The sequence below is a fragment of the Streptomyces cyaneus genome, from assembly GCF_004028635.1.
Taxonomy (GTDB): Bacteria; Actinomycetota; Actinomycetes; order Streptomycetales; family Streptomycetaceae; genus Streptomyces; species Streptomyces cyaneus.
Genome location: NZ_RQJW01000011.1, coordinates 287,023 through 344,693, shown reverse-complemented (window position 1 = coordinate 344,693; position 57,671 = coordinate 287,023). Strand labels below are relative to the sequence as shown.

50 protein-coding genes and 2 pseudogenes (1 of these 52 running past the window's edge) are annotated in these 57,671 nt (G+C 68.0%); 26 read left to right on the top strand and 26 right to left on the bottom strand.

The annotated features are described in order from the left end of the window. On the bottom strand, positions 1–415 hold the start of the coding sequence (gene dapA / locus EHO50_RS35350; RefSeq protein WP_128435321.1) for a 4-hydroxy-tetrahydrodipicolinate synthase. 485 nt of this gene lie to the left of the window's left edge; 415 of the gene's 900 nt are visible here — the first part of the coding sequence; it begins with the start codon at positions 413–415; its stop codon lies off the left edge, out of view. A 213-nt stretch (positions 416–628) separates the two neighbouring features. After that, positions 629–1,369, bottom strand: coding sequence for an FAD-dependent thymidylate synthase (thyX, locus tag EHO50_RS35345; protein ID WP_128435320.1), 741 nt, complete (start codon positions 1,367–1,369; stop codon positions 629–631). Positions 1,370–1,577: 208 nt separating this feature from the next. Here thyX and EHO50_RS35340 point away from each other — a divergent pair, with 208 nt between their 5' ends. After that, positions 1,578–1,814, top strand: coding sequence for a hypothetical protein (locus tag EHO50_RS35340; RefSeq protein WP_128435319.1), 237 nt, complete (start codon positions 1,578–1,580; stop codon positions 1,812–1,814). 125 nt (positions 1,815–1,939) lie between these two features. Beyond that, positions 1,940–2,494, top strand: coding sequence for a PH domain-containing protein (locus tag EHO50_RS35335; RefSeq protein WP_128435318.1), 555 nt, complete (start codon positions 1,940–1,942; stop codon positions 2,492–2,494). A 124-nt stretch (positions 2,495–2,618) separates the two neighbouring features. Here EHO50_RS35335 and EHO50_RS35330 read toward each other — a convergent pair whose 3' ends face one another. From EHO50_RS35330 to eccD, 6 genes are all read right to left on the bottom strand, one after another. Continuing rightward, positions 2,619–3,071, bottom strand: a complete 453-nt coding sequence (locus tag EHO50_RS35330) for a tetratricopeptide repeat protein (protein ID WP_128435317.1) — start codon at positions 3,069–3,071, stop codon at positions 2,619–2,621. A 12-nt stretch (positions 3,072–3,083) separates the two neighbouring features. Next, a complete protein-coding gene (gene dapB, locus EHO50_RS35325) occupies positions 3,084–3,836 on the bottom strand; it encodes a 4-hydroxy-tetrahydrodipicolinate reductase (RefSeq protein WP_128435316.1) in 753 nt (250 codons plus the stop codon). 41 nt (positions 3,837–3,877) lie between these two features. Continuing rightward, the gene (locus tag EHO50_RS35320; RefSeq protein WP_128435315.1) at positions 3,878–5,257 is read right to left on the bottom strand and encodes a M16 family metallopeptidase; all 1,380 of its coding nucleotides are present in this window, start codon (positions 5,255–5,257) and stop codon (positions 3,878–3,880) included. After that, positions 5,254–7,476: a polyribonucleotide nucleotidyltransferase gene (locus EHO50_RS35315; RefSeq protein ID WP_128435314.1), complete on the bottom strand. Its 2,223-nt coding sequence runs from the start codon at positions 7,474–7,476 to the stop codon at positions 5,254–5,256. Before EHO50_RS35315 ends, EHO50_RS35320 begins: the two co-directional genes overlap by 4 nt. A gap of 331 nt (positions 7,477–7,807) precedes the next feature. Next, a complete protein-coding gene (gene rpsO, locus EHO50_RS35310; protein WP_062701899.1) occupies positions 7,808–8,095 on the bottom strand; it encodes a 30S ribosomal protein S15 in 288 nt (95 codons plus the stop codon). 199 nt (positions 8,096–8,294) lie between these two features. Further along, entirely contained in the window at positions 8,295–9,752 is a 1,458-nt protein-coding gene (eccD, locus tag EHO50_RS35305) for a type VII secretion integral membrane protein EccD (protein ID WP_128435313.1), read from the bottom strand. A 276-nt stretch (positions 9,753–10,028) separates the two neighbouring features. On the opposite strand from eccD, the gene eccCa reads away from it, so the two are divergent. The 6 genes from eccCa (at position 10,029) to EHO50_RS35275 (ending at position 18,763) form a co-directional block, all read left to right on the top strand. Further along, positions 10,029–13,970: a type VII secretion protein EccCa gene (eccCa, locus tag EHO50_RS35300; protein WP_128435312.1), complete on the top strand. Its 3,942-nt coding sequence runs from the start codon at positions 10,029–10,031 to the stop codon at positions 13,968–13,970. Positions 13,971–14,114: 144 nt separating this feature from the next. Continuing rightward, positions 14,115–14,501, top strand: coding sequence for a hypothetical protein (locus tag EHO50_RS35295; RefSeq protein WP_128435311.1), 387 nt, complete (start codon positions 14,115–14,117; stop codon positions 14,499–14,501). An 84-nt stretch (positions 14,502–14,585) separates the two neighbouring features. Further along, a complete protein-coding gene (locus tag EHO50_RS35290; RefSeq protein WP_128435310.1) occupies positions 14,586–14,912 on the top strand; it encodes a DUF397 domain-containing protein in 327 nt (108 codons plus the stop codon). A gap of 124 nt (positions 14,913–15,036) precedes the next feature. Further along, positions 15,037–17,019, top strand: coding sequence for an ATP-binding protein (locus EHO50_RS35285; RefSeq protein ID WP_128435309.1), 1,983 nt, complete (start codon positions 15,037–15,039; stop codon positions 17,017–17,019). Positions 17,020–17,052: 33 nt separating this feature from the next. Then, on the top strand, positions 17,053–18,384 hold the full coding sequence (locus EHO50_RS35280) for an SUKH-4 family immunity protein (RefSeq protein WP_128435308.1): 1,332 nt from the start codon (positions 17,053–17,055) through the stop codon (positions 18,382–18,384). Between the two features lie 73 nt (positions 18,385–18,457). Next, positions 18,458–18,763, top strand: coding sequence for a hypothetical protein (locus tag EHO50_RS35275; RefSeq protein ID WP_246101715.1), 306 nt, complete (start codon positions 18,458–18,460; stop codon positions 18,761–18,763). 20 nt (positions 18,764–18,783) lie between these two features. On the opposite strand, the gene EHO50_RS35270 is transcribed toward EHO50_RS35275, so the two are convergent. Then, on the bottom strand, positions 18,784–19,212 hold the full coding sequence (locus EHO50_RS35270) for a hypothetical protein (protein ID WP_128435307.1): 429 nt from the start codon (positions 19,210–19,212) through the stop codon (positions 18,784–18,786). Between the two features lie 63 nt (positions 19,213–19,275). Here EHO50_RS35270 and EHO50_RS35265 point away from each other — a divergent pair, with 63 nt between their 5' ends. Both EHO50_RS35265 and EHO50_RS35260 read left to right on the top strand, forming a co-directional pair. After that, complete coding sequence (locus tag EHO50_RS35265) at positions 19,276–19,932, top strand: hypothetical protein (protein WP_128435306.1); 657 nt, start codon at positions 19,276–19,278, stop codon at positions 19,930–19,932. Between the two features lie 116 nt (positions 19,933–20,048). Then, entirely contained in the window at positions 20,049–20,567 is a 519-nt protein-coding gene (locus EHO50_RS35260) for an LppU/SCO3897 family protein (protein ID WP_128435305.1), read from the top strand. 36 nt (positions 20,568–20,603) lie between these two features. On the opposite strand, the gene EHO50_RS35255 is transcribed toward EHO50_RS35260, so the two are convergent. Continuing rightward, positions 20,604–20,999: a hypothetical protein gene (locus EHO50_RS35255; protein ID WP_128435304.1), complete on the bottom strand. Its 396-nt coding sequence runs from the start codon at positions 20,997–20,999 to the stop codon at positions 20,604–20,606. Between the two features lie 39 nt (positions 21,000–21,038). On the opposite strand from EHO50_RS35255, the gene EHO50_RS35250 reads away from it, so the two are divergent. After that, positions 21,039–21,692: a hypothetical protein gene (locus tag EHO50_RS35250; protein WP_246101713.1), complete on the top strand. Its 654-nt coding sequence runs from the start codon at positions 21,039–21,041 to the stop codon at positions 21,690–21,692. A 192-nt stretch (positions 21,693–21,884) separates the two neighbouring features. Beyond that, positions 21,885–22,268 (top strand): annotated as a pseudogene (locus EHO50_RS46255) (WXG100-like domain-containing protein); the annotation flags it as partial. Here EHO50_RS46255 and EHO50_RS44300 read toward each other — a convergent pair. Genes EHO50_RS44300 through EHO50_RS45705 form a run of 3 tightly spaced genes read right to left on the bottom strand, consistent with a single transcriptional unit; the run spans position 22,187 to position 24,226 of the window. Then, positions 22,187–22,441, bottom strand: coding sequence for a hypothetical protein (locus EHO50_RS44300; protein ID WP_164905042.1), 255 nt, complete (start codon positions 22,439–22,441; stop codon positions 22,187–22,189). The pseudogene EHO50_RS46255 and the gene EHO50_RS44300 overlap by 82 nt on opposite strands. A gap of 39 nt (positions 22,442–22,480) precedes the next feature. Next, the gene (locus EHO50_RS44295) at positions 22,481–24,088 is read right to left on the bottom strand and encodes a hypothetical protein (protein ID WP_164905041.1); all 1,608 of its coding nucleotides are present in this window, start codon (positions 24,086–24,088) and stop codon (positions 22,481–22,483) included. An 18-nt stretch (positions 24,089–24,106) separates the two neighbouring features. Continuing rightward, entirely contained in the window at positions 24,107–24,226 is a 120-nt protein-coding gene (locus EHO50_RS45705) for a DUF4175 domain-containing protein (RefSeq protein ID WP_164905040.1), read from the bottom strand. Between the two features lie 58 nt (positions 24,227–24,284). Between EHO50_RS45705 and EHO50_RS44285 the strand changes: the two genes are divergently transcribed. The 3 genes from EHO50_RS44285 to EHO50_RS35235 all read left to right on the top strand — a co-directional run bounded on the left by EHO50_RS44285 (position 24,285) and on the right by EHO50_RS35235 (position 31,205). Further along, a complete protein-coding gene (locus EHO50_RS44285) occupies positions 24,285–26,471 on the top strand; it encodes a toxin glutamine deamidase domain-containing protein (protein ID WP_164905039.1) in 2,187 nt (728 codons plus the stop codon). Between the two features lie 28 nt (positions 26,472–26,499). After that, positions 26,500–28,698 carry an SUKH-4 family immunity protein gene (locus EHO50_RS35240; RefSeq protein ID WP_164905038.1) on the top strand — a complete coding sequence of 733 codons (2,199 nt, stop codon included), beginning with the start codon at positions 26,500–26,502 and terminating at the stop codon, positions 28,696–28,698. A gap of 263 nt (positions 28,699–28,961) precedes the next feature. Further along, positions 28,962–31,205, top strand: a complete 2,244-nt coding sequence (locus tag EHO50_RS35235) for an SUKH-4 family immunity protein (RefSeq protein WP_164905037.1) — start codon at positions 28,962–28,964, stop codon at positions 31,203–31,205. Between the two features lie 530 nt (positions 31,206–31,735). On the opposite strand, the pseudogene EHO50_RS46180 reads toward EHO50_RS35235, so the two are convergent. After that, positions 31,736–31,921 (bottom strand): annotated as a pseudogene (locus tag EHO50_RS46180) (IS701 family transposase); the annotation flags it as partial. Between the two features lie 783 nt (positions 31,922–32,704). Between EHO50_RS46180 and EHO50_RS45905 the strand changes: the two are divergent. After that, complete coding sequence (locus tag EHO50_RS45905) at positions 32,705–33,046, top strand: SUKH-4 family immunity protein (RefSeq protein WP_128435300.1); 342 nt, start codon at positions 32,705–32,707, stop codon at positions 33,044–33,046. Between the two features lie 645 nt (positions 33,047–33,691). Then, on the top strand, positions 33,692–35,950 hold the full coding sequence (locus tag EHO50_RS35225) for an SUKH-4 family immunity protein (protein WP_128435299.1): 2,259 nt from the start codon (positions 33,692–33,694) through the stop codon (positions 35,948–35,950). A 213-nt stretch (positions 35,951–36,163) separates the two neighbouring features. Here EHO50_RS35225 and EHO50_RS45420 read toward each other — a convergent pair whose 3' ends face one another. Beyond that, positions 36,164–36,433: a hypothetical protein gene (locus tag EHO50_RS45420; protein ID WP_246101711.1), complete on the bottom strand. Its 270-nt coding sequence runs from the start codon at positions 36,431–36,433 to the stop codon at positions 36,164–36,166. On the opposite strand from EHO50_RS45420, the gene EHO50_RS46170 reads away from it, so the two are divergent. The 6 genes from EHO50_RS46170 to EHO50_RS45415 all read left to right on the top strand — a co-directional run bounded on the left by EHO50_RS46170 (position 36,374) and on the right by EHO50_RS45415 (position 45,189). After that, complete coding sequence (locus tag EHO50_RS46170; protein ID WP_425472338.1) at positions 36,374–37,060, top strand: toxin glutamine deamidase domain-containing protein; 687 nt, start codon at positions 36,374–36,376, stop codon at positions 37,058–37,060. The genes EHO50_RS45420 and EHO50_RS46170 overlap by 60 nt on opposite strands. Next, positions 36,963–38,018: a nucleic acid/nucleotide deaminase domain-containing protein gene (locus EHO50_RS35215; protein WP_246101709.1), complete on the top strand. Its 1,056-nt coding sequence runs from the start codon at positions 36,963–36,965 to the stop codon at positions 38,016–38,018. Before EHO50_RS46170 ends, EHO50_RS35215 begins: the two co-directional genes overlap by 98 nt. Before the next feature lie 8 nt (positions 38,019–38,026). Beyond that, complete coding sequence (locus tag EHO50_RS35210; protein WP_128435296.1) at positions 38,027–40,201, top strand: SUKH-4 family immunity protein; 2,175 nt, start codon at positions 38,027–38,029, stop codon at positions 40,199–40,201. Between the two features lie 451 nt (positions 40,202–40,652). Beyond that, positions 40,653–42,710 carry an SUKH-4 family immunity protein gene (locus EHO50_RS35205; protein ID WP_128435295.1) on the top strand — a complete coding sequence of 686 codons (2,058 nt, stop codon included), beginning with the start codon at positions 40,653–40,655 and terminating at the stop codon, positions 42,708–42,710. 493 nt (positions 42,711–43,203) lie between these two features. Beyond that, positions 43,204–43,767 carry a dihydrofolate reductase family protein gene (locus EHO50_RS35200; protein ID WP_128435294.1) on the top strand — a complete coding sequence of 188 codons (564 nt, stop codon included), beginning with the start codon at positions 43,204–43,206 and terminating at the stop codon, positions 43,765–43,767. A 1,020-nt stretch (positions 43,768–44,787) separates the two neighbouring features. Next, positions 44,788–45,189, top strand: coding sequence for a hypothetical protein (locus EHO50_RS45415; protein WP_246101707.1), 402 nt, complete (start codon positions 44,788–44,790; stop codon positions 45,187–45,189). On the opposite strand, the gene EHO50_RS35190 is transcribed toward EHO50_RS45415, so the two are convergent. Beyond that, positions 45,186–46,550, bottom strand: coding sequence for an SUKH-4 family immunity protein (locus EHO50_RS35190; protein WP_128435293.1), 1,365 nt, complete (start codon positions 46,548–46,550; stop codon positions 45,186–45,188). The two genes, EHO50_RS45415 and EHO50_RS35190, sit on opposite strands and share 4 nt — an antisense overlap. A gap of 82 nt (positions 46,551–46,632) precedes the next feature. Next, positions 46,633–47,280 carry a hypothetical protein gene (locus EHO50_RS35185; RefSeq protein ID WP_128435292.1) on the bottom strand — a complete coding sequence of 216 codons (648 nt, stop codon included), beginning with the start codon at positions 47,278–47,280 and terminating at the stop codon, positions 46,633–46,635. Positions 47,281–47,688: 408 nt separating this feature from the next. Between EHO50_RS35185 and EHO50_RS35180 the strand changes: the two genes are divergently transcribed. Continuing rightward, a complete protein-coding gene (locus tag EHO50_RS35180; protein WP_246101705.1) occupies positions 47,689–48,219 on the top strand; it encodes a hypothetical protein in 531 nt (176 codons plus the stop codon). Positions 48,220–48,347: 128 nt separating this feature from the next. Here EHO50_RS35180 and EHO50_RS35175 read toward each other — a convergent pair whose 3' ends face one another. The 7 genes from EHO50_RS35175 to EHO50_RS35145 all read right to left on the bottom strand — a co-directional run bounded on the left by EHO50_RS35175 (position 48,348) and on the right by EHO50_RS35145 (position 53,143). Beyond that, positions 48,348–48,671 carry a hypothetical protein gene (locus EHO50_RS35175; protein WP_246101703.1) on the bottom strand — a complete coding sequence of 108 codons (324 nt, stop codon included), beginning with the start codon at positions 48,669–48,671 and terminating at the stop codon, positions 48,348–48,350. A 218-nt stretch (positions 48,672–48,889) separates the two neighbouring features. Then, positions 48,890–49,174, bottom strand: a complete 285-nt coding sequence (locus EHO50_RS35170) for a hypothetical protein (RefSeq protein ID WP_128435289.1) — start codon at positions 49,172–49,174, stop codon at positions 48,890–48,892. Positions 49,175–49,195: 21 nt separating this feature from the next. Continuing rightward, positions 49,196–50,329 (bottom strand): hypothetical protein, encoded by a 1,134-nt coding sequence (locus EHO50_RS35165; RefSeq protein WP_128435288.1) that lies wholly within the window; start codon positions 50,327–50,329, stop codon positions 49,196–49,198. A gap of 157 nt (positions 50,330–50,486) precedes the next feature. Further along, complete coding sequence (locus EHO50_RS35160; RefSeq protein WP_128435287.1) at positions 50,487–50,906, bottom strand: hypothetical protein; 420 nt, start codon at positions 50,904–50,906, stop codon at positions 50,487–50,489. A gap of 229 nt (positions 50,907–51,135) precedes the next feature. Then, the gene (locus tag EHO50_RS35155; RefSeq protein ID WP_128435286.1) at positions 51,136–51,525 is read right to left on the bottom strand and encodes a hypothetical protein; all 390 of its coding nucleotides are present in this window, start codon (positions 51,523–51,525) and stop codon (positions 51,136–51,138) included. Between the two features lie 101 nt (positions 51,526–51,626). Next, a complete protein-coding gene (locus EHO50_RS35150) occupies positions 51,627–52,796 on the bottom strand; it encodes a WXG100-like domain-containing protein (RefSeq protein WP_128435285.1) in 1,170 nt (389 codons plus the stop codon). Between the two features lie 20 nt (positions 52,797–52,816). After that, positions 52,817–53,143 (bottom strand): hypothetical protein, encoded by a 327-nt coding sequence (locus EHO50_RS35145; RefSeq protein ID WP_128435284.1) that lies wholly within the window; start codon positions 53,141–53,143, stop codon positions 52,817–52,819. Positions 53,144–53,273: 130 nt separating this feature from the next. On the opposite strand from EHO50_RS35145, the gene EHO50_RS35140 reads away from it, so the two are divergent. Together EHO50_RS35140 and EHO50_RS35135 are read left to right on the top strand one after the other, a co-directional pair. Continuing rightward, entirely contained in the window at positions 53,274–53,855 is a 582-nt protein-coding gene (locus tag EHO50_RS35140) for a hypothetical protein (protein ID WP_128435283.1), read from the top strand. A gap of 36 nt (positions 53,856–53,891) precedes the next feature. Next, positions 53,892–54,476, top strand: a complete 585-nt coding sequence (locus EHO50_RS35135) for a hypothetical protein (protein ID WP_128435282.1) — start codon at positions 53,892–53,894, stop codon at positions 54,474–54,476. A gap of 118 nt (positions 54,477–54,594) precedes the next feature. Here the strand turns inward: EHO50_RS35135 and EHO50_RS35130 are convergent, their stop codons facing one another. Together EHO50_RS35130 and EHO50_RS35125 are read right to left on the bottom strand one after the other, a co-directional pair. Beyond that, positions 54,595–56,160 carry an outer membrane protein assembly factor BamB family protein gene (locus EHO50_RS35130; RefSeq protein ID WP_164905036.1) on the bottom strand — a complete coding sequence of 522 codons (1,566 nt, stop codon included), beginning with the start codon at positions 56,158–56,160 and terminating at the stop codon, positions 54,595–54,597. Continuing rightward, positions 56,160–57,632, bottom strand: a complete 1,473-nt coding sequence (locus EHO50_RS35125) for a hypothetical protein (protein WP_128435280.1) — start codon at positions 57,630–57,632, stop codon at positions 56,160–56,162. Before EHO50_RS35125 ends, EHO50_RS35130 begins: the two co-directional genes overlap by 1 nt. Positions 57,633–57,671: the final 39 nt, after the last annotated feature.

Genomic DNA, 57,671 nt, shown 5'->3' with positions numbered 1-57,671 from the left:
CCGGCAGCTCGGTGGCGTCGGCGATGGCCTTGAAGTGCCGGTACAGGCCCTCCTGCGGGGGCTTGTTGTAGTACGGCGTGACGACCAGGAGCCCGTGTGCGCCCACCTTCTCCGCGGTGCGGGCCAGCTCGAGGCTGTGGTGGGTGTCGTTGGTGCCGACCCCGGCCACGACGTGGGCTCGGTCGCCGACGGCCTCCAGTACCGCGCGCACCAGGTCCGATTTCTCCGCATCGCTGGTGGTGGGGGACTCACCGGTGGTGCCGTTGATGATCAGGCCGTCGTTGCCTGCGTCCACCAGGTGCGTGGCGAGCCGCTGCGCGCCGTCGAGATCAAGTGCGCCGTCCGCCGTGAAGGGCGTGATCATGGCGGTGAGGACCCGCCCGAAGGGGGTCTGCGGAGTGGAGGTCGGAGCCATGGGTTACACGCTACTCGTTGCGCACGGCCTGGTCTGCCCTCGGGGGGTGCGGAAAAGTCAGGACAAAGATGGAGCCCGGCACTGCCTGCTCGGGGGTTCAAGCAGTGCCGGGTCCGTTTGATCAGGCTAGATGAACTTCTCTAAATGCCGCAATACGGACACTTCATGAGGCTGGTCCGTGCGGCCCTGCCCAGTCGAGGAAGTGGGAGTGCTTTACGGCGCCACACGGCCGTTCGCATTGAAGGCCGCGTACGTCAGCGGCATGAGCTTGGCCCACTCCGCCTCCATCTTCTCGCCGACCATCTCGATCTCCCGCTGCGGGAAGGACGGGACCTTGGCCAGCTCGTGCTGGGTGCGCAGGCCGAGGAAGTGCATCAGGGATCGGGCGTTGCAGGTGGCGTACATCGAGGAGAACAGGCCGACCGGGAGGACGGCGCGGGCGACCTCGCGGGCGACGCCGGCGGCGAGCATCTCCTGGTAGGCCTCGTACGCCTGCCGGTACGAGTCCTCCATGACGCGGCCGACCAGCTCCTGCTGGGCCTGGGTGCCCTCCACGAAGACGTACTTGCCCGGGCGGCCCTCCTGGACCAGCTTGCGGGACTCGTCGGGGACGTAGAAGACGGGCTGGAGCTCCCTGTAGCGACCGCTCTCCTCGTTGTACGACCAGCCCACGCGGTGTCGCATGAACTCGCGGAAGACGAAGATCGGGGCGCTGATGAAGAAGGTCATCGAGTTGTGCTCGAAGGGGCTGCCGTGCCGGTCCCGCATCAGGTAGTTGATCAGGCCCTTGGAACGCTCCGGGTCCTTCTGCAGCTCCTCCAGGGACTGCTCGCCGGCGGTGGAGACGCGGGCGGCCCACAGCACGTCGGAGTCGGCCGCGCTGTGCTTGACCAGCTCGACGGTGACGTCGCTGCGGAAGCTGGGCTTGAGGTCGTCGGCGGGGGTGTCGGTCACGGCTCGGAGGGTCCTTCCATCACTTCTGTGGGCGGCGCCCACTCTACGGCCCGGCACTGACAACGGGGCGTTCGGTGCCGGGTCGCGACATACGTCGGCGAACTTCGGCGAATTTCTGTGAATTCGGCGAAACCGGGCACCTTTTGGGGCACTCGCTCGTCTGCGTTGGTAACAGTCACTCATACGATCCCGAGAGGAGAAGTCCCCGATGTTCCGTCGGCGCGAGCCCGTCCCGTTCGCCTTCCTTGCCGAGGCCGACAGGTTCCGCAGTGATGTCACTCCCCCGCCTCGCGAGCGGGCGTCCGCCGGTCAGATAGCCGGGCGCTGGCTGCTGGGCCTCACCATCGTCGCCGCGCTGGTCGGCTCGCTGGTGGTCGGCATGCCGGCGCTGTCCACCGACACCGCCACGCAGACTCAGCAGTCGCAGGCCTCTCAGGGGCGCTGACTGCTCCCCCACTGCCCGAATGGCGTGGGGGGGTACCCCCATGGACCCCCAAGGGTGGTGAGTGGGGACACAGGTCGATAGCCTCACCGGGCACAGCCCAAGCATGGATTGAGTGAGGACCAGCCGTGCCCCTGCCCTTCCTGACGGCCGACCGCGCGTTCGAGGCAGCCGACGACGTCGCGCTCCCCTTCGACGACCGTGACCGCTGGCGGCGCCCTTACCGTCCCGGGCCGTGCCGGGTGGGCGTGGCGGCGCTGTGGTTGCTGCTCGCCTCGTACGTGCTGTTCGCGGCGGTCATCATCGCCCTGACCGGCACGCCGGCCGAGGCCGGTGTCGTCTTCGGTATTGCGCTGCTCGTCATCGCCGGTGCCCTGCGGCTGCTGCGCATGGGCGTCTGGGTGAGCGCGGCCGGGCTGCGTCAGGTGGGTTTCCTCGTCACGCGTACGGTGCCCTGGGAGCAGATCGGCGCCGTGCGGACGGTGCAGCAGCCGGTGCGCTGGCTGGGGTTGCCGCGCACCGTGCAGGGGCAGGCGCTGATGCTCGTACGGCGGAATCGGGCGGCGGATGGCATGCCGACGCTGATGACCACGCACAATGCGGACTTCCTGGGGCGGGTCGCGGCGTTCGACCGGGCCACCGACGCGGTCGAGGCGTGGGCCGCGGAGAACACGCGCCGCTGAGCCCGACAGACACCCCGAAGGGGCCGGTCCGCAGTCAGTGCGGGCCGGCCCCTTCGGCGTACGGCTGGATTTCGACGCGCAGCTCAGAAGTCGTCGTGGGACTCGGGGCTGCTCCTGTCCGTGCTCAGGCCTCGACGGTCCTACCCTCGTGCAGGGCGATGGCCTGTTGCATCGCCTTGCGGGCGCGCGGGGTGTCGCGGGCGTCGTGGTAGGCGATGGCGAGCCGGAACCAGCTGCGCCAGTCCTCGGGGGCTGCCTCTGTCTCGGCCTTGCGTCTGGCGAAGACCTCGTCGGCCGAGTCGCGGTCGATGCGGCCGCTGGGGGTTCGCTTCAACTCGTCGACGGGAAGGCCGCCCTCGGCGTCGAGTTCGGCGGCGAGGGCGTTGGCCCTGCGGACGAACTGGGTGTTCTTCCACAGGAACCACAGGCCGATCACCGGCAGGATCAGCACCGCCACGCCGAAGGTGACGGTGAGGACCGTGCCGGACTGGATGAGCATCACGCCACGGCTGCCGACCAGGACGAAGTAGACGACCAGGACGGCGGCCGTTATGGCGTAGGAGAGCTTCGCGCGCATCTGAGAGCCTCGTCAGCCCAGGTCCAGGAAGTGTTCCAGACCGAAGGTCAGGCCCGGAGTGGTCACCACGCGGCGCGCGCCGAGCAGGATGCCCGGCATGAAGCTGCTGTGGTGGAGGGAGTCGTGGCGGATGGTCAGGGTCTCGCCCTCACCGCCGAGCAGTACCTCCTGGTGGGCCAGCAGGCCACGCAGGCGGACGGAGTGGACGGGGATCCCGTCGACGCTCGCGCCGCGCGCGCCGTCCAGGGCCGTCTCCGTGGCGTCCGGCGCCGGGGCCGTGCCCGCCGCACGCCGTGACTCGGCGATGAGCTGGGCCGTGCGCGTGGCGGTGCCCGAGGGGGCGTCGACCTTCTTCGGGTGGTGCAGCTCGACGACCTCCACCGACTCGAAGTAGGGCGCGGCGATCTGCGCGAACTTCATGTTCAGTACGGCCCCGATGGAGAAGTTCGGCGCGATGAGCACGCCCGTCTCCGGGGAGGCGGCCAGCCAGCCGTTCAGCTGCGCGAGGCGCTCGTCGGTCCAGCCCGTCGTACCGACGACCGCGTGGATGCCGTGGTTCACGCAGTAGTCGAGGTTGGCCATCACCGAGTCCGGCGTGGTCAGTTCGACGGCGACCTGGGCGCCCGTCTCCGCCAGGGTCTCCAGCTTGTCGCCCCGGCTCAGGGCGGCGACCAGCTCCATGTCCTCGGCGGACTCGACCGCCCGTACCGCCTCGGAGCCGATGCGGCCCTTGGCACCGAGGACCGCCACGCGCAGCTTGCTCATCTCTCTTGCTTCCTTACGTCGGATGTTCCGAGGGCGGAGGGCTAGGCCACGGCGTCGTGCAGCCGGGACGCCTGCTTGTCCTTCAGCGGGCCGATGACCGACAGCGAGGGCCGCTGTCCCAGGATCTCGCGGGCGACCGAGCGGACGTCGTCCGGGGTCACCGCAGCTATCCGGGCCAGCATGTCGTCGACGGACATCTGCTCGCCCCAGCACAGCTCGCTCTTGCCGATGCGGTTCATCAGCGCGCCGGTGTCCTCCAGGCCGAGGACCGTGGAGCCGCGGAGCTGGCCGATGGCGCGGCCGATCTCGTCGTCGGACAGGCCGTGTTCGGCGACGTGGTCCAGTTCGTCGCGGCAGATCTTCAGCACGTCGTGGACCTGCGACGGCCTACAACCCGCGTACACGCCGAACAGGCCGCAGTCGGCGAAGCCGGAGGTGTACGAGTACACGCTGTAGGCCAGGCCGCGCTTCTCGCGGACCTCCTGGAACAGGCGGGAGGACATACCGCCGCCCAGTGCCGTGTTCAGCACGCCCAGCGCCCAGCGGCGCTCGTCCGTGCGGGACAGGCCGGGCATGCCGAGGACGACATGGGCCTGCTCGGTCTTGCGGCCGATCAGCTCGACGCGGCCCGCGGTGCGCAGGGCGCGGCGGCCGATGCGCGGGGCGATGGGCGCGGCGTCGCCGTTCTTGAAGGCGCCTGCCTTCTCGAAGGCCGCGCGGACCTGTCGTACGACCTTGTTGTGGTCGATGTTGCCCGCGGCAGCCACGACCAGGTGGGTCGGGTCGTAGTGCTTCTTGTAGAAGCGGCGGATGCGGTCGGCGGTCAGGGCGTTGACGGTGTCGACCGTGCCGAGGACCGGGCGGCCGAGGGGGTTGTCGCCGAACATGGTGTGCGCGAACAGGTCGTGCACGCAGTCGCCCGGGTCGTCCTCGGTCATGGCGATCTCTTCGAGGATCGCGCCCCGCTCGACGTTGACGTCCTCTTCGAGGATGAGCGAGCCCGTCAGCATGTCGCAGACGACGTCTATGGCCAGCGGCAGGTCGGCGTCGAGCACACGCGCGTAGTAGCACGTGTACTCCTTCGCCGTGAACGCGTTCATCTCGCCGCCGACGGCGTCGAGGGCGGAGGAGATGTCCAGGGCGGACCTGCGGGCGGTGCCCTTGAAGAGCAGGTGCTCCAGGTAGTGCGTGGCGCCGTTCAGAGCCGGGGTCTCGTCGCGGGAGCCGACGTGCGCCCAGATGCCGAAGGTGGCGGAGCGGACCGAGGGCAGGGTCTCGGTGACGATGCGCAGGCCGCCGGGGAGGGTGGTCTTGCGGACCGTACCGATGCCGTTGGTGCCCTTGATGAGGGTTTGGGTACGGGCGACGGCCCGCGCCTCCGAAGAGGTGCGGGCCGTCGTCGTGGAGCTACTCGACGTCACTTGTCGGCGTCGTCCTTCTTGTCATCGGCGGAGTCTTCCTCGCCCTCGATCACGGGGATCAGGGAGAGCTTGCCGCGCGAGTCGATCTCGGCGATCTCGACCTGGACCTTGGCGCCCACGCCGAGCACGTCTTCGACGTTCTCCACGCGCTTGCCGCCGGCCAGCTTGCGGATCTGCGAGATGTGCAGCAGACCGTCCTTGCCCGGGAGCAGCGACACGAACGCACCGAAGGTGGTCGTCTTCACGACCGTGCCCAGGTAGCGCTCGCCGACCTCCGGCATGGTCGGGTTGGCGATCGAGTTGATCGTGGTGCGGGCGGCCTCGGCGGCCGGGCCGTCGGAGGCACCGATGTAGATGGTGCCGTCGTCCTCGATCGTGATCTCGGCGCCGGTGTCCTCCTGGATCTGGTTGATCATCTTGCCCTTGGGGCCGATGACCTCACCGATCTTGTCCACGGGGATCTTGACGGTGATGATCCGCGGGGCGTTCGGGGACATCTCGTCCGGCGTGTCGATCGCTTCCATCATCACGTCGAGGATGTGGAGGCGGGCGTCACGGGCCTGCTTCAGAGCGGCGGCCAGGACGGAGGCCGGGATGCCGTCCAGCTTGGTGTCGAGCTGGAGGGCGGTCACGAACTCCTTGGTACCGGCGACCTTGAAGTCCATGTCACCGAAGGCGTCCTCCGCACCGAGGATGTCGGTGAGGGTGACGTAGTGCGTCTCGCCCTCGATCTCCTGGGAGATCAGGCCCATGGCGATACCGGCGACGGGGGCCTTCAGCGGCACACCGGCGTTCAGCAGCGACATGGTGGAGGCGCAGACCGAGCCCATGGACGTCGAGCCGTTGGAGCTCAGCGCCTCGGAGACCTGGCGGATCGCGTAGGGGAACTCCTCACGCGTCGGCAGGACCGGCACGAGGGCGCGCTCGGCGAGGGCGCCGTGGCCGATCTCGCGGCGCTTCGGGGAGCCGACGCGGCCGGTCTCGCCGGTGGAGTACGGCGGGAAGTTGTAGTTGTGCATGTAGCGCTTGCGGGTCACCGGGGAGAGGGTGTCCAGCTGCTGCTCCATGCGGAGCATGTTCAGGGTGGTGACGCCCAGGATCTGGGTCTCGCCACGCTCGAACACCGCGGAGCCGTGCACGCGCGGGATGGCCTCGACCTCAGCGGCGAGCGTACGGATGTCCGTCACGCCACGGCCGTCGATGCGCTTCTTCTCCTTGATCACGCGCTCACGGACCAGCTGCTTGGTGAGCGAGCGGTACGCGGCGGAGATCTCCTTCTCGCGGCCCTCGAACTCCGGCAGGAGCTTCTCGGCGGCGAGGGCCTTGACGCGGTCCAGCTCGGCCTCGCGCTCCTGCTTGCCCGCGATGGTCAGCGCGGAGGCGAGCTCCGGCTTGACGGCGGCGGCGAGGGCCTCGAGGACGTCGTCCTGGTAGTCCAGGAAGATCGGGAACTCGCCGGTCGGCTTGGCGGCCTTCGACGCGAGGTCGGCCTGGGCCTTGCAGAGCACCTTGATGAAGGGCTTCGCGGCTTCCAGACCGGCGGCGACGACCTCCTCGGTCGGGGCCTCGGCGCCACCCTGGACCAGCTTGATGGTCCCCTCGGTGGCCTCGGCCTCGACCATCATGATCGCGACGTCGCCGTCCTCCAGGGTGCGGCCCGCGACGACCATGTCGAAGACGGCGTCCTCGAGCTCGGTGTGCGTCGGGAAGGCCACCCACTGGCCGCGGATCAGCGCGACGCGGACGCCGCCGATCGGGCCGGAGAAGGGCAGACCGGCCAGCTGCGTGGACGCGGACGCGGCGTTGATCGCGACGACGTCGTACAGGTGGTCGGGGTTGAGCGCCATGATCGTGGCGACGACCTGGATCTCGTTGCGCAGGCCCTTCTTGAAGGACGGGCGCAGCGGGCGGTCGATCAGGCGGCAGGTGAGGATGGCGTCCTCGGAGGGACGGCCCTCACGGCGGAAGAAGCTGCCGGGGATCTTGCCGGCGGCGTACATCCGCTCCTCGACGTCCACCGTCAGGGGGAAGAAGTCGAGCTGGTCCTTGGGGTTCTTGGAGGCGGTGGTGGCCGACAGCACCATGGTGTCGTCGTCCAGGTACGCCACGGCGGAACCGGCGGCCTGCTTGGCCAGGCGGCCCGTCTCGAAGCGGATGGTGCGGGTGCCGAAGGAGCCGTTGTCGATAACGGCCTCGGCGTAGTGGGTCTCGTTCTCCACTAGCGTTTTCTCCGATACTTGTCGTCTTTTGTCCCGTCGCTGCCCGTGTGGCAGGGGGACGGTTGCGGAGAAGCGCTCCGTGCGGTGCGGGCCGGTCTTCGATCGAAGCACCCGGGGCTCACTTCCCCCGGGGGCCACTACCGAGGACCGGCGGCGGCGAGGCGCGCTTCTCCTCTTCTTGTCGTGCTGTGTCGTCCGTATTGCGTTGTGCTACCACACTACAAAGCGTGTGTGACACTCCGCATGTTTCCGCACGCACGGTTGACGTTCCGCACGTACAGCAAAGGGAGCGGCTCCCGATCTCTCCGGGAACCGCTCCCCTCACGGCGTCTTACTTGGCGCCCGCCGCACCACGGCGGATGCCGAGGCGGTCGACCAGCGTACGGAAGCGCTGGATGTCCTTCTTGGCGAGGTACTGCAGCAGACGGCGACGCTGACCGACCAGGATCAGCAGACCACGGCGGGAGTGGTGGTCGTGCTTGTGGGTCTTGAGGTGCTCGGTCAGGTCCGAGATCCGGCGCGAAAGCATGGCGACCTGGACCTCGGGGGAGCCGGTGTCGCCCTCCTTCTGGCCGAACTCGGTGATGATCTGCTTCTTCGTAGCGGCGTCGAGCGGCACGCGTACTCCTCGTAGTCTTTGAGTGGCCACCGAGTGCCCCCGGTCTTTGTCTCGGGGGAGCTTCCGTTACTCGGGAGGCGGGGATCCGCTGGGCGCATCCCCCAGGCGAACCCGGGGGTGCGTACACAAACGGCCGTCACACAGCGTACCAGCACACGAGCGCGCCCTTGACAGACGGCCCCCGGCGGCGCCGTACCGGTCAGAGACCGCCGCGGACCTTGCCGTAGACGTCGAGGACGGCCAGGCAGATCGGGACCAGGGACAGCAGCACCAGCGAGTCGGCGAGGTCCAGCATGCGGCCCCAGAAGGGAGAGAGTCCCTTCTGCGGCACGATCAGGGCGATCGCGATCAGGAGCAGCACGCCGGCCCCGACCGAGGCGCCGAGCCACAGGGTACGTACGTTGACCGGGCCGGAGTCTCCCTGGAGCAGTTCCATGATGATGTCGGCCGGCGGCGAGATCGCAAGGCCGAGGACCAGCAGGGCCAGCGTGACGACACCGGCGACGAACAGGCAGGTGACCTGAGCGGTGTAGCGGAACAGGCGGGCCCGCAGCATCGCGGCGAGGCCGGTGCACAGGGCCAGCAGCTGGGCCCAGCCGCTGCTGCTGAAGCCGAGCACCGCGCCGCCCGCGCCGATGATGACGGCGGCGCAACCGCCGACCAGGCCGAGCAGCAGTTCGTGGCCGCGGCTGGTCTGGGCGACGATGCGCTGGACGTCGACGGCCTCGAGGTCGCCGTCGCGGCCCTCGCGACGGGCCCGGGCCAGGTCCTCGGGGTTACGGAAGCCGATCGGCAGCTTGGCGAAGCGGGCCGACCAGCCGGGCAGGAAGCCCACGACCGCGAGAGCGACGACCGCGGTGCCGGCGGCGATCTCCCGGGGCTCCGCCTGGGTGAGCACACCGCAGAACACGGCGAGCGTGCCGATCGCGGAGGCCAGCGCGGCGGCCACGAACGGGGCGTCGCCCTGCGGCAGCAGCATGATCAGTACGACGGAGCAGAGCAGTACGGCGACACAGCCGACGAGGAACTGGATCCGGCCGGGACCTTCACCCGCGTCCTGGGCGATGGCACCGGAGCCCGCGATGAGCGCGTGCGGCAGCGCCGAGATGCCGAGTGCGACGGCGGAGCCCCGGTCGTCGTACACCCGGGCCCGTACCCCGGCGAGTGCTGTCAGGGCGAGGGCGGTCACGCCGGCGAGGATGCCCGGCAGGCCGTTCATGTCGTGCCGGATCGGGTCCGCGAACCAGAAGACGAAGCCGAGCATGATCAGCAGCAGCGACCCCGCGACGAGGCCGGCGACCCGCATCAGGTTGTCGTTCCAGCTGCGCATGTCCTGCTTGACCGCGGCGGCGATCGCGTCCACCACGTCGTCGTGGACGGCCGGTGGCAGCGAATCGGCGAAGGTGCGCAGCAGCAGCACCTCGCCGTCCCTGACGCGGTGCTCGAGCAACGAACGGCTCGCGTCGAGCACTTGGCCCTCGCGGGTCACAAGGTGATAACCGGAGGGGCTGGTTTCCGACTGGACCAGGCCCGAGAGCCTGATGATCTCAGGAAAGAGGTCCTGGATCGGCAGGTCCTCCGGCAGCGCGACATCTACACGGCTGTCCGGTGCTGCGATGGTGATTCGGCAGAAACCTGTCGAAGTCCCCGTGCTCACCTGGTGTTCCCCCTGCTAGACAAGGCTTCCTCGCGCCGCTCGTACGACGCGGAGCGCCACCATATCCGTTGGCGCACCGGGTGCAGGACCTACCTCCCCCATTCCTCCCAGGACCTGCGCCGCATCTCCATCCGCCTGCCTCACTCGGGCACTCAGCGCATCAGTAGGATCGACGCCTACGCGAACGACGCCTACGCGAACGAGAACACGTCGCGGTACACGGGGGCGTCGGTGCCAGGACGTATCACGTATCAATCGCGAAGGATGAGTGCATCGGTGAGCGTCGTCATCATCAAACGACCACCGCGGACAGTGCCACCGGCCGTCCCGGACGGCGAGGTCAAACTCGAGACGCCGCCCGAGATTCCGCGCGAGGGCGACGACAGCATGCTGATGAACATGCTGCCCATGATGGGCATGCTGGGTTCCGTCGCCTTCTTCTTCACAGCCGGCCAGTCCTACATGAAGGTCGTCGGCGGCCTCATGCTGGCCTCGACGGTGGCCATGATGGTCGCCCAGTTCGCCAAGGCCCGGCAGGGGCCCGGCGCGGGGATGGCCCAGGACCGGCGTGACTACTTCCGCTATCTCGAGCAGGTCCGCAAGGACGTGCACAAGACCGCGGAACTGCAGCGTCGCAGCCAGCTGTTCCAGCATCCCGACCCGGAGCAGTTGTGGGCGGTGGCGGCGGACAGCAAGCGCCTGTGGGAGCGGCGCCCGAACGACGCGGACTTCGCGTCCGTGCGGATCGGCCGCGGTACCCAGCAGCTGAACACTCCGCTCGTCGCCCCGGAGACGGCCCCCAAGGACGAGCTGGAACCGCTGACGGCGGCGGCCATGAAGGCCTTCCTCGACGCGCACGGCAGTCTGCACGACCTGCCCGTCTCCATCTCGCTGCGTGCCTTCTACCACGTGACGATCTGCGGAGACACCGACACGGTCTACAGCAACGCCCGTGCCACCCTGTCCCAGCTGGCGACGCTGCACTCGCCCGAGGACCTGATGATCGCCGTGGTGGCGCACCCGTCCGCGGCGGCGGACTGGGACTGGATCAAGTGGCTGCCGCACAGCCAGCACCCGAAGGCCAAGGACGGGGCGGGCTCGGCCCGGCTCCTCTTCGACGACCTCGGGGAGCTGGAGGAGGCGCTCGCGGACCAGTTGGACGACAGGCCCCGCTGGAACCGTGAGGCGAACCCCGTCTACGACCAGCCGCACCTGATCGTGATCCTCGACGGCGGCACCGTGCCGCCGGACTCGGAACTCGCCGGCAGCGAGGGCCTCCAGGGCGTCACCTTCCTGGAGATCGCTCCCGGTGAGCTGGAGGAGGAGCTGCGGGCCGGTCTGACGGCCTATGTGAAGCCGGACCGGATGCAGCTGTTCGTCGGCCACGAGTCGGCGTACACCGGCAAGCCCGACCTGCTGAACCCGGCGCAGGCCGAGTCCCTGGCGCGGCAGCTCGCCCCCTTCCGGGTCGGCTCCGCGGAGGAGGGCGAACCCCTCCTGTCCAACCTGGACTTCACGGACCTGATGGGCATCGGCGACGCGGGCACCGTCGACGTCTCCCGCACCTGGCGTCCTCGTACGCTGCACGAGCGGCTGCGCGTGCCGATCGGTGTCGGCGAGAACGGCGAGCCGGTCATGCTGGACCTCAAGGAGGCCTCGCAGGAAGGCATGGGCCCGCACGGTCTGTGCGTCGGCGCCACCGGTTCCGGTAAGTCCGAGGTGCTGCGTACGCTGGTGCTCGGTCTCGCGGTGACGCACTCCTCGGAGACGCTGAACTTCATCCTCGCGGACTTCAAGGGTGGCGCCACCTTCGCGGGTATGGCGGACATGCCGCACACCGCGGCCGTCATCACCAACCTCGCGGACGACCTCACCCTCGTCGACCGTATGCGTGACTCGATCATGGGTGAGACGCAGCGGCGTCAGGAGCTGCTGCGCTCGGCCGGCAACTACGCCAACCTGCACGACTACGAGAAGGCCCGGGCGGCGGGCGCGGCGCTGGAGCCGATGGCCTCGCTGGTGATCGTGCTGGACGAGTTCTCCGAACTCCTCACGGCCAAGCCGGACTTCATCGACATGTTCATCCAGATCGGCCGTATCGGCCGTTCGCTGGGTGTCCACCTGCTGCTGGCGTCGCAGCGCCTGGAGGAAGGCAAGCTGCGCGGCCTGGACACGTACCTGTCGTACCGGATCGGTCTGCGGACCTTCTCCGCCGCCGAGTCGCGTACGGCGATCGGTGTCCCGGACGCCTACCACCTGCCGTCGATCCCCGGTTCCGGTTATCTGCGGTACGACACCGACACCATGGTCCGCTTCAAGGCGGCCTATGTGTCGGGGCCGTACCACGGCGAGGGCCCGTCCCGCGTGCACCGCTCGACGCAGCTGCGGCCCGCGCTGTTCTCGGCGGAGCATGTGGCGCTGCCTCCGCAGCCGGTGATCGAGGAGCCGGAGCCCGACAACCGGGTGGACGACGCGCTCGCCGACACCGTCCTGGACGTGCTCGTCGGCCGGATGATCAACCAGGGTCCGCCCGCCCACCAGGTGTGGCTGCCCCCGCTGGAGGAGGCGCCCTCGCTGGAGCAGCTGCTCCCGCAGCTCGCCGTCTCCCCGGAGCGCGGCCTCACCGCACCCGACTACACGGCGCTCGGCCGGCTCAACGTGCCGGTCGGTCTGGTGGACAAGCCGTTCGAGCAGCGGCGTGACGTGCTGTACCGGGACTTCGCGGGCGGTGCCGGTCACGGTCTGTTCGTCGGTGGTCCGCAGTCCGGCAAGTCGACGCTGCTGCGCACGCTCATCTCGTCGTTCGCGCTGACCCACACGCCGTCCGAGGTGCAGTTCTACTGCCTGGACTTCGGTGGTGGCGGTCTGATCTCGATGGAGGAGCTGGCGCACGTCGGCGGCGTCGCCAACCGTCTCGACGCCGAGAAGGTGCGCCGTACCGTCAGCGAGGTCGAGGGCATCCTCAACGCGCGCGAGGAGTACTTCCGCGCGAACAACGTCGACTCGGTGCAGACCTACCGTCAGCGCCGGGCCGCGGGCCAGCTGCCCGACCAGCCCTGGGGTGACGTCTTCCTCGTCATCGACGGCTGGGCCACCTTCAAGACGGACTACGAGATGCTCGAGTCCACCGTCACGGAGATCGCGACGCGCGGCCTCGGTTTCGGTGTGCACGTGATCCTGACGGCGAGCCGCTACACCGAAGTGCGGCCCGCGCTCAAGGACATGCTGCAGAACCGCATCGAGCTGCGCCTCGGTGACCCGACCGAGTCCGAGATCGACCGCAAGGTCGCGCAGAACGTCCCGGCCACCGTCCCGGGCCGCGGTCTGACCCAGGACAAGCTGCACTTCATGGCGGCGCTGCCGCGCGTCGACGGCTCCTCGGAGACGGACGACCTGTCCGAGGCGACGTCGATCCTCATCCGCGGCATCAACGACAACTGGCAGGGCCAGCACGCTCCGGCCGTACGACTGCTGCCCACGATGATGCCGTCGGACCGGCTGCCCAAGGGCTTCGAGCACCCGGACCGCGGTGTGGCCATCGGTATCGACGAGTCGTCGCTCTCGCCGGTCTTCGTCGACTTCGAGACGGACCCGCTCTTCATCGTGTTCGGTGAGAGCGAGTCCGGTAAGTCCGCGATGCTGAGGCTGCTCGTCAAGCAGATCACCGAGCGCTACACGCCGGACCAGGCGAAGATCGTCATGGGTGACTACCGGCGCGCCCACCTGGAGGGAGTGCCCGACTCCCACCTGTCGCGGTACTGCGCCTCGGCCCCGGCCCTGACGGAGACGCTGGAGGGTCTGGCCGGCTCGATGCACCGTCGTATGCCGGGTCCGGACGTCACGCCGGAGCAGCTGCGCAACCGCAGCTGGTACAGCAGCCCGGACGCGTTCGTCATCGTCGACGACTACGACCTGGTGGCGACCGGCGTGAACCCGCTGGCCCCGCTCCTGGAGTACCTGCCGTTCGCCCGTGACGTCGGCCTGCGCATCATCATCGCCCGCTCCTCGGGCGGTGCGAGCCGCTCGCTCTACGAGCCGGTGATGCAGCGGATGCGTGAACTCGGCGCCCAGGGCCTCGTGCTCTCCGGCGACCGGGCCGAGGGTGCGCTGCTCGGCAACATCACGGCGACGCAACTGCCGCCCGGCCGTGGGTACTTCCACACGCGCCGCCGCGGTGGGCAGCTGATCCAGACGGGGTGGCTGCCGAACCGGTTCTGAGCAACGGTCGGTCGGACAGTCGGTGAGCAGGAGGGGCGGTACCCGCGAGGGTGCCGCCCCTCTTCGCTGCCCGTGTGCGCGCCGTTAAGGTGGAGTCACGACAGAAATGACGAGCCACGGGGGGCAGTTGTGCCGTCGGACTACATGGACTCCGATCCTGAGGTACTGAAGACCGAGGGATTCGCCATGTTCAATGTCGGCCTGGAGTTCTCCAAGGCCGTGACCAAGCTGACGAACGGGCTGACCGCCCTCGAAAAGGGTGACACCCCGCCGTGGGGTGACGACGACATCGGCGAGAAGTTCGGCGTCGTCTACGAGGGCCTGCGCGACGGCATGTACGACTCGATGGGCAGCCTGGCGGAGCGCATCGCCGGCATGGGGGTCGCCTTCACCAAGATGGGCATCGCGCACGAACTGAACGAGGCCGAGCAGGACGCCATCTGGAAGCAGACGATGTCCGAGTACGACGGTCAGGTCGAGCTTCCGCCCGGGGTCGCGAAGGGCACGATCCACACGCGGCCTACCACCTGATCCGCGACGGACGTGTGACGGGTCACCCACGCCAGTAGGGTGAGACGCACACTTCGTTCGCACGTCAGGAAGAGGCCCAGCAGCATGACCGAGGCTACCGAGCCACAGAACAACGAGGTCGGGACTCAGGCCGAGGACACCAAGGCGCGCAAGGAGCGGGAGCGGGACGAGCTCTACGCCCTCGACATCTCCGGGGTCGAGTGGCACTGCGCGCCCGGCACCGAGCAGCACGAGGAGCGGGTCGAGATCGCCTACCTGCCGGAGGGCGCGGTGGCCATGCGGTCCTCCCTGGATCCCGGCACCGTGCTGCGGTACACCGAGGCGGAGTGGCGGGCGTTCGTACTCGGGGCGCGGGACGGGGAGTTCGATCTGGAGCCGGCTCCGCACAATGGTGGCGTGGTGGCGGAGTAGGTCGGCTTCGGGGGGTGCCTCGTCGGCGTTCGCGGGCGGCCGACCGCTCGTCCGCGAGACCGGCGCGGCGCCTAAGATCAGGGTCGTACGAGTAGGCGTCCGCGATGGCGGAGGACGGGGACCCATGACCGGCTCGACCGAGGACTACGCACCGCACCCCCACATAGGCGGCCGGACCGCCGCCCTGCGCGCGCTTGCCGCATGGCGCGGGGCCGCGCCCGGCGCTCCGCGCGTGGTCGTGGTCACCGGCGGTTCCGGCAGCGGGCGTTCGCGGCTGCTCACCGGGTTTCTGATGCTGTGCGAGCCGGGGTACCGCAAACTGCTGCCGCTGGACGAGATGGACCCGTCGACGGTGCCGCCGGAGCTGCCGGCCCCCGCCGTACCCGCCCCCGAGGGGCTGACCGCGGCCCAGGTCCTGTGGCTGCTCGCCGAGCACTACGAGCTGAACGCCACCACTACGGAGGGCGTGTACGCCGAACTGGCCGCACTCGATGAGCCGGTCACCGTCGTCGTACCCGACGTCGACCGTGCTGGGCCAGTGCGGGCGGCGGGCGAACCCGCACGGCTGGTGCGGGAGGTGCTCGCCCCCCTCGCCACCACGGAGACGGTCCGGCTGCTGGCCGAGGTGCCGCGTCCACTGGCCGCCGAGATGGCCGAGGGGCTGCCGTCCGGCACCGTGCGGATCATCGATCTCGACGAGCCGGAGTGGGCCGACCCCGAGGGCCTGCTGCGGCACGCCCAGGCTGCCCTGAGCCCGGAGTTCGGAGCACCCGAACTGCCGTTCACCGTCGACCCCGCCGCCCGTCTCGCCCTGGGAGCGGCCATCGGCCGCCGGGCCGGAACCAGTCCGCTGGTCGTCCAACTCGCCGTCAACTGCCTGCTGATGGCTCCGGAGGGCTTCGATCCGGCCGACGAGAGGTTCCTGCCGACGTCCGTCGGTGAGGCCCTGGACCTGCACGCCAGGCGGCTCGGCTCCGACTCGCAGACACTGCGGTTCCTGCTGGCACCGCTTGCCCTGGCCGAGGCCGACGGCATACCGATCCACCTGTGGGCACGGCTGGCGAGCGCGGTCGCCGGGCAGGACATGAGCCAGGCCATCGCGGGCGGGATGCTGCTCGCCGCGCCGTTCGTGCAGCCCGAGGAGCAGGAGGCGGAACAGGAACAGGCAGGGGACGCGGCAGACAGCAAGCAGGCGGACGGCGGACGTACGCTCCTGCGGCTGCTGCACCCGGCTCTCGCTGACGAGATCCGTGCCGGTCTGCCGAACGTCGCCGCCGCTCAGACCCAGATCGCGATGGCCCTGTTGGAGGCCGTGCCGGAGCAGGACTGGAGCAAGGCCGACCCCTATGTGCGCGACCACATCGCCGGCCACACCCTGGAGGCGGGGCTCCTTCCCCAACTCCTCACGGATCCCGGACTGTTCGTCCACGCCGACCCGGTTTCCCTGCGCGCCGCCGTCGAGGTCGTACCGACTGAGGAGCTGGGCGCACCGGCCCGTACCTATCTGCGTACGGCGCCGCTGCTGACCCGAACCCAGGCGCCTGTCACGCTGCGTGCCGCCCTGTTGGAGACCGCGTTCGTCGAGGACGGCCTGCCCGAGTACGCCGAGGCGATACGCCGGCGGCTCGGGCTGGAGCTGCCGTGGCAGACGCTGTGGAGCCTGTCCCTGCCCGGCGTCAGCGCCGTGACCGTGGGCAGCCTGCCTGGCCCCGACGGGGCTGCCACCCCGGTCGCCGTACTGGTCGTACCCGCGGGCACACCTGGTGCACGGCCGGTCGGTGCGCCCGGCGGGGAGTCCGGCCGGGAGTCCGGCTCAGCGGTGCTCATCCATGGCCTCGTACAGGGTGATCACCTCGGCGACACCGATCCCGGGCAGATTCTTCGCCCCTCGGAGGAGGAACATGCCGCCGCCCCGCTGGGCCTGAGCCGGGGCGCCGACTACCTGCGTGTCTGGGACCGGGCGGATCAGGCTGTCGTCGCCGCGCTGATCTCCGACACGCCTTTCACTGCGGCCGACCTGTCCCCCGACGGCATCCTTCTCCTTGCCACCGAGCGAGGGGCCAAGGCCCTCCGTATTCGCGGGGCGGGCGCGGGGATAGCCTCGTAGGCACCACAAACACCACTTCGAAGGAGCCTCCCCGTGACCAGCCAGGAGCAGGCGCTCGCCATCGCCGACCGTTGGCTCAACCCGGAAGGCTCCGCGGAGCCGCGCCGCGAGGTCCGGATGCAGGAGTTCGACCTGGGCTGGGTCGTCTGGGCGGCGCCCGCGGAGCCCGAGCGTGACCCGGAGACCGGGGAGCGGCGACCGCCTGCCGAGATCGGCAACGCGTGCGGGGTCGTGGACCGCGGCAGCGGCGAGCTGACGGTCTGGCCGTCGGTGCCGGTCGACGAGGTCGTCCGGATGTACCGGCAGAAGCATGGCGGCGCGGGACAGGGTGCGGGCGCGTCCGAAGGCGGCGCCCGTCCGGTCACCGGGCCCGGCAACACCGCCGTCTTCACGTACACGGACCCGGCGAACGGTGAGGAGACCACCCTCTTCCGCACCTCCGCCCCCGGTCTGCCCCCCGCCGAGTACCAGGCGTGGGGGGAGCTGCGGCGGATGAACGTACCCGCCGACAATGTCGTGGCTATCCACACCGACCTGCGTCCCAGCCTGCTCCCCGGCGGTTACACGGCCGAGCTCCTCAACACCTTCCCCAACGCCCAGCTCTCCTGCTCGCAGTCCTACGGAGCCCGTCCCGAGGCGCGTGCGGAGGGCATCACGGCGTTGGTCGAGCAGGTCGAGACGATGCACCGGATGGCCGGCCAGCAGCCGCCACCCCGTCCGCACCGCGTCCCGGTTCCCGCGCAGGTGACTCCGGCTGAGCCGATGCGTGACGTGGCGCTCGGCCGGCATCTTGTCGATGTGTTCGGCGAGGACGGTGTACGTCGCTTCGATGCCGACGACATCGCCGACTGCCCGCTGCCCGAGGCCGCCAAGGCAACGCTCACCTGGGCAGGGCTCCCCGCCGACCTCCCGCTCTTCTTCACCGCCGACCGGCCCGACGCGCCTCCGGCCGGCGGCCTGTTCACCGATGTCGCCACGAATCTGCGCGAGCGCCGCAGCCCGGCCGGCGAGGAGAAGATCGGCGCCCTGTCGTACCTGGTCCGGATCGGCTTCGACGGTGTCGCGGTCATCGCGGTGCAGTGTCAGCCGGGGTCGGGGCAGCCGGACGGCCTCGGTGCGCTCTGGGCGGTGGACCCGGTCACCGCCCTGGCTCGATACGTCAACTTCTCGGTCGCCGCCTTCGCCCGCTCCCTGGCTCTGCTCGCCACCGCACGGCAGCGGATGCAGGGCCTGGATCCGGTCGCGGCCGGTGCGGAAGTGGCGGCGCTGCAGGAGCAGTTGGCGGCTGTCGATGCGTCCGCGCTGAGCAACGCGGACACCTGGTGGTCGCTGATCGTCGAGCAGATGTGGCACGGGCTGTTCTGACCGGCCGCCGCCCGGCCCTCTTGGCGGCGCCACCGAGGCAACCCAGAGGGCCGAGACGACTGGGAGAACGACCGTGACTTCGGACCACCCGGCACCGCCCACCACCCCCGAGCAGGCCCTCGCCATCGTGCGCAGCCGCTACGCGCGGCCCAAGCTGCCGGACGGCACTCCGGCCGAGCTGTGCGTCGAGGAGTTCGACATCGGATACCTGGTGTACGCGGTGTTCCCGCCTGTCACGGACGCCGCCGGGCGGCCTCAGCCGGCTCCGCCCGGCGGCAGCAAGATCGTGGTCGCCAAGGACACCGGCGAGGCCGTCACCGTCCCCAACTACCCGACCGAGGCGGCCATCGCGCTGTACCGGAAGCAGCGCCAGTCATAGCCCGTGGGCCGTGTGCGTGATCAGTACAGCGAGAACCCGCCGCTGTGCCGCCCTTGGTTCTTCTTCCCGGACTGCGAGCTCTCGCCCTCCGACCGCCTCGGCTCGGACGACCCGGAGGAGGGGCCACCGCCGGTCAGCGGCTCGCCGTGCCTGACCTGGTCGCGTTCCTCGTCCGACAGCGATTCCCACTGACCGCGCAGGGACGCCAGCCCTCCGCCCAGAGCGCGTGACACGGCGGGGTCGTCCAGGGCGTCGCGCAGGGCGAGGCGGCCGGAGAGCAGCTTCTTGGCCGCCTCCTGCATCTCCTTGCCGGCGCCTTCGGTTTCGGACAGCTTGCGCAGGGCGGAGTTCAGGGAACGGATCTGGTCCGGTTCGAGTGCCTCGTCGATCACACCACGTTCCTGCGAAGAGCCGTGCGGGTTGGGTGAGTTCTCGGGTTTCCTGGTCATTCGCTTCTCCTCGACTCTCGACACCTGAAGTATCTCCCGTCACACGTGGAAGGACCCACCGCCATGGCTCGGACGCAAGGCACAGGAAGCGGTACCGGCCTCGACCGTTCCCTCAACGGCCTCGTCGGCGGAGCCTTCGGGCGCCTCGGGCGAGCGGGCGGCCTGGTCTTTCTGCTCGCGGGGCTCGTCCTGAGCGGATTCGGCGCGTACGAGGGGGCGTACGCCGCGGGGTGGGCGGGCACGCGCGGCACCCTGACGGTGCAGCAGTGCGAGGTGAGTTACCCGAGCAACGCCTCCCGCAGCAGCCGTAAGAACCGCCGGCCGGTCCGCTGCGAGGGCACCTTCGTCTCCGAGGACGGCAAGAGCATGGACGCCCATGCGGCGGTGCAGGTCAGGCGGCGGTACGCGCAGGGCGCCGAGTTGGCGGTGCAGCAGACCGATCCGCCAACAGGGGCGGGCGCGATGGATGCCGAGTACGTACAGACCGGGATGGACCGGGCCTGGCGCTGGTTCGGCGCCTTCTTCGGTGGCTGGGTCCTCACGGGGCTCGGCGTCTTCTGCCTCGCCACCGGGTTCGCGCCGTTCGGGCGGAGCCGTATCTCGTTCGACGCGGCGTGGGAGGCGGCGGGGCGGGGAGGGACGCGGTCGGTGGTGATCGGGATGATCGGGGTGGGGCTGGTCGGGGCCGGGGTGTCGTTCCTGGTCAGTTACTTCTTCTGACCGGTTCCCACACACCTCACCCCCGGTGGGCGCCCGGCTGACGCCGGAGGGTAGCGTGCGCCCGTCAACTTCGCGTTGATCTCCATCCGTTCAGCCAACCAGGGGGTCTCCCAAGCATGTCCACGCCTCCGCCGCAGTACCAGAACCAACCGCCGTACGGACAGCCGCAGCAGCCGTACGGATATCCGCAGCAGGCGCAGCCGCAGGCTCCGTACGGGTATCCGCAGCAGCCGCAGCCTCCGCGCGGGCCACAGCGACCCCAGCCGGGAGGTCTGTTGCGGGCCGTGAAGTCCGCCGTGATCGTCGTGGCGGTGTTCGGCGCCGTGGGCTACTGGGTCTGGGATTACAACACCAGCCCCACCGGCGGCAAGGCCAAGGCAGACGCTTCGGCGTCGGCGGCGGCTGAGGAGGCCAAGAAGCACGAGCCGGAGATCGGCGACTGCGTCAAGGTCGCGGACCCCGACGGCGACCCGGTGCCGACAGTGGTCGGCTGTGACTCCGCCGAGGCCGAGTACAAGTTGGGTGAGTGGATGCCCGGCAAGGGCAGGGAATGCGGGTCGGAGTACGACTACGGGATTCAGTACCGCAACACCGGCCACAGGTCCAGCTACACGTTGTGCTTCACCAAGGTCTGATCCGGCCTTCGGCTCGCTGACCAGAACTCGATCGAGTCAGGACAGCGCATCCGCCAGTGACGCGCCCGCCGCCGCGAAAATGATCGCCATCATGGCCAGGCGGGTGCGTCCGCGCCGCGCCAACTCCACGCTGAGACCGGCAGAAGCAAGGCTCAAGCCGTACCCCGCGGTTCCCACACCCGCCTGCGTACCGCTTCCGATGTGCCCCACGATCACCATGAGGCAGACCAGCGCCACCAACGCCCCGGCGGCCATGAGCCCACCGCGGGCGCTCCGCGCCTGCCGCGACCGCTGTCTCGCGAACCCCGGATCCGCTTGCCCTTGGAATCTCGCCGTGAGCTCATCCGCGCCGGGCGGGACGAGATCGCCCTCGTCGCCTCGCAGCTGCGTCTTTACCTGTTCCCCGCCGCGTTCCCGGCCGTGCGTCGTCATGAGGAGGGAGCGTAGGTCAATTCGCTAAGCTCACGCACCATGTTGCCTTCGCACACGCCCTCTCCCGCGCCCGATGCCACGGTCATACGGACCGGCCGCCGCGGTGCCATGACGGGGCTCCCCTGCTCCGTCCTGCTCATCGCGATGGGAGCCGTCGGCGTCTTCGGCGCTGTCGTGGTTGCTACCGGGAACCAGAAGGAACAGTCCAACCCGGCAGGGTACGCGGGCCTCGTGTTCATGCTGCTGCTCGGTGCGCTCGGCGTGTTCCTCTTCATCGCCAACTGGGCGAACCGCCGCACCCGGGTCCTCGTCGACGCCACCGGCCTGTGGGTCGAGAACGGCACGCTGCGCAACGTCATCCCCTGGCAGGGTCTCGCCGGAGTCGGCCTGTTCTGGAGCAAGTTCGGCCGAAGCCAGAAGGTCTACTCCCTGGAGTTGTTCCCCACCGGTCCCATCGACGTGGACGACCCGGTCCTGTGGACCCTGGTCCGCGACGAGGAGCCGCTGCATCCCGGCCTTCCCCGGCTGCGCTACCGCCTCCCCTTCCCCGCCCCCTGCCGACAGGAGATGGTGACCGCGGTCCAGGGGTACGTCCCGCACCTCTGGCTCGGCGAGTCCGAGCGGGCCGAGGGCCACGTCGGCCGGCCCGACATCAAGGGACACCGACAGCGCACCCAGGGCCGTACGCAGTGAACGCCCGGCCTCGTACCGCGGCCCTCCGGCAACGGCAGCGACCTGCAACGGACTTGTGACAGCAAACACCTGAAGTCACCGGCAGGTGATTCCGTAAACTTTGCGGACGGCTGTACTCCTGTGTGATTTCCCTCGGCTGGTGAGGGATGTGTACGGCCGTGCTGTCTGACGGGGGTGCTTTCTGCTGTGGCGATGATGTTGCCGGACGAGCTCGAGTGGGTTCTCCAGATGCTGGGCTACAAGTGGCCGACAGCGAACGAGGACAAGCTCAGAGACTGCGCCACCATGTGGCGGGAGTTCGGCGAGAAGGTCAACGAGCTCCACACCACGGCGAACAGCAGCGCGCGTCAGGTCACCGCCCACAACGCCGGTGAGTCGATCGACAAGTTCACCAAGACCTACGAGAAGTTCGACGGTGGCGGCGGCAACGACGGCTACCTCCGCAGCGCCGCCGAGGCCGCGTTCCTCATCGCGAACGTGCTGGAGGCCTGCGCCTACCTCGTCGAGTTCGCCAAGTGGGCGGTGATCGCCCAGCTCATCGCCCTGGCCATCCAGATCGCCGCCGCCGCTGCCGCCGCGCCCTTCACTTTCGGTCTGTCCTCGGTAGCGGGAATGGGCGCCACCCAGGCCGCCCGCCTGATCGTCCGACGCCTCCTCGACGAGCTCAAACAAGCCATGTTCGAGGCGCTCATCGAGATGATGAAGGAACCCGCGATCTCTGCGGTCGAGGCGATGATCAGCGACCTCATCCGCCAGACCGTCAACGTCGGCTTCGGCGCCCAGGAAGGCTACGACGTCGGCGCCACCCTCAAGGCCGGCGGCACGGCAGGCCTCGACGCCCTCAGGCAGAGCCCGCAGACCTTCGCCGAAGGCGTGCGCGACAGCCTGGGCCAGAAGGCGGGTAGCCGGGCGCGGCACGCGGTCGACAGCCGCATCGACGGGTACGACGGGGTGTCGGAGTCGGACTTGCCGGGGGGTGACATCGGGAGCGACTCCAGCAGCGGGTCGGAGAGTTCCAACTCCTCTTCGTCCGACTCCTCCTCGTCCTCCGACTCGAGTTCGTCCGACTCCTCTTCGTCCTCCGATTCGAGTTCGTCGGACTCGGACTCCAGCACCTCGACGCGTTCGAGCAACGGCAACATCCCCGGCGCGAACATAGGCAGCGGCATATCCGCCGACACAGGCGGCAACGACATCCCGGCACCCAACATCGGTGCGGGCCCCGACTCCGGCTCCGGGCCGGGATCCGATTCCGGGAACTCGTCCTCCTCAGACTCCCCGTACTCACGGCCGACGCAATCTCCAGGGTCGTCCCTGTCGGACTTCGACGACCCCTCGCCCAGCGGGCCCTCGTCCAACGGCTCCGACTCCAACGGCTCGTCCAGCACTCCGAGCACGTCCGGCCCTTCGCACTCCGGCGGCGGCTCCCCCGTATCCGGCCTGTCGTCCCCGAGCCCGCAATCCACGCCCACGTCCGGGGCCCCGTCGTCGGGCGGTACGTCGTCCTCGCCGGGGGGCGGCTCGATCGGCACCCAGATCGACGGCCTGGCCGCCAGCGCGCCCACGCAGTCCAACGCGGCGCCGACACCGACGGCCGACTCGTCTCCCTCCAGTTCCGGCGGCCGGTCGGACAGCGGCGGCTCGGGCATGCCGACGTCGCCCACGGCGCCTTCCGCCGGGGGGCCGGCTCCGGGTGGGCACCACAGCCCGGGTGCCTCCGGGGGCGCCGGCACCCCGTCCGCGACGAGCCCGAATCCCAACTCCGGTCCGGCGAGGAATCCTTCCGCCAGTACGCCTGGTACGCCCTCCGCCACGGGGACGGGGCCTGCCTCCACTCCGAGCCCTACGTCTCCTACGACGCCTCGGAGTACGCCTGCTTCGACGCCGGACGGGCGAGTTCCGGGTGCGGGGGACGGCCGTACGCCGGGTACGCCCGCGCAGAGCACGCCGGACGGTCGAATACCGGCCCAGCGCCCCGGGACCACGACCCCGGGCGACGGCAGCACGCCGCGGAACACCCCCGGTACGAGCCCCGGCGACCGCACTCCGCCGCGCAACACCCCCGGGAACACGACGCCGAACGACGGCACCTCCTCCCGTAACAACCCCGGTACGACACCCGGCGACCGCACTCCGCCCCGCAACAGCACGGACTCGACCAGCGGCAGCCGTACCCACACCCCCGGCCAGAGCCCGAGTACGACCACCCCGAACCAGAATCCGGCGCAGTCGACTCCCCCCAGGGCCGCATCGCCCTCCACGAGCACGCCCACGACGTCGCCCTCCCCGTCGACCGGCAGCGGACCCGATCGCGCCTCGACACCGAGCAGTGGTACGCCGAGTTCGTCGACACCGAGCAACAGCACCCCGAACTCCTCGACCCAGCCGGGCCCCACCGCCCACAACCCCACCGCTCAGGGCACACCCGGCACCCCGAACCAGCCGAACGCCGGCTCCACCCCCACCAGGCCGCCCCACCAGCCCTCGGGCAGCACGCCGAACACCCCGAACCAGCCGGGCGCGCAGCCCAACACCCAGCAGCCCCCGGCGAACACCCCGAACCAACAACAGCAGCAACCTCAGGTCATTCCGGTGCCGGTCCACCACGTGGTCACGACGCCGAACAACCAGCCCCAGCAGTCCACCCCACAAACCCCTGACTCCAACAACAACGGCAGTCAGCAGAACTCATCGGACAACCCGAGGCCGAAGGAGACCCCGACCCCGGCCTCGGAAACCCGCAACACCAACCCCCCGGGCGGCGTCACCGACCCCACCCGCGCCGAGCAGGACGCCCTGGAAAACTCGGTCCCCCGAGACGAGAACGGCGACCCGACCAGGCCGCCGGACCCCGCGGACGGTCCTTGGGTGGAGCGCATCAACGGCGAGGGCAGGGACGCTCCGGGCCGCAACAACAACTGCGTCGACACGGCCCTGTCCACGGTCGACACCTACGCCGGCAACCCCACAGCCGCGGGGGCGCGTACCCCGGACCTGGACGCGGACGGCAACCCCTCGGACCGCGGCGAAAAGGGCGGCCGCGACCGCATCGAGAACACGCTGGGCGCCCGCTTCAGCGACATGGGCAACGGGCGCGACGCCTTCAACCGCCTGGAGAACACCCTCCGCAACAGCGGGCACGGCTCACAGGCCGTGATCATCACGCAGGACGCCAACGGACGGGCCCACGCCTGGAACGCCGTCAACCACAACGGCAAGATCACCTACATCGACGCCCAGACGGGGCAGCAGAGCTCGAAGCCGCTGCACAGTGGGAACAACGGGGTCTTTGCGATTCCGCTGGACTCGAACCGGCAGCCGGTCACGCCGGACAGCGGCGGCCAGTCCAGGCCGGGCACCACCTCGCAGCCCAACAGTGAGACAACGGGGAACCGGCGGGCGCCCGAGGCTCCAGCAGGTGCCGCCGACAAGCCCGACAACGAGAAGACCAAAGAAGAAAAGGCTGCTGAGAGAGAGAAGGCAAGGAAGGAGGCGAAGGAGGAGAAAGCCCGGCGCCTCAGAGCACGGGCCGCGGAAGTCCCCAAGGCTCCCCTCGATAGCGCGGGTCCCGAGGGAACACCGGGTTACGGGGTGACTCAGGAGGGCGACGGCTCTTCGGTTCACCACGGGATGCTCGCCGACGAGTCCCAAGACCTGCTGCGCGTCACCAACGACGTGGAGCAGGTCGACCTTCACCGCATCGCTCAGCAGCTCCACACCTGGGCCGATGGCAATCCATCACCGCTGATGGAGACCATCCGCGAGGCCTCCGCCAAGGGAAGACTGTCCCAGGATCGGCTCAACGCACTGCTGGGTCCGGACTTCGAGGGGATGTCACGGGAGGAGAAGGCCGCAACGGTCGCGGCCATAGCCCGCCTCAGCAGCTCTTTCCACAACGCGCATGCCGTGCCCGACTCCGGAGGCGCCGATCTCCATTCGCGGCACAACCCAACAGGCGGCGCCCGGACGACTCCGCCGAGGATCGCTGACGCATACGCTGCGGCCCAGAACACCTTGGAGAACTCGGGAGAAAACCCGAGCAAGGCTGAGATCGCCAACGAGAGACGCAAGTTCAGGGCACTGTGGCGCGCACACGTCGGTGACGACGCCTCGTTGGCGGCGGCTGTCAAGAAGGCCCAGGAGGAGGGCAAGTCAGAGGCGGAAATCGAGGCAATCCGTGAGCAGCGGCGGCTGATGCGCCCCGACTTCTCGGGCAAGAACTACGCAGCACTTGAGGTCGTCGAGCGGAAGCCTGACGGAACTACCGAGACGCACTACCTGATTGACTCCTCGAGCCCGCCGCTCGAGCACTCCGAACCCGTTCTCGGCGAAGCCTTCCGCGCACTCGACGAAGCGGATCCTGGGCGCTATGAAGCACCGCTCATGTATACCGAGTTCGAGCCATGCGGCAATCGCACCGAACCAAGTAACGCCAACTGCGCAGACTACCTCGCGCACGAATTCGAGCGCCCCGCCGGGCAGGACCGACAGCAGTACAGCGAAAAGAGCGACGAAGAAAAATCGACTGTCCCGGAAGAGAAGAACAAGACAAAGGTCGTTTATGGCGCCGGATACCGCATGGGCGAACTCACACCCGCAGAAATGCAGAAGCTAAACGAGGATCCGAAGTTCCAAAGCATGTCGGACGAGCAGAAGGCGAAGGAGATCGAGAATCGCCGCAAGGATGCCGCCGAAAAGCGCAGCACCGACATGGACCGCTACCGTGGAGAACTCGCGAGGGTCTGGATGAAACTCGCAGCCAGCGCTGACGTACCCTGATTGGTCAGGCCGGACAGAGGTGATGACAGTGCTGAGCGAGGATGCAGAGCTGGAAATCCTGGACTGGCTGCTCGACCCTCCGAAGGCCGCGCCGATGCTGTCGCTGCGCGGATCGCCGGGGGTGGGGAAGTCGGCCCTCCTGACAGCCCTGCACGAAGACCTGCCCGATTCACTCCTCCTGGACTGCCGTGGCCTGACCGCGGAGGAAGTACTCGGCCGGCTTCTCACCCACTTCGGTCTCAAGGTCAGGCACCGCCCCCTGCGGGATCCATTGGAGGATGCGCTCGCGGGGATGCGCACAGGGGGCATCGTGCTCCTGGCCAACGTGCAATGGTCAGGCCGCCTCTTCTCCTCTCCGGACGAGGGATACGACATCCAGCGTGTCGCCGCGCAGTTCAGTCGCCGGGGTCAAGGCCATGTGCTGCCCGTCCTCGAACTCGGCGGGCCCAGCGGACCAGCGCGGGCCGACGGTACGGACGAGATTGTGTTGGAAGCGGAGGTCGAAGGTCCTGACCCCGCCGCCCTGCTCATGGGGTACCCCGCGTTGCGCGCCCTGGCCGCGTCAGAGTTGCGTGAAATCCCCCTCCATGTTTGGGCATTCCTGGACACCGCGCTAGGTGGACGGCGCACAGAGGACGACCTGCGCCGCAGCGGACAGGAACTGTCTGCCGTGTTGCGCCTGGAACCGGCCGCGGACGGCGCAACAACCGTGAGGCTGTCGACCGACGCCCTCAAGCACCTGCTCCGCGAGGCCGCACCCCTCACCCGTGCCGAGCAGCAGTCGATGGCCGATGCGCTCCTCGCCGAGGCCCGACGGCACGCCGAAGGCACGGCCGACGCAAGGATCGTGGCGTACGCGAATCGCGCACTCGCCGTCCATGCGGCACTCTCCGGAACGCTGCCCCAACTCATCGATGACGACCCGGTCTTGGCCGCATTCGCCGATCGCGTCTCACTGCAGCAAGCGATCAGGCTGGCGTGGCCCGAAGGCCCGCCGGTGGGCGGCGTCGCCGGCGACGCCCACTACCTGGACGGCGACGGCGTCACCCCCGACTCACAGAGCGAGTGGCTGGCCTGGCTGCACTGGGCAGCCGTGAACCGTGGGCGCCGCGACTGGGCCGACGCGTTGGAGAACGCGAGCCCGGAACCGCTCGCCTGGCGCACCGCATGGTCGAAGTGGCGCCCCTACGGAGTCCTGGGCGACCGGCCCGAACTCGCCGGATCCGTTGACAGGGTGGACATCGGCACCTTCGCCGGCACTCCCGTCGCGGCAAGCCAGTGCGATGGTTTCTTCGACAAAGAGGACGACTACGACGTCGAGTTGGGCGACACAGAAGCCCTGGAACGCGTATGGCGGCTTTCGGACGGCAGGGAGTTGCTGGCACCTCGGGTCGTCCAGCAGTTCATCACCTCTGAGGGAGCCGTGGAACGGACAGCCGGAGGTGCGCTCGAAACCCGCCGCCACATCCGCTCCCCCGACCCGGCGCGTGGTCCTGAGTTGCCGATGCGCCTGCTCCCGGACTGCGGGGCAGAAGCGGTGGATGGGGATCGCTGGGTGGCGTACGGCCCGAGAGGCCTCTACGCGTTCGATGTCCTGCGCCCCGAAGAGCTGACGCCTGGGACGGGCCCTTGGCGGCGCTCCCTCGTCCCGTCCTTCCGCTCCACGGCCGTGTGGCCTATGCCTACCCCCGTCTCCGGACAGGCCGCCGCGCTCACCGCATGGTGTGCCACCGCATTCGGCGACCAGGCTCTGCGCCGCCTCCCCGTCAGCGCCCTGCCCGCCGCCCTGACCGAGCCAGAGGCCCGTGCGTTGCTCTGCGAAGTCGGCTTCCCTGAACTCGACGGAAGCGCACCGGCGTTCTTGACCACCGTGGCCGTGAACGAAGCCGGGCTCACACCTGTCGAACGTTCGGAAACCTCCGAGCCCGCTTACCTCCTGGGCCATTGGCTCGCCGAACCCATCATCCTGGAGGGCCGAAGCGGCCGGGTTCTGCTCGCCTCGGTCGCCGGAACCGAACTCCTCGGGAGCAGCCTGTCCCAATTCATGACCCTGGTCGGCCTGTACCGCCTCCTGCCCTTGAGTGACTTCCCCCGCGGGAGCGCCGAGAAGGCCGACGCTCACTGGAGCGTGAAGGCCTGGGCGAAGGAGATCGACCCCGAAGCCGCCGCATCGTCCAACTGGCAAGCAGCACTGGGCGGATACCTGGACGACCTGGAATCGCTGTGACACGAGCGCCGGAGCCGCACCAGAGCCCCGGTCACAGATCACCGAGAGGCATCGACATGCGCGGGACGACACCTGCTGAGAACTGAAGCCCATGACCCACGCTGCAGACATCCATGGACCTCGGTACGGCGTGCCTCGCCACCACCGGCCCCGGCCGGTCCCCGCTCAGCGTCTCTCGACCGCCCGACCCATTCACGCGGACCACATGATCATCGCGCAGGCGTACATGTCCGCGAGGGCCGCTCATGGAAGGGATCACCCCAGTGCCCGAGATCAACGCTGAGGACTGGGCTCGCATCGAGATCTGGCGGGAGCTGCCCGCACGGCAGCGGCGGGTGTTCTCTGTTCTCGGTCCGGCGCTCAGCGGCAAGACCGCGTATCTACGAGCAGTTCGGGACCGCTGGCCCAGCGCCACGCTGATCGACTGCCGGGGCATGAGTGCCGACACGGTGGCTACCCGCATGCGTGAAGAGTGCCGTGCCGCCCCTGCCGGTCGTCCCTGTGTCCTCCTCCTCGCCAATGTGCAGTACGCAGGTGAGGTCCTGACGTCGACCGAACCGGCCCGTGTGGCGGAGATCCTGGCTCCGGGAGCCAGACGGTTCGAAGGCCGTGAGGTCTGGGTCATGGCGGAGTACGACCCGGACCTCGTAGCCCCTCCCCGGATCGCCGAATACGCAGTCACCCTGCCCACGCCGGCTTCTGCCGGTGTGCCTGCCGAGGAGGAACCGGCTGCGGCCCTTCGGCTGGGGGCACTGGCCGCCGCCGAACTACGTCAAGTGCCACTGCCCGTCTGGGAGTTGCTGTGCTCCGCAAGTGGTGTTCCTACAGCGGTGCAAGCCCTCCTCTCCTTCGCCGAGCAGCAACCGGATGTCCTGGTCGTGGACGAGGGCCGGTCATCGGTCGCTTTCCGGTCCGAATCTCTCCTCCATGCATGGCGACGCAGGCGGCCCTGGGATTCCGGGGCCCAATCGCGCGCCGTCGAGGCGCTGGTGTCCGCGACGGCGGACGGCGGACCGGGGCTCTGGTCCGAGCAGGGTCCGGTAGGCCGGTACGCCGCTCACGCTCTTCCTCTGCATGCGGCGCTGGCTGGTGCGCTGCCCCGCCTCCTGGACGACGGGCGGCTGCTGGCCCAGTGCTCGGCGACCGCGCTGCGCGAGGGCCTGGCCATCGCCTATCCCGACGGAGTGCCGTACGCGAGCGTGGCAGCGATGCTGCACTATCTGGAGGTTCAGGGCATCTCCCCCTCGTCACAGGGTGAGTGGGTGGCCTGGCTCCATCACGCGGCACTCAGCGCGGGGCGCGCAGAGCTGGCCGAACAGCTACTGGCTTCGGGGGTTCCGTTGCCGTGGCGCACCATGTGGACGCACTGGCGCCCCATGGGCATCTTCGGCCAGATCCAGGACGAGGCTGGTCGTGTCGACGAACTGGGCGCGGCAGTCGGCGAGTCCGGCTTGACCGTCGTTACGGCCCGGGACGTGACCACGGGCAAGAACGCCTACCCGAAACACCAGTACATCCGTCAGGAGTGGAGCCCGGTTACCGGGGAGCCTGCCTCGGCTCCGGTCGAGGTGCGCGCCTCCCTGTCGGAAGGCGACCTCCCCTGGAGCAACGCACGCCGCTCTCCGAGTCCCGAGGCGCCCGCCGTTACCTTCGCCGAACACACGGACAGCGGCTGGCAACCGGGGACGTCCCCACTCCCTCATCCGCCCAACTGCCCGTCCGCGGTGACCCAGGGCCTTCACGTCGACGGGCTCTGGGTGCTCGCCGGCACCGGGGGCCTCTTCGCCGCATCCGTCCAGGCGGCTGGAAGCACCGCACAGGACACGTACCGCAAGCGGCCCCTGGTCGCCGCACACACCCGGCCCGCTCCATGGCCGCTGCCGCCGTCCGCGTCCGCTGCTCTACACGGTGACGGAATGCGGGACTGGCTCGAGGAGACCTTTGGCCCAGGGACCTGCCATCGGCTGGCCGAGGATCAGCTTCCCAAAGGACTGGACGACCCCGCCGCGCGCCGCTTCCTCACCGAGACAGGCCTGCCGGAGATCAGCGACTTCCTGCATCTCGCCATCACCCCGCGCGGCGACCGCTCCCTGCCCGAAGTGGCCTGGCCCGGTCGGGGCCGGGACGTGCCCCGGCAACGCCGTGCCAGGAGCGAGGCACCCAGCAACGGCCCGTTCTACGAGCTCGGTACCTGGATGTACTCCAGGCTCCTGCTCGACGGCAGCACCGGTCGGCTCTTCAGGGACACCACGGGTGGCTCGCCCGACCCCTTCGCCGGCAGCAGCCTCACACAGTTCTTCGCCATGGTCCGGTTGTACGACGAGTTCCGCAGGACACACTTCCCCTACCTCGCCGACCACAAGGACGCGCAGCACAACCTCGCCAGCTGGTGCGAGCAGATCGATGGTGCCGCCGCCCGGGCCGAGGCCTGGACGCTTGTCCTCGAGGGGCACGACTTCGAGGACAGCACCTGGGACTTGGCCTCCTACGGGACGGAGTGGGTCTGACACCTGGGTTGGAGGCTTGCGACCGGAAGGTGCAAGACCACTGGCGTGTGCAGATGTACTCGCATCACCGGTGGCTCCAGCAGGGGACGGTCGCGGCTGATCACCGGTTGCGGATGTACTGCGACCTGGCCTTCCGCAAACAGCACTGCGGAGGTGTACGCCGGGCCGGTTGCCCTCGGCCACACCGTCGTCGCCGATGTCGACCGTGCGGCCCGGTCCGGGCGGGCGGGGAACCATCCAACGCGTAAGGAGCGGAAGGAACGAGTGATCCTTGCTGACGCCAAGCGCGCTGTCAGTGACTGGGTGGTCGAGCCTAGGCAACGTGGATCGGTACTGCCCTTGCTGGGAGCCGCCGGGGTGTGTACGTCACGCTGCGTCGCAGCGAATTCCCTACCCGGTACGAGGAACGGGACGCTCGTCGCGGCCTCGCGGCCTGGACACAGCAGATCGACCAGTCGGCAGGATCTTCCGAGCCTTGGAGGGCCGCATTCGACGCAGAGTTGGATGTCCCGGCATCGTTGTGAAGCGGAAGCCCGCCACATGGCGCCGGCGCCCACCGTGAGCACCAGGCGCTGAATCGGCCCGAGCCGCGCAAGGCCCGCCTGCTCGGCCAGTCGCCAGCAGTTCTTCCGTTCGACGCTCGACAACAGCCCAGGTAAGCGCGGACCGCGGCTCCGACGCTCAACCCGCCTGAACGTGCTCGCGGTCCGGGCCATAACCTGGTCGAACATCGCCTGCCAGCGGGCAGGGTCTGCGCTTTGGCCTGCGGCCACCGCAGGCCCTTCAGGAGTCCACACAACCCCCGGTGATCACGCGGTGGCCGTACTCGTTCCAGCCGGAGCTGTACAAGATCGAGAACGTAGGCTGGAGTACTGGCCCGTCCCCGTGTGTACACACCGAAAGTCAGCAGATTCAGCGATGACCCCTCCGACACCCCCTCCTTCGCCCATGTCACCCGGACAAGCCCTGGCCGAGTTCCTGGAGTGGTCGGACAGCGGGACCCAGCGAGTGGCCGAGCTGACCGGCCCTCCTGGGTCCGGACGGACAGAGACACTGCTGCGGCTAAGGGGCCCGCAGCGAGGCGGTGCTCGTGGATGCCACCAGGCTGACCTGTGAGGACCTCATCGATCGGGTCATGACTGCTGCTGGGTTCACCGCTCTGCCGGAGAAGCGGGCGGACTGGGGATCGAGCTTGAAGACTCCCCGCTCGGTGGCGGGCTGGTCATCATCGTCAATGCCCACCGTGCGGGCCGTACTCGGCGCTCCACGGAGCCAGAGCGTATGGTGCACCGCTTCACCGGTGAACTGGCCGTTGGCGGCGGTCTCAAGGTCGTGATCGAACCAGACCTGCCGGATGTCCGGTTGGCACACGATCACTTGGTCGTGGCACCGCAACCGAGCAGTTCCGAAGAGGCTGTGGGGCACCTGTCCGACGGCACGGACACCGAAGCGTTGCGTGCACTCGCACTGGCCGCCGAGACAGGGCTGGTTCCCCTGCTGTGGCCGGAGCATGCGACACCCCCCGAAGTCACGGGACCCTTCTACCACTTGGTGACTGGGACGGAGGCATCGTCCTCCTTGACGGAGGGACCGGAGCGGTTGTCCAGGATGGCAGCACAGGTTATGACGATGTGATCCTGGCGAGCAGTCTTCGAAAGTTCTTCATTCTGCTCCGGTTGTGCTACGAGTTCCTTGTCAGTGACTTCGCCACGAACTACGAGCGCGACGACGCCCTGGAAAGCCTGCAGGAATGGGCCATCAAGATCGACCCAGTCACGGAGGACGCCCTGATATGGGAGCACGCCCTCGACATAGATCTGAATCCCTGGGTCGCAATGTGATCATGCGCCACGAGGGCCAGCCGGTATGTCGGAGAATAGGCGGGCGCCGCGGGGCCCTTGGAAGCCGGGGCCTGCCGACCACCTGAAGCCAACGCCCGCTGCCAGCGGGTGTATCACCGCCTCCGGGTAGCCCACCCGTGGCGGGTGCGCTGGGCGAACTGGCGGCCACCGGGAGTGATGAGCGCGGCATTTGTACGGCCCGACCCTCCGCATCAGCTCGCCGAGGCCCCGACGACTGCTGTGCCGGGTGAAGGGCCGTGTTCGCAGAGGCGGATTGGGACCAGAGGTATTACGTGGCCGACAGCTCTTGCCCGGGAGCTGACAACAAGCATTCCGAGAAGAGAACCTTCTGGATTACTAGGACACATTCAACGAGCAACGCGAAGAAAATGCGCAATACGAGCCGCTGAGCATGTACACCGACCGTGAGCCATGCGGCAGGGGTGGGGATACGCGAACTGTGCGAGGTTGCTTTCGGAGAGAATGCCGGGTGTCGATGTGTTCTACGGAACCGGTTATCGCAAGGAGGCAGATATCGTGAGCCCCGAGGACGTGCCTGAGAAAAGACGCATAAGCGGCAGTTCGAGGACGACCTGAACAAGAACCTCAAGAGGCTCGGTAAGGTGTGGATCCGCGCCATGACGCATGGCGGCCTGCAGAGCACCGGCTCAGAGTGATGCCCATCACCATGAAAGGATGTCGCCCGCTGTGAATTCTCACCTCAACCTGGAGGAAGCCTCGGACCAGATCAGCTCACTGCTGGCTAAACTTCCACCCAAGCGGGGCATTGTCTACGTCGACGGCCCCTCCGGAGCCGGAAAGACTGCACTTCTGGAAGATTTCGCCGCCAGCACCCCTGAAGCCGTGCTCGTTGATGCCACGGGCCGCTCCGCGGAAGAGGTGGCGGATCGGGTGATGCGGGCCATCGGTGTTTCATACGGCGATTTCCGGAGCATCCGGGCCCTCACCCGTCTCGTGGACGATCTCGTTTTCGACAGGAAGTTCGACCCGAGAATCGTTGTCGTGACCAATACTCAGTGGGCAGGGAAGAGGCGGTTCACAAATGAACCGCTGGCCGTTGCTGCCGGCGGGATCGTTGGAGCGTTGAGTAGGCGCTCCAAGGCGACGAACATCAAACTCGTGGTCGAAGTCGACCGCGAGGTCTACGACCTCGGCCCCCGGAACCCGAACCCCGTCCTGCTCGCCCCCGCCCACGACGTCGTCCGGTTGTCCCCCGACTCGCTGCCGCCGCGTCACCGCACAGCCATGACGGCCCTGGCCCTGTCCGAGCCACACCGGGTGCGCTTCGAGGAGTGGCAGGCGCTCTGCTCTACGCTCGGAACGGACTTCGACGTCGACGAACTGCGCGCAATCGGCGAGGAGTCGCCTTTCGTCACGGTCGAGACCACGGACGAGCTACCGGTGGTGTTCACTCACGAACGCGATGCCCGGACTCTTCGCGAAGAAGTCCCTGTCGGCACTTTCCAGGCCTTCCAACAGGCCGTCACGGACCGCCTGTTCGCCTGTGCCGACGGCGACCCGCTCGATGACTATGTGGCCCGTGCCCTGCCCGCCCATGCCGCCGCCGCGGGCCGCTTCGAGGAACTCCTCGCGGATCCCCGCACGCTGGTCAAGTGCACCCACACCGCCCTGCTGAACGCACTTCTCAGGGCCTTCCCCGACAGCATTCCCGCGGGCAGCTTCGCCGCGGATCTGTATTACCTCGACCATCTCGGTCTGGCACCGTCCTCGCAGGCGGAGTGGGTCTCACTGCTGCATCTCGTGGCGCTCAGCCAGGGCGACACGGAGCGGGCCGACGCCTTGATCGAATCCGCCGGTCCGCTGCCGTGGCGGACCGTCTGGACGCACTGGCGAGCCCCGGGCCGGGTCCGCCCCCGCCCGCCCCAGATCGACGTCGTCGAAGAGCTGCGGGCAGAGGCGGACGGCACCAACGTGACCAGCCGCACCCAGGACCGTCTCGAGCAGACCTGGCACGCTGCCACCGGCCGGCTCCTCGCAGCCACGGGGCAATTCATCGGGGCCAAGGGGCCGTTCATCGAGGAAGCCCCGCCCACACCCCAGGCGCCAGCCCGCTGGGGGGCCGAGACCTCCTGGAACCTGGTCCGCGCGGCAGCCCTCGGCGATCCCTCCACACTCCACGTGATCCAAGCGCCCAAGGTCAAGGACGTGGCCTGCGCCGGCGATCTGGTCGTGCTCGGGGGAAGCCGAGGGATCTATGCGATCGAGCCCGACCCGGACTACACCGAAGCCAACCCGCTGCCCGCGCTCCCTGCCATCAGCCGGTACGCAAAGGTCACGCCGCGCCCGTTCGACGAGGCCGCCTGCCGCCCCACCCGCGACCTCGTACTCGACGTGTTCGATGCGGACATCGCCCCTCTCCTGACCGAGGAGGAACTGCCCGCCGGCCTGACGCACGAGCCGACCCGTCGTTTCCTCACCGAGGTCGGCTTCCCTGCCGTCAACGACTTCCTCAGTCTCAGCACCCACAATCTCGCAGGCACCGGCCTCGCCGAGCGCACCTGGGAAGGCACCAAGGAGTTCGAAACACCCGTGGGAGACGGTCCGTTCTACGAACTGGGCACCTGGATCGGCGGCATCCTGCTCCTCGACGGCCCCACCGGCCGCGTACTACGACAGTCGAGAAAGGGCGCCGTCGACGACGACCAGCCCGGCGACCCCCTGGCCGGCTCCTCCCTGGCCCAGTTCAGCGCGATGGTGTGCCTGCAGTGGAAGTACATGCTGGCCTATCACACGAGCGGTGGCCTCGACGGGGAGGATCTCATCGACGAGCTCAGGTCCTGGCTGGCGGGCATCGACGCCGCCGCGGCAGCCACCAGAAACTGGGGGCACGTCACGGATACCGACGAGTTCATCTACCTGTAGGCATCCATAGGCCTCGGCACGGCGGGCCCCGCCCGCCGGCCCCGGCCGGTCCCGGCTCACCTCGCTCGACCGCCCCGCGCTGACACGGTGGCCTACCTCCGCCCGTACACCTGATCCCACCGGCTTGATCGGTCTTCAGCGAAGCGGCGGCCGGCTGGTTCCAGGGGTGGACAGGGACACTCCCGGAGCCGGCGGCGACAGACTGTCGGTGGGTCAGAACCAGCCGGTGCATTCGATGGCGCCGCCAGGGACGTTGGTGCCGCAGGCTCGCTTGACGAGACCCGCGTCGTTCCGATGGGTGGTGTACGCGTCGTTGCCCGAGGTGATGCTGGTGTAACCGAGCATCGGGCCCCAGGACTCGCCCCCGTCGACGCAGCGGTCGACCCAGATCTCGTCAACACGCTGGGCGCCCGCTTCAGCGACATGGGCAACGGGCGTGACGCCTTCAACCGCCTGGAGAACACCCTCCGCAACAGCGGGCACGGCTCACAGGCCGTGATCATCACGCAGGACGCCAACGGACTGGCGCACGCGTGGAACGCCGTCAACCACAACGGCAAGATCACCTACATCGACGCGCAGACCGGGCAGCAGAGTTCGAAGCCGCTGCACAGTGGGAACAACGGGGTCTTTGCGATTCCGCTGGACGGGAACAGGCAGCTGGTCTCGCCCGACGGTGGACTCACAGGTGACCACTCCCGGCCCGACAGCACCGACCAGGCCGACCGCCAGACCCCCGGCACTCCTGCCGGGGCCGACCGAAGGCCCCCGAGGATCCGGCAGGCGCAGATCCGAAGAAAGGCAACCAGAATCTGCCCGACGACCCGACCCGGGAAGAGCGCAACAAGTCGCTGCCCAAACCGGAGGACAGGTCTGAGGAGCATCAAACCTTCCTCCGGACTCGCCCCAACAGGCGGTACGCAACTACCCGAGCGACGACCAGCACGAACACAAGGACTACGATCCGGACGCTCCGAATGGCCTGAAGGTCCACCGCATCGGGCTGGACCCGGTGCACGACAGTCTCAGGAACTGGGCGGACGAAGGCCGTCTGGCGCCCCTCCTGCAGAGCGCCGCGGACCGGATGGACGCGTACAACCAGGCCCGTGAGAACGGCGAAACGGACCTGCCGGCCACCGCATTCACGCGACAGGAACTGGAAGACGCGCTGGGCGACGACTTCCGTCAGATGAATGACGGGCAACGGTACGCCGTCGTCGCCTCGCTCGCCCGACTCAGCCTCGGGTACCACGAGAGCCAGGGAGTGGGGCACAACCCCGAGCACGACCGGGACGGCCGCCCCTACGCGGGCTCCAAGCGCTCCGACGGTACGGCCGACGTGGCCGCCGACAATGATCGGGCCCGCAGCGCAGAGGCCCGGGACGAGGCCAACGCAAAAATCCCCAGGCCCTATCGTTCGGATCCAGAGACCAACAAGAACATCTCCGAACTCCATCATCGAGTCACGGGAGAGAAGAAGGCCAGGCCAAGCAACGACGACGTCAATGCTCTCATCGACGCCCTGGGCCCCCACAAACCAGACTTCTCCGGCAAGAACTATGCCGTTATCGAAGTGGTGGACAACAACGGAAACAGCACCTTTGTCGTCGACTCTTCTGTCCCGGCGGACAGCAGCGGTGTCTCTCCCCGGCACTCGGAGAAGCATCTCCTCGACTGGTTCGACAGGACGAACTCCGGCCCGGACGGCCAGAAGTACCAGATGGCAGGCCTCTACACGGAACGTGAGCCGTGCGGTTCCGGGCAGGGGCACGCCGATTGCTCGACACGGCTGCGTACGCATCCAGAGCTCAAGGACGGAAAGGTGCCCGTCTACTACAGCACCACATACCGAACCGATCCCGAAGGTGTGGCCAGGCGGGACGCGGAGCGCACGAAGTTGAAGAGCCAGCAGGAGCAGAGCGGGCTCACCGACCAGCAAATCAGCAACAAGGTGAAGAAGATACGCACCGCGAACGAAATGGCGATGCAGAGGGAGATGGATCGCCACCTCTCAGCCATCGGATCGGTTTGGGCGAAGGCTATGCTGCACGTCGATCCGCCGCAGTAGGGAGCTACATGCCCGAGTCGTCCCCAGACCCCGACCGCTTCGCTCCGGCCCAGGCAGTCGCACAGGTACGGGACTGGTGGGGCGACGGCACCCCCAAGAAGAAGCACTTGGACGTCGTCAGCCTCACCGGCACCACGGGCGTCCTGGAAGAGGTGCACCGGCACATCCCCGAGAGCGTGCTGCTCGATGCCACGGAGGCCGATGCGGAAGATGTGTTCCGGAACGCTCTCAGGCTCATCGGGGTGCCCGACGACAAGGCGCAGCCCTACGCCTGGGACAGGGCCACCCGCTTGCACGGAGACGGCAAGCTGGTTCTGATCACGCACGCGGGACGGGCCGGGCTCACCCGCAGGTCCGCCCAGCCAGCTCTCGTTCGCGACCATGTGGCGAAGACTCTCGCCCTCGAAGGGCCGAGCGTTGTGGTCGATACGCTGCCACAGGTTCCTGGCACGTCGCCGCACCGTAGGCCCTCGCTCTGGCTGGACGACACTTCCCCCGACGGCCTGCAGAACGCACTCGCGACCGTAGTCGTGACTGCCTCGCAGTCCCCGCATCTGCGCGCGCTGGCGCTGTCCGAGCCGCGGCGTGTGCCCTGGGAAGCGTGGAGTGAGTTGGCACGGGCCGCCGGAGCCCCGGATTTCGACGAGGTGACACTGCGCGAGCTTGCCGATCGTTTCTCCGAACTCGTCACCGTGACCGACGCGGAGGTCTCGTTCGCCGACGAAGCCGTGGCCGAAGCACTGCGTCGTGAGACGCCGGCGGAGTTGAGCAAGCAGGTGAACAGCCACATGGTCCGGTGGCTGCGAGGGCTCGCTCCCCGGTTGCGGCATCCGGACGGCTGGGCCGCCTCCAATCCGCTGGGGCGTTACGCCGCGCATGGTCTGGCCATGCACGCGGTGCAGGCGGGCGAGTTCGACGTACTGCTGCGAGACGGCGACGCACTGGCCAATCTGCCGCAGAACGCTCTCTTGGACGCTGCTCACTGCGCGCATGACGGTTCAGTGCCCGGTTCGAACGCGGCTGCCGACGCGGTGTACTTGTGGATGTACGGGGTGGCGCCGACAGATCAGGGGGAGTGGGCGGCGTGGCTGCACCTGATGGCCATGGCGCGTAACGACACCGAACTGTGCGCCGCCATCGAACAATCCGGCGTACGTCTTCCCTGGAAGGCCCGTTGGACCCACTGGCGTCCACCGGGCGGATACGACCCGAGCTATCTCGAACCCGGTCCGGTCTACACGCTGTTCGAGGTGCGCTGGCGCGATCGCCCGGCCGTGGCCGCGAAGGCCTCGGACAACGGGGTGCGTGTGTGGGACGCCGAGACGTCGGATCTCGTAGGGGGACCTTGGTTCGACGAGGACTTCCCCGATGACGCGGCGAATGTACTGGCTTGGCCGCCGGAGACGGGCTGGGCCGGGCCGACCCGTCGCAGGGAACTCCTGGCCCACGACAACAGCGAGGAGGGGCCCGATGACGAGCTCCTGCCTGTTTCGCTCCGTCTTGGCGACCTGACGGTGTTCGCCGGCCCCGGAGGTGTCTTCGCCGTGGAAGGCGCCGATACGGAAGCAGAGCACGTGCTCGCTCCACTCCGCGGGGCGCCGCTCCTCGGCTCAAAGACCGCCGCAGGCCCCACCCTTCTCATGAATGCTGCCACGACGACCGCGGCCGATTTGGCAAAGCTCTTCCCCAAGGCGCCCGTCCTGCGCACCTCACCGGAAAGCCTGCCGACCGAACTCACCGATGAAACCGCCCGCCGGGTACTCACCAGCATCGGTTTGCCCGTCATGGAGGAAAAGGGAATCAGGCTGGAGCCCGAGTACGAACGTTTCCTGTGGCAGTTGTCCTGGACCAAGGAGCTCGAACAGCCGGCAGAGAACGGCCCGTTCTTCCAGATCGGTTTGTGGATGGGCGCCGAGATCGTGATCGACGGCCCCTCCGGGCACGTCCTACGCATGCCGCGCAGCGCCGACGAGAGCGGACTCGACGGCTTTCTCGTCGCAACGTCCCTCGACCGCTTCTTGGCCATGGTCACGTGGTGGATCACCGGACGTCGCATTCTCGGGACGCTGGAGAACCGGGACGAAGACCATCTGTTCCGCCAGCACATCGAAGATGCCGTCTGGGAAATCGACGCGGCCGGCTCCCAGGCCGAGGCATGGACGTACGCACTGCACAACGACTGACTCACGATCCGCGAAGGCAGAGGCCCAGCAGGCCTCGCGTGATGCTGATCGGCCCTCGAAGCGGGGCCGCTGCCTCAGCTACTCACGGATACGGGCCTGTTCGTCGATGCCTACCCCTATCACTCCGGGCGGGCTGCCGAGTCAGTGCCGGCCGACGCGCCGGGCGCACCCACCCTCCCGCCCTCACATACCTGCAAACGTCAGCGTGATGCGTGTCTGACATCCATGGCCTGGAATGAGCATCGGGCCAAGCGAGACATTGAATTGAGGACCAGGTGGAGCCCCGTGAGCAGGCCTTGGAACGGGCCCAGACGTGGCTTGCGGCGCCACCGAACCGGAGGCAACCCGCTCTGGCAATCCGCGGCACGGCCGACTCGGGCAAGACCGAGTTCCTTCGGGGCAAAACCTGGCCGATGGCGGGAAGCACGCGAACGCTGAAGCGAGGAATCGAGTGGAACTGACACCCGAGCGGGCACTCGAGCAGGCCGAAGCCTGGCTGGCGGAACCCCATCGCCTGTACGGAACCCTCGCCGTCCGGGGTGTACCGGGGTCCGGCAAGACGGCCTTGCTCAGCGAACTGGCGGCCCGGATCCCGGGAGCGGTCCACGTCGACTGTCGAGGCAAGACCGCGGATGATATTGCCTATCACCTCCTCCGCGCCTGGGGCGTCACCGACTCTCCGGCCTCACTCGCTGCCGGCGCCCAACGCATTCAGAGTGGCGGCGTCGCGCTGCTCGGCAACGTTCAATGGGCCGGCGAATCCGTGACCTCGTGTGAAGCAAGCCGGATAGCCCGGCGCATGGTCCGTACGCTCAAGCAATTCTCGCGGCCGACCTTGCAGTTCGTGGTCGAGCGTTCCGCTGATAGACCCTGGGTGCCGGCGCCCGCACGAAATGACATCGTCCTGACCTCTCCGGGCGCCGAGGAGACCCGATCGGGGGAATGGCTGGACATCCTCACCCGGCACCCTGCTGTCCGGGCTCTGGCGGCAGCAGAACGTCGCACGGTCTCTCTCCCTGTCTGGGCAGAGCTCTGCCGATGCCTGGGAATTCAGATCTCGGCCGGCGAACTCGCCGAACTCGCGGAATCCCTCTCGGATCGCCTGTTCATCGTCGAAGTCCCTAGCCTGGGCAGGGAGTTCGGATTTCACGCCGAATCGGATCGGCATCGGATCAGACTGCTCCGTCCCGTCGATCACGGCAGGCTGCTCTCCGCACTCCTGGAGCCGTTGAAGGCACGCGGCGCGACAGCCTGGGAGAGCGTCGGCCCCACCGGCACCTATGCGGCCCGAACAGCCGCGCTCCATGCTGCCCATGCGGGTCTTCTCGAGACCCTGCTGGCTGATGGTCAGGTCCTCGCGAACCTTGATGCGACGGGGCTGTTGCAGGGCATGGCCGCGACCTGGCCCCGCGGGATTCCGCAGGGTGGCCTTGCCATTGATACCCACTATCTCGAGCAACTGGGGCTCGCGGCCGCACCGCATGCGGAGTGGGTGGCGTGGCTGCATCATTCCGCTCTCAACAGGGGGGATGAATCGCTGGCCCGGTCGATCGTCGCCGAGTCCGGGGTCGAGCTCCCTTGGAAAACCGTGTGGACCAGGTGTCGGCCGTTCGGCATTTTCGGACGGTCGGAAGAGTCCGAGGACGCGCCGGCGGACCAGCCGTCGCAGGACGCCCCTGGAACTCGAGACTTTCCGGAATTCGCCGAGAGCCGTTCCTGGCGCCTCCGTGCAGTCGGACCACCGGTGCGCCACATCTTCGACGGGCGCCTGGGCGCATCTCGCCCCTTCAGGTCCAAAGCCGTATCGAATGCGGAGTGGCTGATCTCAGGCCCCACCGGCCCATTCGTCGTGGAGGTGACAACCACCCCGAGGGAACAACCTCACCTGGAAGCGCTGCCGGAACCGTTCGTCGGCCCCCTCACTGAGGCGGCCCTCTGGCGCTGTCCTGACCAAGCCGTGGCACGGAACGCTCCCACTCGGTCATGGCTGGAGAGCTCGTTCGGGCAAGGTGTATGCCGGGTCCTTTCAGAAGACGAACTGCCATCAGGTCTGAGCGATTCGGACAGTCGACAATTCCTGACCGGCGTCGGTTGGCCCTACTTGACGGACCAACTGCCCTTCGTTCACACGGCCGACCTGGCGAAGACCGGGCTGGTGGAAGTCCCATGGCCTGATGACATGGATCCTCCGGAGAGCGAGGGCCCCTTCTACTCTCTGGCCGAATGGACCGGCGGTAACGCGCTGCTCGATGGCGGCACCGGTGCTGTCGTCCAGGACTACCGCACGGGATACAGTTCGTTGACCTTGGCCACGGGCCTTCGCCAGTTCTGCACCCTTTTCCGCCTGTACCACGAGTTTCTGACAAGTCCTTTCAATACGCCTGCCGAACGCGGAGACGCCCGCCGCAGCCTGTGGCAGTGGGCGGAAGACATCGACTCGGCGACCGAGAACGCAGATCACTGGGAACACGTCTTCGACGGGGATCTGGATTCCTGGGGCACCGAATAAGGGCGGAGGCTCCGTCTGTTCGCCGCACTGGAGCACTCGACCGGCCTGGTCCTTGGCGGGCCGGACGCCGGCGAGAAGAGGAGTCCCTTGTCGCCACACGGCTCGCGTTCGGTCTGCGGATGCGCTTGCTGGCGCAAGTCTACGATCGCCGGCCGGAAGCAGTCTCGGCCAGTTCGTCGCCATGGTCCGCCCCTACTACTGGTGGTTCGCCTCCCACTGGTCGGTCAAGAACATGGAGACGGAAACAGGTGTACGTCACTGGCTGAATCGCATCGACCCGGGCGAATCCGGGTCGATGCGAAGCGCCTGCGATGTATACAGAATTCGAGCCCTCAAGTGATCCCTGCTGAAGCCGAACCTGCTCTCAGTGACTGGGGTCTTCTCAACGAAATGATCTCGTGGGGTGAATCGCCCCAGGGATCCCGCGCGCCGCGATGAGTCCTGGGGCGTCCGGCGGTCGTACTGTCGAACCTGTCACCGAGGAGGACTTCTGATGCGCAGCGTGACCTATTCGATGAACGTCTCACTTGACGGCTACATCGTCGGGCCGGACGGCGGCTTCGACTGGACGGTGCCCGACAAGGAGGTCTTTCGCTTCTGGATCGACGAGATTCGAGAGGTCGGCGTCCACCTGTTGGGACGACGGCTGTACGAGACGATGCTGTACTGGGAGACCGCCGACCAGAATCCATCGCTCGACGACGCAGAGCTCGAGTGGGCCGCGCTCTGGAATCCGCTCCCAAAGGTGGTGTTCTCCAACACTCTGTCGGCGGTCCAGGGCAATGCCCGCCTGGCCTCCGGCGGCCTGGCGGAGGAGATCGAGCGGTTGCGAGCCGAGCCGAGGGAGGGCGACATCGCGATCGGCGGCGCGACTCTCGCCGCCGAGGCGGCCGCGTTGGGTCTGATCGACGAGTACCGGGCCGTGGTCTACCCGGTGCTGGTCGGCGGTGGCATTCCGTTCTTCCCCCAAGGCGAGCGCCGGGTGGATCTCGAACTCGTCGAGACCCGCACCTTCAGCTCGGGGGTCGTCTACCTCCGCCACCGCGTGGCGCGTTAGCCGGCTGGTCCGCCGTGGCAACCGGCCGACCGGCAAACGCGTAGACGGCCGTCGCTCAGATCCTCGCGTGGTGGCACGCCGAAGCACGCGAGCGGTACGTCGAGGTACTCGGCGGTGCTGGATCGGGGCGAACCGGCGTTCTCGAGCGGGTGCGAGACGTTCTGCGATTCTCGACTCCTGCGGTGTGTCGGATCCCTGGAGCCGACGCTCCGGCTGGGCACGGCGTTGAGGACGGCGGGTCTTGGCGACCGGCCACTGATCGTTGCGAACGTGCAGCGTGCGGGGCGTATCAGGCGATCAGTGCAGTCGAGTCGCGTGTTGAAGAGTCTGCTCGGCCCCCTGCCGGCGGGGAGCTACGGACTCTGGGAGAACGACTGATCCGACGTCGAGCCGGTCGGGCGAGGCACTGCCGCCTCGCCCCTCCCCCGTCCCGACCCACCCCGGCCCGCCTCGCCTCGCCTCGACTCGACTTGAGCCGACTCAACCCGACTACGGGGACGCATACGGGCGGGGTAGTCGTTAGACCCTCCCGCACGAACCCCAATCGAGGTACATCCATGCCGGCCACCATCGACTCGCTCGTGCGCGACCTCACCGACAATGATCGCAGCGTGTGGCAGGCCGCGCAGGACCGTCTGGTCGCCCTCGGCATACAAGCGGTCGACAGTCTGCTGCCGTATGTCGGAGAAGGCGGTCCGTCCCGGCTGAAGTGGGGCGCCGAGTCCGTCCTGCAGAGGCTGGGCGACGAGGCATTGCCGCGCCTGCGGGAGATCCGGCGACAAGGGCCGGGGCGGCTGCGCGGCAATGCCCTCAAAGTCCTGGTGAACCTTGATGGCGCCGAGTACCTCGACGAGCGTGACCGGAGTGCCTTGGAGCGTCTCGCGCGGATCAAGCTCAAGGACGAGCGGCCAGTGAGGGGCCCGTCGGAGGCAGGCCGCTGGCTGGCCTTTCCGGCGGACGGGCTCGACGACGCCGTAGCCGCTCTCGGCCTGCACGACCTTCGGCCGACCACCGCCGGTCATGGGTGTGGCCGCCGCCGACGAACTCGACGGCTTCGCACTGGCCGACAAGCTCAGCGAGCGATGCGGCGAGGCTCACCTCTACGTCATCGACCCGTACAACTCCGCCGAGAACTGGTACATCGCCCGCGACGGTCACAGGGTGCGCAGCTTCGGCAGTTACGACCACCCGCGGTTCCGGGGAGAGCTGTTGCCCTTCGAGGTCGAGCACCGGAAAGACGCGGACGACGACGAGGCCGCGGAATACGCCGAGGGCGTGCCCCACGCACTCACGGCAGCCGACAACCTCTCCGTCGAACTCGGTGGCATGCCGGCGTCCGGTACCCACAGCCACGGCTGGCTCGCCACCACCCACCCCGGCGTACCCCACGCCCGCTTCAAGGGCACCCTCCCCCTCTCCTAAAAACCGTCCACCCCCAGTTCGGTGATCCCGGCGTAGAGCCAGCTCCACACCTCGCCACTGGACGTCTTCCGGTCGAACAGCCCTGGAGCGAGCTCATTCACCTCATCCAGGAACGTCTGCGCCACGTACTCCTGGCCCCCCTCCACCGGATAGGAATGCCAGCAGGCGTTGCTGTAGCGGTAGACGGCTTCAAGGATGCGCGTAAAGACATCGAGGTCCGGCGCGAGCGGCACCAGCGTCTTGTCTGTGGGGCCGTCCAGGCGGCTCCAGATGTGCACGGAGCCGTCGAGGCGGTGCAGATACAGCTCGCCGTAGTCGCACGTGCCGAAGGCCATCAGGTCCGCGGCGGTCACCCCGCTGGGCAGGCCGTCCTCGGACAGGTCCCCGGCGCCGGGGGCCCGCATGGCATCGGCCGTCCGGGTCTCGTACTCGGCCCCATGGCACTGCCACAGCGTCGGGAGGCCGATCTCCCTCAAGTGCCGTCTGCTCCCAGGGTGTTCGAGCTCCGGAGGCAACGCACTCTCGGGTAGGCGAACCACGTACCGCTCCCCGAAGGCGTCATCGACCCGTGCCGCGGTGAGCGGACCGGTCGGCCGCCGGTGCGCCGGTTCGGCCTCGAGGGGCGGGTCTTCGGACGACGTGGGGTCGATCCCGTCGCCGCGCGGCCAGCCCCGGAGCACCTCGGCGTCCGTCTCGAGCACCGCTATGCCATGGGCGTTCTCAACGAGGTAGCGAGTCCTGCCGCCCTCGGCCGCGAAGGCGACGGCGCCTTCCCAACTCTCCGGGGCCATCAGGTCCCAGTCGGACAACTCGGGGGCATCCCACACCGCCGGTGACACGGGAGCTTCTGCCAGCGGTCCTTCTCCCAAGACCTGGACCTTCACCCTCTGGCCCGTCTCCGCGTCGAGCCATAGCGGGCCGCGGTGATCGGACACCTCGATCAACTCCCGCCCCTCGTACAGGCGGCGGTGGACCTGGTAGTAGTCGCCGTTCAGGCTCGGATGGGCCAGGAACCAGTTGGCCGGCCGCCACCACGCCCACACCGTGCGCCAAGGCATCCCGGGCTCGGCCTTCGCGATCCGCTCGGCGTACTCCTCGTGCCCGGTCGCCTTCGCCGCGAAGTGCAGCCAGGAGGCGAACTCGGCTGTCGAGACCTCCGCGCCGCCGAAGATCGCCTCAGCCTGAAGGAAGACCTCGCCCCCCACGCTCTCCGCGTCATCCTCGGAGGCGGCAAGGTGGTCGCGCAACGCCTCACGGTCAGCGCTCAACAGCCGTGCGGGGTCGCCCAGTATGTCGATCGGGGCGTCGGCCAGCACGTCGGTCGAGGCGTCGACCAGGGCGTCTTCCAGCTCCTCACTCATACGGCCATCCTGGCACCCACCACTGACAACGGCCCCGCGCAGACCTCGCAGCCCCAAGCCCCCCAACCCCAGCTGAAGACCGCTACATGAACACGGAGTTCACCAGGACACAGACACCACAGCCCAGCAGGCCGCCAAAAAGCAGGCTGAGGCCGGTGATGAACGTCCCGCGCCGCATGACGCGGTTCTCGCGGCGGAAGGCGGCACTCAGCGGGAAGACCGCCACTCCGAACATGGCGGCGGCGACGCACCAGAACCGAACAGCCTCGACGTAGAACGAGGCGATGGTGCCGCGCCTGAAATACCCCGTGTCGTCAACCACCGCCTGGTACTTCTCGCCCTTGGTGGAGTCCTCACCAGGCTCGAAGTCCTCCACCTCGGAGCGGAGTTTGCCATCGTCGGAGCGGAAGGTGCCGGAGCACTCCACGTCGTCCCCGATGATGTCCATGCCGCAACGCTCGACGGTGATCGTCCCCTGAGTGCCGCCGGACACCTTCCTGGGACCTTCCTCGTAGCCCGAACCGACGAGGATCAGGGCAAAGAGCAGGGCGAGAATGCCCAGCACTCCGGAACCTATACGGCTGCCGACGCCCCGTTTCGCAGCGGCGAAGCCGATGCGGGGCCCTCCTGTTCCGGCCTTCCGCAGGTTCTGCCCGCCGCTCGCGTCGGTCTTCAATTGCTGCCCCGTTCCTCTGTGTGATGCTCGTGCGCCGACCTTGGCTGCGGCCACGGCTCGGACCACGGCTCCGTCCACGGCTCCGGAGATCTTGGCGAGGTCGGCTCGCACAGGTCAAACCGCTCGGCGGCAGCACCCTTCACGCCGCCCGCTCCTGCTCCGACGGGCCCCTCCTGATCTCACTGATAGCTTGCTGCTCCAGTCAGTTCACTCCGTGGGAATTCGATGAGTCAGCCGCCGTTCCAACCGCCACCGCCGCCTTCACAGCCTCCGCAGGCCCCCGACAACCCGTACAACCAGCCCGCTCCGCCACAGCAGGCACCGGGGTTCGGCCCCCCGCCGGTTCCGGGGCAGCCCCCGGTGCAGGCCCCTGGCCAACCCCCGATGCAGGCCGGGCCGCCGCCTGCCCCGGGCCAGCCCCCAATGCACCCCGGAATGGCACCTGTTCCGGGACAACCGCCGATGCAACCGATGTATCCGATGCACGCCGCACCACCGTTCCAGGCGCCCCCTTTCGGGCAGCGGCCGAACGCAAGCGGTCATCCGGTCGGCGCGGTCTTCCTCGGGTTCTTCGCCTCGGTCATCGTCTCGCTGCTCTACAGCGGTCTCATCCTGGCCACGTACAAGGACCAGTCGATCACGACGGCCAACACCCTCTACCTGGGCCACGCACTGCTCAACGGGGCGATTGTCGGCTGGTTGATCGGCCTGGTGGGTCACCGCAACACCGCAGCCCACGTCTGGGGGGCCGTCATAGCCGCGCTGGGCGCGCTCTTCGGCTACACCAACGCCATCGTGCTCGTCCTCGCCGAGAGCCGGGGAGGTGGTGCTGTCTGGGACCTGGTGAGGTATGAGCCCTTCTGGCCGGCCAAGGCATGGTGGACCGACAACTCCGGCGAAGTCGACTGGTTCTCCCCGCTCGGCCTCGTGCTCGCTGCGGCCGCCGCTTGGGGCATCGCCCACCTCATCGGTAACCGGCGCCGCCAGCCGTGACGCTTCTTCAGATGCCGGTCCGGGCGGCCACCGCCTGGTCCCCGGTCGGTAGCTGAGCCGAACCCCGGCCCGCAGCCGCGGGTGCGCGCAGACGTACGCTCGTCGACTCCACCTCCGGCCGACCCGCCTCAGCGGAAAGCGGGGCTGTCGCCGAGACCGGCCAGCGCTGCCGCAATACAGGTGACCATCATCGCCCAGCGCGTGTGACCGATCCGGGCGAGCACGAAGCCCCAACCACCGAGGGCCACCCCCACGGCATACGTGGCGACCCAGACCCCCAGTGCATCGCCCTGCCCGAGACGTACGCCGATCAGGACGAGGCAGATGACGGCGACCAACCCGGCGAGCGCCGCGTACATCCCACGTGCCTGCCGCGCACCGCGTCGCCGATCCTCCGCGAGCCCCGGCCGGCCCTGGGCCTGGAACTGCGCCCGCAGCTCGTCCGCGCTCACCCCGGGACCGGAAGACAGCGGCTGCCCACCCGCCCCGCCCGCCCCATCCGAACTGTGCGCCGCGTTACCGCCATGCGTAGTCATGGCAGTGGAGCCTATCGACACGGACCCGCCGGCACCGTCACACGCCCAGCCAATCACGCCAATCACACGACTCAGTCACTCGCGCCACTCAATCACTCGCACCACTCAATCACTCGCGTCACTCGTCACTCGCGTCACAAGCCCTCGAGGTACGCCAACCCAAGCATCAACGGCAGTGAAACGAGGGCGAGTCCGAAAGCCGTAGCCGACATCCCCGTATGAATTTCCCGTTTGGCACGGATCCCCAGGTAGGCGGCGATCAGCGGGACGACGGCACTGAGCAGAAAGCTGAAGTGCCAGCCGGCATCACTGATGAGGAAGACCATGAGGCCCCAGCAGGCCGGGACGGACGCGATGCTCAGGTAGCACGAACGTGTGAGGAAACGCTCCAGGTCGTCGACCCCGCCAAGGAAACCCATTTCTCCTGTCCGCCCTCTCCGCTACACCGCGGCGTGATCGTAGCCACCGGTGCCCACCTGGGGAAATCCGTCCGCCGCCGAGAACCCGTTGACGGCCGAGGAAATGGCCACGCCGATGGCGCCCATGATCGACGCGAATGTGTCGAACGCCTTGGCCGCCTCGGCCCACATCTGCATGAGCCGGATGGCCTGCGCCGCGGCCAGCGCGAACATGGCCACCGATGCGGCCTGCCCGCCGACGGGGATCGCGTTGACGGCCTGCGCCGCGAGCAGGTTGACCAGCCAGATGACGAGCAGGTCGCAGAACATCACGAGGAACGACTTGAGGAATTCCGCGAACTGGAACGCCGTCTGAGCCGCCTGCGAATAGCAGTCCTGCAGAGACTTGAAGGTCTCCTTGATCTCGTCGAGTTTCTTGGTGAACTCGTCGAAGTACACGGTGGCGGCGTCCGCGGCGTTGCCGTCCCAACTGAGACCGACGTTCTGAGTGCCCTTGCGCACATTGGCGGCCACCGCGTCGCAGAACGACGCGAGATTGCCCCATACGTCGGAGCAGTCGTTGTACGAGTTCCAGTCCCCGAACACCCAGTTCGTGCAGACGCCGAAGGGGTCGAAGTCGAAGAGCAACTTGGACGCCTCCACGGCCATCGCCGAGGGGCTGCCCAGATCGAGGGCGGTGCCGAGTGTCTTCTGCACCGGGCTCATCTTGTACTCGTCCGCATGGCCCGACCCGTACTTGACGAGGGGGTTTTCGCTGTCCCCGCCCGGCGGCTTCAGCGTGTCCACGGCGTCACTGGCGTCGGAGAAGTCGTGTGAATCGCCTCCGGAACCGCCGCCCGAAACCTTGGAACCCGGATAGGTGGCGTCGAGTTTGGCCGCCTCGTCGCTGTCCGTCTCCCGGTAGTACTTGGCCGTGCCCACCAATTCCTTCTCGGACGCCTCCAGAAGGCTCTTCACCTTCTCCAGAGCCTTCTTGGCCTCGCTGACATATTGGTCGTGGTCCCCCGCGACCATGTCCCAGGCCTCTCCGCCCAGCGCCTTCTCGATCTGCGCGTGCGTGCCTGTGTACGAGGCGGCCTGCGCACTGCCTTCCGCGGCACGCCCCACCAGCTTCGCGAAGCCGTCGATCGCACCGGGTTCTACATGAAAGTTCAAAACTCCCCCATTGCCTGCATCAGCTGACCCGTCGGTCGTCCGGCCGCTGGACACGGCCACTCGCCATCAGTCACGGCCGCTCAGCACAAGGACCGGTAAGGACCAGTAGGAACCAGTAGGGACCGGTAGAGACCGGTAGAGACCGGTTACGGCCCACTCAGTACAAGGACCAGCCACGCCCGTCGTGACGCGACTTCGCACCCGACCGGTTCTCGGATTCCGTACGCCGCTCGTCGTCGATTTGCCGCCGCTCGTCATCGAGCCGGCGCTCTCCCTCCGCGGCGAGTTCCTCACGCTCACGGTCGGACATGGAAGCCCACTTCTCAGCAAGCGGAGCCGCCTGCTCCACGGCCTGCTCGGCGTACGCCGACACATTGGCCGCTTCCCGGAGTCCCATACGTCCGGAGAGGACCTCCTGGGCCATCTCCTTGAGCGCATTGCCTCCCAACCCCGAGGCGAGATGCTCCAGGGACTGCCGCAGGGCCTTGACCTGGGCGGGGTCCTGCTGGGTCATCTCCAGGAACTCGGAGTCGTCCACGGGCTTGCCGGAACCGGAACTGTTCGGGGCGCTGTCCAAGGGGTACCTCATCGGCAGGGTCGGCGGTCTCGACCGGCGTGAACCTACCAACGCACTTGCGAACGCTTCAACACACAGCCGCGGCGGGAATCTCATGGGCTGCGTCAACTCGACGGGTGCTACGACCCGTTACTCCTTCGAAAACCCTTCTCCCGAACCGGACCCCTTCGGCGGGCACGACTGCTCGGGGCCGACCCGGCGCATGGCCGCCCCAGCTGACGCCGCCCCCTCAGCGCTGAACCTGCGACCCGCCCCGCCCGAAGTCGTGCACCGGCGCATCCCGCTCGGCACGCTCTCGGTCCAGGTCCGCCTGCTGCCGAGCGTCCCATTCCGCGAACTGAGCCTTGGACCGCTGACGATCCGCGTACGTCTGGTCCTCGGCCGCCCGGCGCATCTCGTGCATCCGCTGGAATACGGCCTCGGTGTAGCGCGGGTCCTGGAAGGCGTCCTTGATGTCGACGCTCCCGCTCAGCACGGCCCGCGCCATCTCGCGCAGGTCCGGGCCGAGCGACGTCGCACCGGCGATGGTGCGCAGGGAGCGGCGCAGCCTCAGGCCCTGCTCGGGGTCCTGGGCGATCCCCATGAGTTCCTCGTCCTGGATCTCCCGGTCCACGGTCATGGGTGCGGCACGTCCTTCCTGTCGTTTCCTGGCGGCGGTAAGGGCATCAGCGCGGGCGGGCGGTGGGTGCGGTGAGGCGACGGCGAGAGGCAGCGGCCGCTTCAGCCGAACTCGTTGCGAGCCCAGTCATCCGCGTTCCCCGAGGAGCCGGAAGAACCGGATGAACCGGATGAACCGGAGCCTGCCGCGGAGGCGGTGGCCGTGGCCGTGGCCCTGCTGGACGTCGGCCTGCTGTCCGAGGAGCCGCCGGAACCCGCCCCGGAGGCGCTGTCCGCGGCCCCGTCGGACGCCTGCGCGCTCTGGGCACCGTGCCCGGCCAGCGCGTCGACACCATGCTGTACCCGGTCCCCGGCCGCCCCGGTGACCCGCTCCGTCGCGGCGTCCACGGCGTTGTTCACGTGCGTGGTCGGGTCCACGTAGTCGGCGAAGGTCGATCCCTCGCCCCCGGTGACCTCGTTCTTCAGGCCGTCCACGTAGTCACCGGCCGCAGTCTTGGCGATGTCCGCCGTCTCACCGAGGTCGACGCCGGACCGCGCGTCGAAGTAGGTCTCGATGCTCTGCTGGCCGATGTTCTGCGCCATTCCGACGGCGGCCTCTGTGGCCTTCTCCTTGGCGGCGTCGACGACCTTCTCCTGGACGAACTGCTTACCCTGCTCCTTGAGCTGGTCCTTGGCGAACTGCTTGACCTTCTCCTTGGTGATCTTCTCGAGCTGCTCCTTGGCGATCTTTTTGACTGCGTCCATGGTGGCGTGCTCCATGGCTCTGGTGACCGCCTCCATGACCTCCCTCTTGAGCTTGTCCAGCAGCTCGCGGACGATCAGGCGCGTGGCCTGGGTCGCGCCCAGCGCGCCGACCTCGGACAGTCCGAAGGTGAAGGGAGCCGCCGCCTGCGCCGCGATGATCTCGATGGCCAGGGCGACGAGTTGCACGATCACGGCGACCTTCGCGGTGAGCACCGCCACCGCGGCCGCGTCGAACGCGAAGGCAATGACTTCGCACGCCATCTTGGCGTCCGGCAGGTATCTATCCTCGCCGTTCGCGCCGGTATAGGCGCCCCAGTCCTTGCTGAAACCCTCAACAGCCATACCGAAGTTGTGGGAGACGACCGTGCGCGCGAGGCCTTCCCCGTGCTGTTGGATCTCTTCGAGCTCCTCGCCGAAAGCCCGCCAGGTCTCCGCGACCTTGTGCAGTGCTTCTTCATCGGCCTCGGGCCAGGTGTAGCCGAGGAGGTCGAGCACCCAGACAAGCTCGCCGGGCAGAGTGAGCGACATGCCAATAGCCCCGTATTTGATTAGAGTTCGCCGGAAATTCCGTTCAGCAGGCCACTGTTCGACGTTTCCGATGCGTCGTAGTTACGCGCCATGTCCTGCAGGTTGTACCCGATCTTCTGAAGCCGTTCCGCGAGACTTCCCATCGATGTGAAGATTCCGTCGCGAATCGGCGTGTAGACCTGACCGAAGATCTCCCCGAAATCCGCGTCCGCCCATGGCTCACCGAGCTCTTCGAGGCTGTCCTTGAACCGTTTGGACGTGGTTGAGAAATCACCCCCGAGGTCGACGAACTTCCCACCCTGCCTGCGGAGTACGCCCGTGTCCACATCAAAGGTTTCGAACTCCATTGCGCTCCCCCGAACTCCCCTGGCTGCACTTCATATTGAACGACAGACGGATACCTTAGACTCCTCGCGCACGGCACCGCCAAGCCCGCCAGTCAAGAGATCGTCAAGTTGAGCAAGGGGACGACAAAAAGTGGTGACAGTACAGTCGCGTCACGACAACACAGGGAGCCTGTGGGCGGGAAGACTCCTCGGCCTGGGGCTGCTTCTGTTGGCCGCAGTCGTCGCCGCGGTGACCATTCCGGAACTGCGTAGTGAACTCGCCGGAGAGGGTACCGACGGAACCCTCACCGTTTCTTCATGCGAGACACACACGAAGACCCACTACGGCACGCACAGGCGTTCCACAGAACTGAAGTTCAGCTGCACGGGAAACTGGAGCGCGCAAGAAGGAAAAGCTGCCTACCAAGACGTAGTAGTAGAAACCTCATCGCGTTTCGAAAGCGGGGCGAAAATCCCCGTGGTTCAGGTGGACGATACGTTCGAACAACCGCAGGACCGCGACCCCGGAGACGACGCCGCGATTCTCGCGTTCTGCCTGTCCTTGCTCGCCTTCGGCATCTACTGCCTCCTGACCGGTTTCGGCACCCGCAACGGCCCCGGCATCACGGCCTCTTGGCAGAGCCTGCCGGCCCAGGCCGTCACCGGCCCCGTCCTGGGCGGCCTCTGCACCCTCGGCGTCCTGGCAGCACTCGTGTGCGCCCTCGTCCTGTGACTGCCACATCACCTCCCCATTCCTGAGGAACCCTCAATGACACAAGTACACGGGAACGCCGCGCCGAACGCCGCCGAACCGGAAGACCGGGCGAGCCTCGGCCGCCTCATCGGCGCAGGCCTGATCCTCGTAGGCGTCGTCCTGGTGGCCCTGGGCGCCTACCTCGGCCCGTACACCTACGCCACGTCCACACCGGGCAAGCTCACCGTCGAGACCTGCACCGTCGACTACAAGTACCGCTCGAGCACATCGAGCAGCTCGCGCAAGAAGACCAAGACCAGATGGTGCTACGGCACCTTCACCGCCAACGACGGCTCCGTCAAGGACCTCAACGCCGAGCTCAAGAGCGACGCCCTGCACCAGCGCGGCTACGTCATCGAGGCCCTCAAGACGGGCGACACGTCCTACAAGCTGGACCGCGGCTGGGTCGGCGCGATCGCCACCGGCTGCGCGTGGTTCTTCAGCGCCCTGTTCCCGCTCACGATCGGCTACTTCGGCGTCGTGACCGGCTTCTCCTCCAGGCGGGCGCCGAGCCCGGGGCTGTTCCGCACCTGCTTGGTGCTGGTCGTGGTGGGTGGGATCGGATTGATCATCAGCCTGTTGGTGGGCTTCTTCGCGTGAGTCGCTTGACCTTCGCGTGACGGAGGCCCCTGCGTTGATCTCGAAAGGCACTCGGCGGCGAGGCGGACCATCGTGGTCTGCCTCGCCGCCGAGTTGGTGTTGCTGTTGGTGCTGGAGCCTAAGAAGCCGTGGGCAATGCCACGAGGGCGTAGGAATCGCCGCTGACACTGGCGCCGACTGTGGTGACGTAAAGGACGCCGTCGTGCCAGAAGGGCCACTCACCGCCACTCATGTTCGTGTTCACCTCTTTCGGATATTCGGCGACTGTCGTCATCGCGCCGTCCTTGGAGTTGAACTCCACCAGCTTCGGCTTCTCTGCGCCCTCGTTGACGTACGCCAAGAGACGCTCGCTGCCCGTGTCCCTCAGCGGAATGTAATGAATGGTGTTTCCAGCCGGCGCCTTCCACAGTTCCTTGCCGGTGTCCAGGTCGTAAGCAACGAGGGTATTCGACTCCCCGTCGGCATTGTCCCGCTCGCCCATCCCCATGAGGAGGATGTTCCCGAAACCAGCGACCTGCCGCATCGGGCTTCCGTCTTCCCCCGGGAAGACGAAGTACTTCTCCGTCATCCCCTGGAACTTGCCGCGCCGCTCACCGGACTCCTCGTCGAGCGCGAAAGCCCCCTTCTCTCCGCTGAGGACGAGCGGGGAAGTGGAAAGGGCGATCTCCGCTTCATTCTCCCCGAATCGCTTCGTCCACTGCGCCTTGCCGGTGGCCGGGTCGACGAGTGATGCCTCGGTCCACGACTTCCCGGTGAATTCGTCTCCCTGGCGGCACCACGTCGTGCGGATCAGGTTCTTGCCGCCGGTGTAGGTGCCGGCGTTGCAACCACTGGGCACTACCTTCTTGACGTCCCAGGCCTTCGTGCCGTCAGCCGCCTTCAGCGCCACCTGCTCCTTGTCCGTGGTGATCACGGCTGTCTCGCCGGCACGAGCCACTGCCAGTTCCTTGCCGGTCTTGAACTCGTCCTTCACCTTGAAGGCCCGGTGCCACAGTTCCTTGCCGGAGTTGAGGTCGTACGCAGCCACGTGGTCGCACTGGCCGTGGGCTCCGCCCATACCCGAGGCGCCGTAAGCAACTACGCCGACCCCGCCATCGGAGACAGAGGGCGCGACGCAGGCTTGGTTACCCGCGCCGGGCAGCGGCGTGGCCCACAACTGCTTTCCGGTGTCACGGTCGTATGCCTTCACACCACCGGCCAGCGTCTGCACCACAGCCTTGTCGGTGAACCAGGTGCCGTCCACCTCCTGCTCGCCCAAGGACCACTCCGCCTTCGACGGCACGCTCCACAGTGGCTGCGTGGCGGAGCCCACCATCACGTACCAAGCGGCCCCGCCGGCCCCACCGAGCACGACGAGTGCGACAACGAGCAGGACGATCAGCCCGGTCTTCTTCTTTCGTGGCTGCGCAGCGGGAACGGGCGCGCCGGGGTACTGCTGTGGATGGCCCGGCTGACCGTAGCCCGGCTGGCCATAGCCCTGCTGCGGAGCCATCGGATACGGCGGCGACGGCTGCTGGGGGTAGCCGTAGCCCGGCTGTCCGTGCGGTGCCGCGGGTGACTGCTGCGGATAGCCGTACCCCTGCGGCGGCAGATGGCCCTGCTGGGGCGGCATGGGAGGTTGCGGCGGCGGAGCAGGCTGCTGTCCGTAGGGACCGGAACCTGGCACAGGTCCGTTGGTGCTCATCAGATGTTGCTCCTGACGTACTGGGCCCATGCGGTCTCGAATTCGCTCTCGTTCATGCCGACTGCCTTCTGCAGCTGCTGATCGAGGTTCGTGGGCGTGCGGTAGTGATCCACAACGAAGTCGAAGAGCGCTTCCTCGCCGCCCTTCTCGCCAAGGAAACGCATGGCCAGATAGCTGAGGGCGTAGTTCGCGCCGACCGTGTTGTCCGCCTCGAAGTCCTGACCAGGCAGCTGGCCATCGAACTCCTCGCCCACCAGATCACCGCGCACCCGCTCGTCGCCTTGAGCCCGGTCGAAGCGGTGGGAAACGTACTCCGCAAACCCCTCGACCACCCACGCCCGGATGCTCGTCTTCTCATCGTTGCCGTATGCGCCGGGGTCCTGCGGCTGAATGAGAGCGTGCGCGATCTCATGCCGGGAGATGTCTCCGACACCCGCCTGCCATGCCGATGACGTGAACCGGCTCGTAGAGGTGTCCATCTTGATGCGCGCGCCGCCGTATTCGAGCCGGTCGTCGTCGCTGCTGTTACCAACGTTGAAGGCAGGCATGGGTACGCTCTCTCCAGCGTCCCACCCCAGGTCGTCAGCATCGTTGTTGTACAGCTTCGTGTACGTCTTACGGTCTGGCTCGAGGACGACGAGGAAGCCCTCCGGGGTATTGGGAACCGACGATGTATTCGCCCCCCACAGCCCGAGATCCTTCTTGGCGCTTTCCTCGACGATGGGCGCGAAACGGTCTGCGTCGGCAGCGTTCTTCTTGGCCGAGATCGTGATGGTGTGCGCCTGGCGCTTGACGTACATGTCGTCGTAGAGGTCCCAAGGGGCCGGATAGAAGACCGCGTTGGCCAAGGCGGCCGCGCCCGGAGATCCCCCCACTTCACTGATGCGCGGCTCGGCCGACTCGGACTCCTTCTCGACCGTCCACCGATACCACTCGGAGACCGGCCGGACATCAACGCCCTTGATCTGGTGCACGAAGGCGACATCCAGCGTGAGCCTCACATCGGAGCCCCACTCGTCCGAGCCGTCGCCGGTCTGCTTCAGGACCATGTACTTGCTCTCCGCGAACGGAATCTTCCGGAGATTCTTGAAGATCTCGCGCTGCTTGTCCTTTGCCGCGCCGACGAAGGGCTTGAGGAACTCGTCCTCGTCTCCGCTCTTCAAGGCATTCGTACGGCCGTTGAGCAACGTGCTGATCTCAGCCGAGCTCAGGATCTGCTGCTCTTCATCGCTACCGCCCTGGGCGCCGGGTAGCGAACCGCCGCCGGCCGCCTTGTACAGCGCCAGCCCGCCGACAGCGAACACGGCCACCACAGCCAGCACCAGCAGACCGATGACGACGCGCTTCAGCCCCTTGCCCTCGCCGGAGTTGTCGGGCGGTGGCGGGGGCGGCGCGTACCACCCTTGCTGCTGGACCGGTGCCCCGTACGGGCCGGCATTCCCCGGCCCTCCCGGCGGCGTCGAATAGGACATGACAACCTCTCACGCGGACATTCTGATGAGGGGCACGAT

Bases quoted from the DNA above. Each gene is read 5' to 3' on its own strand.
- EHO50_RS35340 (WP_128435319.1), top strand. From the start codon at position 1,578: ATGTTCCGTCGGCGCGAGCCCGTCCCGTTCGCCTTCCTTGCCGAGGCC.
- EHO50_RS35330 (WP_128435317.1), bottom strand. From the start codon at position 3,071: ATGCGCGCGAAGCTCTCCTACGCCATAACGGCCGCCGTCCTGGTCGTC.
- dapB (WP_128435316.1), bottom strand. From the start codon at position 3,836: ATGAGCAAGCTGCGCGTGGCGGTCCTCGGTGCCAAGGGCCGCATCGGC.
- EHO50_RS35295 (WP_128435311.1), top strand. From the start codon at position 14,115: ATGGACTCCGATCCTGAGGTACTGAAGACCGAGGGATTCGCCATGTTC.
- EHO50_RS35290 (WP_128435310.1), top strand. From the start codon at position 14,586: ATGACCGAGGCTACCGAGCCACAGAACAACGAGGTCGGGACTCAGGCC.
- EHO50_RS35285 (WP_128435309.1), top strand. From the start codon at position 15,037: ATGACCGGCTCGACCGAGGACTACGCACCGCACCCCCACATAGGCGGC.
- EHO50_RS35270 (WP_128435307.1), bottom strand. From the start codon at position 19,212: ATGACCAGGAAACCCGAGAACTCACCCAACCCGCACGGCTCTTCGCAG.
- EHO50_RS35265 (WP_128435306.1), top strand. From the start codon at position 19,276: ATGGCTCGGACGCAAGGCACAGGAAGCGGTACCGGCCTCGACCGTTCC.
- EHO50_RS35260 (WP_128435305.1), top strand. From the start codon at position 20,049: ATGTCCACGCCTCCGCCGCAGTACCAGAACCAACCGCCGTACGGACAG.
- EHO50_RS35255 (WP_128435304.1), bottom strand. From the start codon at position 20,999: ATGACGACGCACGGCCGGGAACGCGGCGGGGAACAGGTAAAGACGCAG.
- EHO50_RS35250 (WP_246101713.1), top strand. From the start codon at position 21,039: ATGTTGCCTTCGCACACGCCCTCTCCCGCGCCCGATGCCACGGTCATA.
- EHO50_RS44300 (WP_164905042.1), bottom strand. From the start codon at position 22,441: ATGAGGTCGCTGATCATCGCCTCGACCGCAGAGATCGCGGGTTCCTTC.
- EHO50_RS35225 (WP_128435299.1), top strand. From the start codon at position 33,692: ATGGCGGCCTGCAGAGCACCGGCTCAGAGTGATGCCCATCACCATGAA.
- EHO50_RS46170 (WP_425472338.1), top strand. From the start codon at position 36,374: ATGGGCAACGGGCGTGACGCCTTCAACCGCCTGGAGAACACCCTCCGC.
- EHO50_RS35210 (WP_128435296.1), top strand. From the start codon at position 38,027: ATGCCCGAGTCGTCCCCAGACCCCGACCGCTTCGCTCCGGCCCAGGCA.
- EHO50_RS35200 (WP_128435294.1), top strand. From the start codon at position 43,204: ATGCGCAGCGTGACCTATTCGATGAACGTCTCACTTGACGGCTACATC.
- EHO50_RS45415 (WP_246101707.1), top strand. From the start codon at position 44,788: ATGGGTGTGGCCGCCGCCGACGAACTCGACGGCTTCGCACTGGCCGAC.
- EHO50_RS35190 (WP_128435293.1), bottom strand. From the start codon at position 46,550: ATGAGTGAGGAGCTGGAAGACGCCCTGGTCGACGCCTCGACCGACGTG.
- EHO50_RS35180 (WP_246101705.1), top strand. From the start codon at position 47,689: ATGCAACCGATGTATCCGATGCACGCCGCACCACCGTTCCAGGCGCCC.
- EHO50_RS35170 (WP_128435289.1), bottom strand. From the start codon at position 49,174: ATGGGTTTCCTTGGCGGGGTCGACGACCTGGAGCGTTTCCTCACACGT.
- EHO50_RS35155 (WP_128435286.1), bottom strand. From the start codon at position 51,525: ATGACCGTGGACCGGGAGATCCAGGACGAGGAACTCATGGGGATCGCC.
- EHO50_RS35150 (WP_128435285.1), bottom strand. From the start codon at position 52,796: ATGTCGCTCACTCTGCCCGGCGAGCTTGTCTGGGTGCTCGACCTCCTC.
- EHO50_RS35145 (WP_128435284.1), bottom strand. From the start codon at position 53,143: ATGGAGTTCGAAACCTTTGATGTGGACACGGGCGTACTCCGCAGGCAG.
- EHO50_RS35135 (WP_128435282.1), top strand. From the start codon at position 53,892: ATGACACAAGTACACGGGAACGCCGCGCCGAACGCCGCCGAACCGGAA.
- EHO50_RS35130 (WP_164905036.1), bottom strand. From the start codon at position 56,160: ATGAGCACCAACGGACCTGTGCCAGGTTCCGGTCCCTACGGACAGCAG.
- EHO50_RS35125 (WP_128435280.1), bottom strand. From the start codon at position 57,632: ATGTCCTATTCGACGCCGCCGGGAGGGCCGGGGAATGCCGGCCCGTAC.